Source organism: Novosphingobium sp. AP12 (assembly GCF_000281975.1).
GTDB lineage: Bacteria > Pseudomonadota > Alphaproteobacteria > Sphingomonadales > Sphingomonadaceae > Novosphingobium.
The window spans coordinates 1-52,849 of record NZ_AKKE01000122.1 but is presented as its reverse complement, the minus strand read 5'-3'; the positions used below and the strand labels follow the sequence as shown (position 1 = coordinate 52,849).

Here is a 52,849-nt window from a genome sequence, read left to right as displayed (position 1 = left end):
CATCTGCTCGGCGGGGACGGTGATCGGCCGGCCGTTCTCGTCGAGCAGGCGCTGGCCGCCGGAGGTCGCAAGCTCGCCGGTTTCGAGCACCTTGACGAAGCCCGCGCGGGTGTAGCCGGTGGAGCCGTCCGCCAGCTGGACGTTGAGATAGCCCGGCCCCTCGATCATGACGTCGAGCGGGTTGCCGGTGGCCTGGAAAGCACCCTGCGCGATGTCGTGGACGGCGCCGTAGTCGAGCACGAACGAGGTCTTCCTCGCATCCTGGACGGGGGCATCCTGCGTATTCTCGACGTATTCGTGGAACAGCGCCTGCTCGCGCTTGTATCCGGTGGTGGAGACGTTCGCCATGTTGTTCGCTGCCACGTCGAGCTGGCGGCGCAGCGCCTGCTCATGGCTCAGCAGCACGAAGGAGGAGACGTCCATTGCCGGCACCTTCAGGAAAAAGTTCGGTATAAACCGGCGGGAAGGGGCTCCGACCGGACAACAATCCTATATATAGGAATGAAACCGCGCGCGCGGACTTCGTGGCGTGATTTTAGGGGTGACAGGTGGCCAGCGACGAAGTGATCGACGTCGTGCCGGTGGAAGACGCCGGTACGAAGAAGAAGGGCGGTAAAGCCCGCCTGATCGCGATCGCCGTCGTCGTGGCCGGCATGCTCGCGGGCGCCGGCGGTGTCTGGTGGTACATGCAGACGAGCGGCCGCGCGGAGCACGCGGAGGAAGGGAAGCACGCCGAGGCTCCCGCCGAAGGAGCGGCCGAGGCTGACCCTTCCGCTTCCTACATCGAAGTGCCGCCGATGATGGTGAATCTGCGCGGCGGCGGGGCGCAGGCGAAGTTTCTCAAGCTGCGCTTCATCATCGTCGCCGCCGACGGCAAGACCGAGGCCGTCAAGGCGCGGCTGCCGGTGGTGCTAGACGCACTGCAGCCGTTCCTGCGTGAGCTGCGCCCCGACGATCTCAATGGCGCCGCCGCCGTCTTCCGTATCAAGGAGGAGATGATGCGCCGCTCCGCCTCGGCGCTGGGCGAGGGCATGGTCCGCGACGTGCTGATCCAGGACCTGATCCAGCAATGACCGTGGACCGGGAGGCCCCCGAGAAGCCCGAAGTGATCCGGCTGGCGGCGGTGGACGGCGAGCCCGTCGCATCGCCGGGCACCGGGCACGGCCTCAAGGCGGTGCTCGAATCCAACGTCATCAGCCACGAACGGCTGCCTATGCTGGAGGTCGTATGCGAGCGCATGGTGCGCACTTTCGCGACCTCGATGCGCAACCTCACGTCCGACGCCATCGACGTCAATCTCGAGGCGATCACGTCGGTGCGCTTCGGCGACTTCATGGGGCACATGTCGCTCCCGGCGCTGTTCGGAGTGTTCCAGGTCAAGCCCTGGGAGAGCTACGGTGTGGTCACGGTCGATGCCGGGCTGATCTACGCCATCGTCGATGCCCTGCTTGGCGGACGCGGCGGCACGCGCACGCCGCCGCCGGAGGGCCGCACGTTCACGACCATCGAGATGGGTCTGGTCAGCCGCGTGGTGCAGATGGCGCTCGACGACCTGGCGCTGGCCTTCGAAGAGATCGCGGCGGTCACCATGGGGCTGGAGCGCATGGAATCGAGCCCGCGCTTCGCCGCCATCGCCGAGCCGAGCAATGCCGCCGCCGTCGCCAGCTACCGGGTGTCGATGGAAGGGCGCGGCGGGGTGTTCTCGATCCTGCTGCCCTATGCCACGATCGAGCCTGTGCGCGACAAGCTGCTCCAGCGCTTCATGGGCGAGAAGCTGGGCCGGGATCACATATGGGCCGCCCACATGGCCAGCGAACTCTACAATACCGAGGTCACCGTTGACGTCGTGCTGGGCGAAAAGATGATGTCCCTGCGCGAGGTCCGCGACCTGAAGGTCGGGCAGACGATCGCGCTGAGCCACAGCCCTGACGACGCGCTGCAGGTCCACTGCGGCGGCGTGCCGCTGGGCCGCGCGCACATCGGCCAGCGTTCGAGCAACATCGCCATCCGCATGGCCACCGACATCGCCAAGGGGTATCCGAAATGATCGCTGGAATGACTTTCGCGACCGTGATCAATCTCGTTCTCGTCCTCCTGTGCCTCTGCGTACTGGTGCAGAGTGTGCGGATCGACCGGCGCATCCGCGCGCTTCGCCGCAGCGGCCTCGACGAAGCGGTGGCCAAGCTCGACGCGGCCACGCAGCACGCGCGGCTGGTGCTGACCGACCTTCGGCACGTCCTCTCCACCGACGTGGCGGCGCGCTCCAACGGTTCGGCCTCGGCCGAGGCGATGCGCGACGAACTGGCCGACATGGTCGATATCGGCAACGCCGTCGCCGACCGCATCATGGACGCCGCGCGGCAGGCACAGGCCGTGGAGGCGGGCATCCGCCGTCGCCCGGCCCGCAGCGACGACATCTTCATCGACGATGCCCCGGAGGCAGGCGGCAAGGTGCTGGGCCTCTCGGCCGGGCACTTCTCGCGCGGCAGCGCGGTGGCATGATCGGCCTCGGGGCGCTGACCCGGCCGACGCGGCTCATGGTGGGCTTCGCGGTGACGGCGGGCGTCGCCAACGCGATTGCGTTCGCAGCCGCGCCCGATATCACCGAGACCGGCGCGGGAGCCTCGAGCCGCCTCGGCACCTCGCTGCAGGACGCGGCAACACGGCGCGACCGCACCGCCGCCGATGAGCGCCGCAAGCTGGAGATGCGCGAACAGGCGGTGCGGGCGAGCGAGGCGCGCCTCGCCGGGCAGGTCAAGCAACAGCAGGCCGAAGCCGCCGCAGCGCCCGCCGGGGGGGCCCAGGGGAGTGCCGGTGCGCCGGGGGCGCAGGTGCCCTACGACAATCTCGCGCGCATCTACCAGACGATGAAACCGAACCGCGCCGGGCCGATCTTCGAAAAGCTCGACATCGAGGTGCAGAAGCAGGTCGCTACCCGCATGCGTGAGCGGGCGACGGCGCAGATCATGGCCAACATGTCGCCGGGCGCGGCGGTCGAGCTGTCGATGGCGCTGGCCGGGCGCAACGTCGTCAAGCGCGTGCCGACGCCGGCCGGCGGCGCTAACGCTCGCTCGCCGAAACCCTGACGATCAGCACTTTGTCGATGGCGGGGTCGACCGCCTTGACCGGCGGGGCGATCGTCGCGGCGAGGTGCGTCACGTCCACCGGCGCGAAGCGCGAGGCACGCAGGCGGGCGAACTCGATCGCCGCAGGCAGTGCGGCGGCGCGCAGTTCCGGCATGCGCTTCGCCAGCGCGGCGGCAGCCTCTTCCGACTTGGCCTGCACGACCAGGGTGACGTGCAGCACCCCATCGACCCGGCCGCCATCGACGATCGGCGCGTCGATCGGCTCCAGCGCGAGGAACGAGGAATCGACGGGCAGCAGTTCGGCGGCGTTGCGCGGATCGGTGTTTGCCGCCTGCGCAGGAATGGTCGCCGCCAGCAGGAGCGCCGCAAGCAGGCGGCAGTAGGGGACGGCAAAGGGCATCGAGGACTCCGGCAGCGGCTCGGCCCGTCCGCAGGGCAGGCTGTCCTTCTATAATAGAACGAAACTTGAGGAGTCCCGTGCAGATGAGCAGCGATCGGCGTCCGGCGAAAGTCCGGGTCGTGTCCTCCGGCGCGATCCGTTCCGCCGACGGGGCGGCCGCGCCGACTCCCGCGCGGCGCCGCTCCGACGAGCCGCAGGGGGAGGTTGGCGCTGCATCGGTCGCTGCGCCAAAGGCGGTGGAGGGCACGAGCCTGCTGTGGATCGCGGGCGCGTTGAGCCTGTTCCTGGTCGGCTGCGCGATCGGCGGCGCGCTGTTCGTCGTCTCAGGTCTCGCCGCGGAACCGCCGCTGTGAACCGCGCCCGCCTGCTGGCCTGCGCCGCGCTGGTCTGGACGACCTCGATGGCGCCGCCGACGGTTTCGGACAGCCCACGAGACGCGCGCCTGGCCGGCTTCGCCGCCGAACTGGCTCAGCGTCCACCGCTCGCGGGCGCTTCGGCATGGACGGCGATGGCCGAGAAGGACGCATGGCACCGCCTGTCCACCGCCCCCTCCGCCGACCGGCAGGGTGTGCGCTGGGACTACGCCCGCAGCCTGATCGCGGGCGAACGCGGGGCCGAGGCGCTCGGCGTGCTGGACGTCATGCATCTGGACGACCCCGACCTCGGCATGGTCGATGCCTACCGTCTCGCGCGCGGGGCCGCGCTGACCCAGCTTGGCCGCGCCGACGAGGCGCTGGCCGCGCTCGACATGCCGGGCCTGCGCACCAACCCCGAGGCATGCCTCTGGCGGATGCGCGCGCTGTCGCAGGGGCAGCTTGCCGAGCAGGCGCTGCAACAGCTGGGCTGCGCTGCCTCCGCACTGGGGCGCCCCCGCGGCGCCCCCTTCGTGCTCGCCGCCGCGCGCGCCGGGGTGGAGGGCGGCGCGCCTGACAAGGCGCTGCACTGGCTGTCGTGGCTGCCCGACCGCGATCCCGCCGCAAATCTCCTGCGTGGCCGGGCCCAGTTGGCGCTCGGCCGCCCCGACGAGGCCCGCCTGCGCTTCGCCCGCGTCGCCCAGTCCGGCACGCCCGAGCAGCGCATGGATGCGCGGCTGAGCGAGATCGAGGGGCAGGTCGCGGCCAAGGCGATCAAGCCGGACGTGACCCGCAAACAGCTCGACGAAATCCGCTACGCCTGGCGCGGCGATGCGATCGAGGAGCGGGCCCTGCGTCTGAGCTATCGCCTTGCGGACGAGGGTGGCGATCTGACCGGGGCGCTCGCTGCGGGAGCGGCGATGGTGAGGTATCACGACCCGGCGCGGCAGGCGGCGGACTTCCTGCCCTCCCTGCGCGCCAAGTTGGCGGCCGCGCTCGACCCTGCGCGAAAGCTGCCGCTGGACCGGGCCGCCGGGCTCTACTGGGACTACCGCGATCTCGCGCCCGTCGGAGCCGAGGGCGACCTGATGGCGAGCCGCCTTGCCGGGCGGTTGCAGCAGGCGGGGCTCTACGAGCGGGCGGCGGACCTGCTCTCTTACCAGCTCATGCAGCGCGCCGGCGACCTCGCGCGCGGCCCCCTCTCGGCGCGGGTGGCCAGCCTTTACATTCTCGCCGGGCGGCCGGAACGTGCCCTGAAGACATTGCGCGAGACCGACGATCCGGGTTTGCCGGACGCGATGCTGGGTGAACGCAAGCGCGTTGAGGCGGCCGCGCTCACCCAGGTCGGCCGCGTCGACGAGGCGCTGGCGGTGCTGCAGGACATGCCCGACGCCGGCGCGCTGCAGAGCGAAATCCTGTGGCAGCGCCGCGAATGGTCGCGCTACGCCGAGGTCTCCGCCGCAGCGCTGCCGCGCGGCGGTCGCCTTGATCCGGTGGCACAGGCGAAGGTCCTTCGCCATGCGATCTCACAGGCAATGCTCGGGCGGGAGGATGCCCTGGCCGGGCTCCACGCGCGCTACGGCGCGGCGTTCAGGGGCCTGCCCTCCGCGCCGGTGTTCGAGATGCTGACCGGGTCGGCAGGCGCGGTCGACCCCGGCAAGCTGGCGCAGGCCATGGCGGCGATCCCCTCGGCCAGTCCGGTGGGGGATTTCGCGGATTTGCTCGAGAGCGCGCCGGTCAGCGGCAAGAAGGGTTGATGCCCGGCGCCTTCCTCACTTCAGGAAGTTCACCAGCGACATCGAATTGAGCTGCGCGAAGACCGAGTAGCTGGCCTGCAGGACCGTCTGGCGCTGGGTGATGTCGATGGCGACCTGCCCGAGGTCCGCGTCCTCCACCGAGCCGATCACCTTTGTCAGAAGGTCCACGCGGTCCTGTGCGCGGTCGCTGAGCGTTTCCACCTGCGCCTGCTTGCGGCCATTGCCCGCGTTGGCAGAGCGGACCTGGGTGATGCCGGTGTCGAGCAGATCGAGCGCGTCGGCGATGGCCTGTTTCTGGTCGTCGGTCAGCGTCTCGCCGAAGGGTCCTGCCTCGGCCAGCGCGCGGAAGGCGGGCATGAGGCCGGACGCCACTTCGCTGGCGCCGATGCCGTATTCGACGTTGACGCCGTCGCCCGCGCGCGTGGACTGGCGCACGCTGTCGTTGGCGAAGGCGTCCGCCGGGTCGAGGCCGATGGTGTCCTCGAGGCTCTCGGGAAGGAAAGGCGTGGCCGAGGTCTGCGATCCCGCGAATAGGGGGATGCCCGCCTCCTTGGCATTCAGCGAGGCGCGCAGGTCGGCAAAGGCGTCCTTGATCATGCCTTGGAGGCCCGGAGAATTGCCCGTGCCCATCGCGGTGTAGAGCTCTTCGCGCAGGTCCGAGACAGAACTGTCGATCTGCTCGAGGTTCGCCTGGTAGAGCGAAAGCGTGGTCGAGACGCGGCCGATGTTGGTCTTGTAGGTCTCCTGCGTCGCCAGCATCGAGCGCGCCGACAGCGTGCGCACGGCATCGAGTCCGAGCCCGGCGTAGTCGGTCACCTTTTTCTCGGTGGCGAGCTGGAGCTGGCTGGCGGCGAGGTTCTGCTGCGAGCGCTGGATCGCGCCCGAAAGCGTCGCCTGGAGGGGAATGGTGGCCACGCGGGTCATGGGTGTGTCCTCACAGCATGTTCAGCAGGGTGTCGTACATCTGCGAAGCGGTGGTCATCACCCGCGCGGAAGCGGAGTAGCTGTTCTGCAGCACGACCATCTGCGCCAGTTCTTCGTCGATGTTGACGCCGGAATAGGAATCGCGCCGGTTGACCGTGTCGCTCAGACGCGCGGCAGCGTCGGCGGCTGCGGTCTTGGCCAGCGATGCCTGCGATCCCGCGCTGCCGAGCAGGCGGTTGGCGAACATCGAGACGGTCGCCTTGCCATCCTTCCCGAAGTCCGCGGTGGCGGCAAGTGCATCGACGAAGGCGTTGGCGCCGCGGATGTCGCCCGCGCCGATCGCCTTTTGGCCCACGGCCGCGTCAAGCTGGAGGCGGGCGAGCGGCAGGCGGGTGGTGTCGGTGAGGATCGCGGCGGGCACCTCGGCCGTGCGCAGGCCGCTTGCCGCTCCGGTCAGGCCCGACAGCGCCGAGAACGAGAGCCCGGTGCCGTAGCGGTCGGTCGAATCCGAGGGAATGGAGACGGTCGCTCCCGCGCCGGCGGCATTGGCCGTGAAGGCCACACGCCCGCGGTCGTCGAGCGCGAATGTGCCGTAGTCGCCCAGCGAGCCCGCGTTCAGGTCGGCGACGAGGTCGCCCCAGGTCGAGCCGGTGTCGCCGCTCAGGGTCTGGCTGGCGAGGACTTTGCCCGAGGCATCGCGCAGCACGACCTGTACGGTCTCGCCTGCGCCGAAGCCGTGCGGATCGTCGGCCGTGAAGCCGGACGGCGCCAGTGCGCTGTCGTTCGAGCGGATCAGGTTGTTGAGCCCGAAGAACTGCGAGAAGCCCACTCCGGCGCGGTCGCTGGGGGCATCGGTGTCCTGCGCGACGGCGACGCCGTAGGAGGACGAGGCCGCGCCGATCGACAGCACACCGTCGGTGAAGCTCGCGCTGGCTGTGGGAGCGAGGCCGGCGTTGATCGCCGCAACCGCGTCGTCCACCGTCGCACCGGCGCCGAGCGCATCGAAATCGACGGTGGTCTTCGCCACCAGCGTCCCGTCCTTCGCCAGCACCGCGAACGTCGCCTTGCCGGTGAAGCCGAGCCGGTCGCTGCCGACGAGGCCGTTGGCCTGCCCGGTCAACACCTGCGGCGGGGGCAGGGTGGTGCCCTCGTTGGCGACCTTGTTGAGCGTTTCGGCAAGGCCGCTGAACAGCTGGCCAAGCTGCTCGGAGAAATTGGGCAGCGCGCGGTCGCGCATGTCGATGAGGCCGCCGAGCTTGCCGCCCACCGCCGTGGAATCGATCTTCTCGCCGGTCGACGCCTTCATCGTCCCGTCCGCATCGGCGAAGCGGATATCGATCGGGGCGTAGCTGGCCTGCGATGCCGAGACGCCGGTGGGATAGCTCAGCTGGCGCAGGCGCTTGTCGAGGAGCACCTGGCCCGAGCCGGTGTCGATGGTGACGCGCCCGTCCGGCTGTTCGCGCACGCTGACATCGACGAGGCCGCTCAGTTCCTCCAGCGCCGACATGCGCTCGTCCGAAGGCCCGGAGGTGGTGAGGCCGAGGCCCTGCAGGCGCGAGACCTCCCCGTTGAGGTCATGGATCTTGCGCAGCAGCACGTTGACCCGGTCGACCGTGTCCGAGACTTCGCCCTCGACGTCGGCCTGCAGGTTGGCAACGTCGCCCTGCAGGCCGCTCAGCGTGTCGAGCGTGTCGGAGACGGTGCCGGTGAACATCGCGACCGCTTCCGGCGAGCCCTGGAGCCCGGCGATGGCCGAGACCGAGCTGGAGATCGCGGTCAGCCTTGCCGACAACCCAGACGCAGAATCGGGGGCGCCGAGCAGCGCCTGCAGGCGGTCGAGATAGGTAGACGCCGCGTCCGTCCGGCCGGCGTTCCCGGCGCGTTGGTAGACTGCGTTCTCAAGGAACTTGTCCGCCACCCGCGCGGGCTCGCCGACCACGACGCCGTTGACGTTGCCGCCCGCGACCGACGCGCTTTGCGAAACCTTTTGCCGCGCATAGCCGGGGGTGGAGACGTTCGCGATGTTGGTCGAGACCGTCTGCATCCCGGCCTGCGAGGCCGCGAGGCCCGACATGGCGGAACTGAGGATGGAGTTGATGGACACGCGTCAGGGCGCCGTTGAAGGGGCTGGCGTCAACGCTTCAGGTTGCTGACTTCCTGCAGCATGTCGTCGACCGTGGTGATGATCTTCGACGAAGCGCTGTAGGCGCGCTGGAACAGGATCATGTTCGAGAATTCGGCAGCGAGGTCCACGTTCGAGGCTTCGAGCATGCTGGCCGAGATCTTGCCCCCGCCGACCGTGCCGGGCTCGTTGATGGCGACGTTGCCCGACTGCTCCGAGACCAGGTAGGCATTGCCGCTGATGCGGGTCAGGCCGTCCGGGTTCTGGAAGGTCGCCAGCGGCAGCTGGTAGATCGCGCGCGAGGTGCCGTCGTCGAACACGGCGCTGACGACGCCGGTGTCGGAGATCTTCACCGAGGCCACCGTGCCCAGCATGCCGCCATCGATGGTCGAGGAAAGCAGCGCCGACGAGCTGCCGAACTGGGTCAGCCCGTTGAACTGTCCGCTGGCGCCGAGGTCGAGAGTGATCGGCTCGGCCTGGGCCTGGTTTGACCATGCGACCTGAAGATCGCCGAACAGCGAGGTGTCGGTGCCGAGGTCGAGGCTGCCGTCGGGCTTGAAGCTGACGGTCTTGCTGGCGATCATCACCGGCTTTGTCGCGGCGGGATCGACGGTCACGGCATTGCCGCTCGCATCGTTGAAGCTCGTGATGTCGGCGGGGTCGCCCGTGATCTCGGCCTGCCAGGTGTTTGCGCCGGTCTTGACGAAGTTGAACGTCAGCGTGTGGGCGGACCCCTGCGCGTCGTAGACTTCGACCGAGCGGGCGAACTGCGGGGTCACGTCGCCGCTCGCCATGTCCCCGGCGGTGTAGCCGGTGACCGGCTCGGCGGTGGCGTCGAGGTTGGCACGCAGCTGGATCGCGGTGGTCGGCGTCGCCGCGCCGGTCAGCGCGTTGGGACGGATCGGCTGCATCGCGCTTTCGCTGCCGTTGTTGACGTACTTGCCCTGCGCGTCGAGCGGCCAGCCCATCAGGTAGTAGCCCGCCGTGTTGCGCAGGTAGCCCGAGGAGTCCGTCGTGAACGATCCGGCGCGGGTATAGGCGGTCGCGCCGTCGGCGCCGGCGCTGGTGCGCACGACGAAGAATCCCGCGCCGTCGATGCCGATGTCCGTCAGGCTGCTCGATGCCTGCAGGAGCCCCTGCTTCGAGATCAGTGCCTTGGGCGTGGCGGAAACGCCGCCCGCCGAGTAGTTGCCGGTCAAGCTGCCGCCGGTGACGAGCGTTTCGAACTGCGCTGAGACGCCCTTGTAGCCGATCGTGTTCACGTTGGTGATGTTGTCCGCGACAGTGGCCATGGCGCTCGACTGCGCGCTGAGACCGGAAACGCCGGCATAGAGAGCGGAATAGAGGCTCATGTATATTCTCCTGTGCGTGCGGCCGGGCGGCAGCCTGCGGACCGGACACAGGTATTGTAGGAAGGAATGGGCCAGGGCGGACTTTGCGTGCCCAGGAAAAATGATGCGGCAAAAATTGCCCACCTGCGACGCAACGCGCTTCGTGGCTCCTATAATGAAGCGGTCTTCATGGGGCTTTTCTGACAATGACGCTTCGCATTTCGCTTCGTAACGGCGAGCCGGTGATCGTGAACGGCGCGGTACTGCGCGCCGTGGGCCGCACTGATCTCGTCCTGGAGAACGGCGCGACGATCCTGCGCGGGCGCGAGGTGATGAAGCCGCAGGACGCCGATACCCCGGCCAAGCAGCTCTATTTCGCCTGCATGATGGCCTACATCGACCCCGCCGACATCACGCGCCACCAGCAGACACTGCTCGAGCGGCTGGAGGCGCTGATGTCGGCGCTGCAATCGGCTGAGGCCAAGGCGGTGTGCGTCCGGTTCGCGGAGAAGGTAGCGACGGGGCAGTTCTACCAGGCGCTAGCCGAATGCCGCTGGCTGATCGGGTACGAGGCCGATGCGCTGGCCCGCGTTTCCATTGCCGGGCAACCCGAAGCGGCCTATCCCGCCGCCTGACATGACCAGTCTCGCCGCCGCCGCTGCTGGCTTGCGCATGCTGGCGCCGGATCAGCGCTATGGCCGCGTGGTTTCGGTGCGCGGCGCCCTGATCGAGGTGGACGGACTGGCAGGCGCCGCGCGCATCGGGTCGCGCGTGACGCTGCGCTCGCCCGGGGGGACGGTCGAGGCGGAAGTGATCGGTCTGGATCACGGCATCGCCCATTGCATGCCCTTCAACGAACCGGAGGGCATTGCCTCGGGTTCGCGCGCGGACCTTGCGGCCGGGCAGGGCGGCATTCGCCCCTGCGCCGGTTGGCTCGGGCGGGTGGTCGACGGGCTCGGACGGCCGGTCGACGGCAAGGGGCCGCTGCCGCAGGGCCCTGTCCAGCGCCGCATCAAGGCGCCCCCCCCGCCCGCCTCGGCGCGTGCCAGGGTAGGCTCTCGGATCGAGACCGGCGTGCGTGCGCTCGACCTGTTCGCGCCGCTGTGCCGGGGCCAGCGGCTTGGCCTGTTCGCGGGGTCAGGCGTGGGCAAGTCCACGCTGCTGTCGATGCTGGCGCGCTGGACCGAGTGCGACGTCGCCGTGATCGGCCTGATCGGCGAGCGCGGGCGCGAAGTGCAGGAATTCATCCAGGACGACCTCGGCGAAGAGGGTCTTGCCCGCAGTGTCGTCGTCGTCGCCACCTCGGACGAGCCGGCGCTGCTGCGGCGGCAGGCGGCGTGGACGACGCTCGCGGTGGCCGAGCATTTCCGCGACGCGGGCTCCGAAGTGCTGTGCCTGATGGACTCGGTCACCCGCTTCGCCATGGCCCAGCGCGAGATCGGCCTGGCCGCCGGTGAACCGCCCGCGACCAAGGGCTACACGCCCACCGTCTTCGCCGAACTGCCGCGGCTGCTCGAGCGTGCCGGGCCGGGGCTGCCGGGGCAGGGCACGATCACAGGCCTGTTCACGGTGCTCGTCGATGGAGACGATCACAACGAACCGGTCGCCGACGCGGTCCGCGGGATTCTAGACGGCCATGTCGTCATTACCCGTCAGATCGCCGAGCGGGGGCGCTATCCCGCGATCGACGTGCTGCGCTCCATCTCACGCACGCTTCCGCATTGCCTCAGCGAGGAGGACAACGTCATCCGCCTCGCCGCCCGGCGCGAGCTGGCGACGTGGAAGGACATGGAGGAGCTGGTGCGGCTCGGCGCCTACCGTGTGGGGGCAAGCGCCGAAGTGGACCGCGCCGTCGCCCTCGCCCCGCGCATCGAAGATCTGCTGTGGCAGGACCGGCGGACCCGCAGCTTCGCCGCGCCGGACTTTGAAGCGCTGTCGGCCATACTGGCCCCCGACCCGGAGATCGCCGCATGAAGACGCCTTATGACGCCGCGCTGCGCGTGCGGCAGCGTGAACTCGACGAGGTAAGCACTGCCATACGCGCAGAGGCCGGGACGCTCGGCGAACTCGAACGCGAGAGGGCCCGCGTACAGGCGGCACTTCGAGCGGAGGCGCAAGTCGCCGGGACCGACCTCGCGCTCGCCTCCCCGGCATGGCAGGGACGGATGCGCGGGCAAGGGCGCGAACTCGGCTCATTGCAGGCGCAGGTCCAGGCGCGGGTCGACCGGCTGCGCGATGCGGCGGTGGATGCCTACGGTACCCTGCGCGGGATCGAAACGGCGGCCGAGGACTACCGCCGCGACACCGCGCGGGCCGAGGCGGCGGCCGAGCAATCGACCAGCGATGATCTCAGCGCCGCAGCCTTCCTCAAGACCCTTCGCATCGTCCGCCGCGAGAGTCCGCGATGATCGACGGCGCACAGCCCACGGGCCTCGCAGCCACGAACCTCACGCCGGAGCAGAAGGCGCGGCTCATCTACAGCGAGGCGCGCAGCGAGCTTTCGGGCCGGTTGTGGCGTGCCGCGCTGGGTGACGCGGATGGCGACGCGCGCGAGCAGCCGGCTCAGTCGGGCGCGACCGGCAAGGCCGCGCCGCTCGGACTGGACGCGCTGCTGGCATTGCTGGACCCCAAGGCTCACGCCGCTGCCACGGACACCACCGTCGCGGCGACCTCCGAGCTTCCCGTGTCCGTTCCTGTCGCCAATGACGCGGCCGCCGTGCAGGCGATGCAAGACGGGCCGAACGCGCGCTATGCCGGGATGCTCGGCTCTGCCGCCGCGCGCACCGGGGTGCCGGCTGCAGCGCTCGCCGCGATCGTCGATGCCGAGGCGGCCAAGGGCGCCGGAGGAAGCTGGCAACCCTATTCGCGCAATCCCCGGTCGAGCGCCGCCGGGCTTGGCCAATTCCTGAACCGAAGCTGGGAAGGCGAGGCCGAGCGGGCCGGAACCTGGCTCAATACGCAGGCGCAGGCGAACGGCTGGCTCGACGGCAAGGGGCGGGTGAAGTCCGAGAGCCGGGGCGCCCTGCTGGCGCTTCGCTATGATCCGCGCGCGTCGATCGAGACCGTCGCCGACTACGCCAGCGCCAACCTGGAGGCTCTGCGCGGGTCCGGGGTGCGGATCAGCGGTGAGGTTTCGGAGGTGGCGCGCGCGGCCTACCTCGGCCACCACCTCGGTCTCGGCGATGCCCGGCGCTTCCTTGCGGGGGGGCTGGAGCCGGACCGTGCCCGCCGGTTGCTAGGCGCGCAAGTGGGCGGCGCTAATGCCGAGCGCCGGATCACTCAGGCGGGAGGTGCGGTGGCCGCGCATCGGACCTGGCTGCTCGATTATGTGGGACGCCATGTACGACCGGATCGCTTCGCCTGATCCTATAACGTCGCCGTGTAGCCGGGGTTTTCGCCAAGACTGCGACTGCCGGGCATTAAGGAGACCCGCAACGTGCGGACGCACGTCGGTGGATAACTCACATATAGGATTGTTGGTTCCCGAATTATAGGAATAGATTCTGGGTCAGTGGGTGCGGCGCAAGGGGCTTCGCGTGCCACGGGGGTTCGCCATGTCGAAAATCACTGCTGCCCTGGAGTCCGCGGTCGCTACGGTCCGGGCCAATACGCCGCCGGATGGCGAGCCGCAGACGCGGCGCCAGCGGGTCGAGGTCGACCGCGCCTTCTTCCGCATCACCAAGCTGATCGCGCCGCGCATCCGCCATTTCATCCGCCAGTACGGCCTCGCCGGGCACTGGGATGACGCCGAACAGGTCTGCGCCATCGCCATCCACCGCGCGATCCAGGGCTACGACCCGGATAAGGCGCAGTTCACGACTTTCGTGAACTGGCAGATCCGCGGTGAGCTGCAGAGCCTGCGCTTCCGAGTGATGACCGACCAGCGTCCCTCGGCGCGCAAGGTCGAGGCGACCACGGTCTCGCTCGACGCGATCACCGGCGGCGACGACGGCGAGGGACTTTCCATCCTGTCCGCGATCGCCGACGAGGATGCTCTCGATCGTACCGAGGCGGGGGCGTCCGAGTACCTTGCCCGCGCGGCGATGAAGGCGCTGACCGAAAGCTATGTCGACCACTTGCGCAATTCCGGCCTCGAACGCATCCGCCGCCGCGCCCAGCCCCGCAAGGCGACGCGCGCGGAGCGGGTTGCACCCGAACCGCTGCCCGCGCGGCGAAGTGGCCGTCCGCCGCTCGACCCGGCTGAAGTGGCCGAACTGGAGCAGCGGCTCGAGCACAACCGGCAGGTCGTGGAGGGCAGGCTGTTCGAGATCGCCCCGCTCGACCTCGGCGAGGACGACAACGGACAGCTGCGCGAGCGCGTCCGGCAGGTCGCCAAGCGTGCGGCCAAGGCCATGGGCGACCTGGCCGTGGTCGATCCGCGCTTCGCGCTCATGGCCGAGTACCGGGACGCGATGCTGGCCCACTGACGTCAGGCCGCAGCGCCGCCGTTCTCGTTCGCCAGTCCGTCTATGACGGCCCGGTTGACGGCGATCAGCTCGTCGATGGTGTCGCGGCCGGTGATGACCAGCGAGGTGTACCTGTCTACCCAAAGGCCGAGCGAGACGATCCCGGCGCGCAGTTCCGCAGGCAGTCCGTTGTCGGGCGCTTGGCACAGGTTGCGAAAGATGCCCCAGGCCTGCCGGTTGCGGTGGAGCGCGGGGGCAAGGCCGACGCCGCTGAGGCCCGCGTCGCGCGCGGCGATCATCTCGCCGGTGATCTCGCTCATCAGCCGGTACTCGGTGCTGCGGGGCGTGGCGGCGACCTTCTGGGCGCGGACGTAGGCATTGACGGACATTGGGGCTCCGGCATCGATGGGACGCCTCCACCATATAGGACGAAAGCGGAGCAAGCGGACGCAGCCTGCGCAGCGGCGCCGGAAAATGCGGCGGCCGGCACCGTAAGCGGCCCGAGTGTCCTATAACTAAGCCAGAGGGCCGGGATGCGCGGCCGAATTTGCGGACCCCCTTCCATGCTCAACATCGTCGGCCTCGTCGTCATCCTGCTGTGCGTCTTCGGCAGCTTCCTGATGTCGGGCGGCAGCATGGGGGTCATCCTCCACGCACTGCCGCACGAACTGCTGGCGATCGGCGGCGCGGCGCTGGGGGCCTTTGTGCTCGGCAATTCCGTGACGACGCTGAAGAAGGCCTGGGCCGGCGTGCTGCGCGTGTTCAAGGGCAACCGGTGGAAGGAAGCGGACTTCCGCGACCTTCTCGCGCTGCTCTACACACTGCTTGCGACGTTCCGCAAAGGCGGCGCCAACGCGATCGAGCCGCACCTCGACGCGCCCACCGAAAGCCCGATCTTCTCGCGTTACTCAAACCTGCTCAAGGACCATGAGCTGATCGAGTTCACCTGCGACTACCTGCGCATGATGACCGTCAATTTCGAGGACCCGCACCAGCTTGCCGAGGCCATGGAGGGCGACATCGAGCGCCACCACGAGGAGGAACTGGCGCCGCAGCACGCCATCCAGATGATGGCGGACGGCCTGCCCGCGATCGGCATCGTCGCGGCCGTTCTGGGCGTCATCAAGACGATGAGTTCGATCGACCAGCCCACCGAAGTTCTGGGCGCGATGATCGGCGGCGCGCTGGTCGGTACGTTCCTCGGGGTGCTGCTGGCCTACTGCCTCGTCGGCCCGATCGCGCAGAAGCTGCAGCAGATCATCGACGCCGACTTCAAGCCCTACCTGATCGTCAAGACCGCCATCGTCGGCCACGCGCAGGAGCAGCCCACCGAAGTCGCGATCGAACTGGCCCGCCGCATGACGCCCTCGCCTCACGCGCCCTCGTTCCAGCAGATGGAAGCCGCGCTCGAGGTGGTGAAAGAGCAGCTCAATGCCGCTCCGGCCTGACCTGCGGCGCTGACGGAGGCGAGCGAACATGGCCGCAAAGGGCTCCGATCACCGCCCCATCGTGATCCGCAAGGTGAAGAAGAAAGGCCACGCCGCCCACCACGGCGGCGCGTGGAAAGTCGCCTATGCGGACTTCGTGACCGCGATGATGGCCTTCTTCATGCTGCTCTGGCTGCTTGCCAACCCCGACGAGGTCCAGCTGAAGGGCCTCGCGGAATACTTCACGCCCGAGACCCAGAAGTCCAACCCCTCGACCACGCTGACCGACCGGCCCGGCGCCCAGCCCGGATCGGGCGGGCACGGCCGCAACGACCAGTCCTCCGACGAGGAATCGCGCGGCGAGCCGGCCTCCGAAGCAGGCACCAAGGGGGTCGCGCGCGGGGGCACGGCGGAGGTGCCCGAAGCGGCGCTGCGGGTCATGGCCGAGGAGATGCGCATCGCTCTCGAACCGCCGCTGGAGTCCGACCAGGGCAAGCGCAACATCGACGTCCGCCCTAGCCGTGAAGGGCTGCGCATCCACCTCGTCGACAGCCCGCAGCGCTCGATGTTCAAGGGCAGCACCGCGCAGCTCAACGACTTCGCACGCGGCATGCTCGCCCGTGCCGCGCACAAGCTCGCCGGGATCGACGCGCGCATCGCGATCGAGGGCCACACCGACGGCAGCGGCGGCGACAGCGAGGCGAACTGGAACCTCTCCGCCCAGCGCGCGCTGGCGGCACGCTCGGCGATGGTCGCGGCGGGTCTCCCCGCGGACCATTTCTCCGAAGTCGTCGCCAAGGCGGGGACCGAGCCGGTCTATCCCGACCAGCCCGACCGGCCGGAAAACCGGCGCATCACCATCGTCGTCATGGCCGAGCCCGGTGCTCTGCCCCACGACGCCAGCTTCAAGTTCTGAGGGCCCGATGAAGCGCATCTTGATCGGCCTTGTGGCGGTCTTGGCGGGTCTCGGCGTCGGCGGCGTCGGGGCATGGGGGGCGGGACGCTTCCTGCCGCAACTCGTCGGCGGGCATCCGAAAGCGGCCGGAAAGGTCGCGACCGAATTCGTGCCCGCGGGCGAAATCCTAGCGCCTCTGGTCTTCGCCGATGGCCGCCTGTCCGGCTACGCGAGCTTCGAATGCCAGCTCGAAGTGACCGAGGGTAAGGCCGAGGACGTCGGCGCGAAGCTGCCTTTGCTGCTCAACGCGGTGAACCTGCGCACCTACCGCGCGCCGCTCGCCAGCGGGCCGGACGGGCTGGTCCCGGGGCTAGACGCCTTCCGCCGCGTGGTGATGGAGGCGGCGGCCGAAGTCTACGGCAAGGATGTGGTGCGCAGCGTCGCGGTCACGCGGGCCTCGCCGGCCTGACGCGGGCGCCTATTGCGCTGCGGCCTTCATCTGGAGGTACGCCGCTTCACGCGCCTCCGGGGGCAGCGACTGAAGGTATCTGCTGGCGTCCCTGAACGTCAGGAACGGCCTTCCATCCGCGATGATAGGGACGGTCCGGCCGTTGTAGATGCGGCGCAGAAGGCGCCTTTCGGGCCTGCCGGGCCAGGGAGTGTCTTCGTCGTCCATGGCGGTTCCCTGCTCCCGAACGACGGGACAAGCAAGCCGCCCGAAGACGGGGCGGATTCAGCCCGGCCCGCCGAAACTCTTCACCAGCGATCCTGCGACGAGGGCCCATCCGTCCACCAGCACGAAGAAGATGATCTTCATCGGCAGCGAGATCGTGGCGGGGGGCAGCATCATCATGCCCATCGCCATGAGCACGGCGGCGACGGCAAGGTCGATCACCAGGAACGGCAGCAACAGCAGGAAGCCGATCTCGAAGGCCCGGCGCAGTTCCGAGATCATGAAGGCGGGCATCAGCGTCGTCATCGGCAGTTCCGCGCGGCTGCGTGGGACCTTGCCGGAGAGGCTGACGAACAGCTTCACGTCGTCGTCGCGCACCTGCTTGAGCATGAAGGCGTGGAACGGCCGGCTGGCCTGGTCGAGCGCCTGCGTCTCGGTGATCTGCCCAGCGTTGTAGGGCACCATGCCCTGCTTCCAGGCGGCGTCGAAAGTCGGCGCCATGACGAAGAAGCTGAGGAAAAGCGCCAGTGAGATGACGATCGGGTTGGGCGGAACGCCCTGCACGCCCAGTCCCGAGCGCAGCAGCGAGAGCGCGACGACGATGCGGGTGAACGAGGTGATCGTCATCAGAATGCCCGGCGCGAGGCTGAGCACCGTCAGGATCATGACGAGCTGGAGGACCCGGCTGGTCATTCCTCCGCCGCCAGCCGCGCCGGCGAGGGCGGCGGCGTCCTGCGCCATGGCCGCGGCGGGCAGGGCGAGGATCAGGGCGGCGCCGAGGAGCGCGGTGCAGCGGCGGATAGCGCGCATCAGTGGACGCCCCCTATGTCCTGCTTGATGTCCTGCGCGAACCAAACCTCTGGAAGTATGGGGATTTTCGAGGCGAAGGTCTCGGGCGCCGGGGCTGCTGCTGCAGGGGCCTGCGCCGCCGCCGGGGCGAGGGCCGAGTCCAGGACGACCACGCCTTCTGGCCCGATCATCACGCTGAATTCCCGGTCGTCGCGGCGCAGGAGGACGACCGAGCGGCGCTGGTCGATGGCGAGGCGCTCGACCACCCGCAGGCGTTTTTCAGGACCGGTATTTCCAAGTCTTTCCAGCCACTTGCGCGGCAGAGTCAGGTCGTAGCGGCGCACGCACCATAACGCGCCCATAAGTCCACCTAGGACGACGCTAAGCGCACCTAGCATGCGCAGGAGCGACCATGCGTCCACCCCTCAGCGCTCCCGCTCGACGACGCGGGTGATCTCCAGCGACATCGCCTCGCCGTTGACGAGGATACGGCCCTCGGCGACCAGCTGGTCGTTGACGTAGACGCGCGTCGGATCGTCCTGCCCGCAGTCGAGCGGGATCATCGCGCCGCGGCTCATCTTGAGGACCTGGCGGATCGGGATGCTCGTCGAACCGAGCACGATCTGCAGGTCGATGGGGATGCCTTCGAGGACGGACAAGCGCGTCTCCTTTCAAGGCGGATTATAGGAAAATAATTATAGGATGGATACGCCACTAGGAAAAAGTTGCCTATAAGGAAGCGGTAAGACCCCGCCGCATGGAGGGCGGGTACGGCGGGCAGGAGCGACCCTTGGCGGAACTGGGCAATGCAATCGACGTCTCGGCCTCGGGCCTGCGCGCGCAGGCGCTGCGGATGCGCGTCATCGCCGAGAACCTTGCCAACTCGGACTCGGTCGCGGCCACGCCGGAAGGCGATCCCTACCGCCGCCGCGTCGCCACATTCGCCGCCGAAGTGGACCGCGCCAGCGGCGCCACGCAAGTCGCCGTCAAGTCGATCGACGCGGACAAGAGCGCTTTCGGCCGCATCTACCAGCCCGGTAACCCGGCAGCGGACGGCGCAGGCTACGTCGAGCAGCCCAACGTCAACCCGCTGATCGAGGCGGCCGACATGAAGGCGGCGCAGCGCTCCTACGAAGCCAATCTCAACGCCATCGAATCGGCGCGCGGCATGACCATGCGCACGATCGACCTGCTGAAGTAAGGACGCCGGCATGTCGATCGGAGCACTCGATGCAGCCTCGGCCTATGGCCGCGCGATGCGGGCCGCCTCGCCGCTGTCGGGCACAGGCCAGCCGGCGTCCGCATCGGCGACGAGCGGCGCAGGCGGGATCGGCGCCGGGCTTGGCGTCGGCGGCGGGCTCGGCGGTCTGGGCGGCATCGGCGGTTCGGTCGGTGGCGGCACCAGCTTCGGCGGCATGGTTGAATCGATGGTTTCCGAGACCGCCGGTTCGCTCCGCAATGCCGAGACCCAGAGCGTGAAGCAGATCGGCGGCAAGGGCGACCTCATCGACGTCGTCACCGCGATCGGCGCCGCCGAGACCGCGCTCGACACCATCGTCGCCGTGCGCGACCGGGTCGTTTCAGCCTACTCCGAAATCATGCGGATGCAGATCTAGGGCGGGTGCGTTTCACGTGAAAAGCACCTCTCTTTCCGTTCGTGTCTCGACTTCGCTCGATACGAACGGACGTGGGTCATGACCTCGCGAACAGCGGTGACCGCCAAACCATGACCCCCGACCAGGCCATCGAGATCGCGCGCGCCGCGCTGATGCTGATGCTGACCATCGCCGGTCCCATGCTGATCGCCGCGCTCATCGTCGGCGTCGCCATCGGCCTGCTCCAGGCGCTGACGCAGGTTCAGGAAATGACGCTGACCTTCGTGCCCAAGCTGCTGGTGCTCGGCGTCGTCATGCTGCTGAGCCTGCCGATGATCGGCCATGCGCTGGGCGCCTTCATGGACCGCATCGCCGACGCCATCGTCTCGGGCTGAGGGCTTGGACGCGCTCGATCTCGCGACGCTGCTGCGCCTGCCGATCGACACGGCGGCGTTCCTCATCCTGTTCTGCCGCGTCGGCGCGGTCATCATGCTGCTGCCGGCCTTTTCCGAGGACGCCGTGCCGCCGCAGATCCGGCTGGTCATGGCGCTGGGCTTCACCTTCGGCATGTACGGCATGCTGGAGCCGCGCGTGACGCCCGCGCTCCATTCCGGCATTTTGCTGCCGCTGCTGGTCATCGGCGAAGTCATGGTCGGCCTTGCCATCGGGATGGTCGTGCGCATCCTGTTCAGCGCCGCCGCCATCGCCGGGGCCATCGCGGCGCAGCAGGTGGGGCTGTCCTCGGCACTGGTGGTCGACCCTTCGATGGGCGGGCAGGCGCCGCTGCTCTCGCGCCTGATTGGGCTGGCCGCCGTCGTGGTGTGCATGGGCGCGGGCGTCCATCACCTGTGGATCGCCTCGATCTTCGGCTCCTATGCGACGTTCCCCGTCGGCGGGATGCCGAACGCGGCCGACTTCGCGCACCTTGCCGTCTCGGTCACCGGGCAGGCGCTGGCGCTGGGGGTGAGCCTGGCCGCACCGCTGATCCTCTACGGAATGCTGTTCAACCTCGGCCTCGGGCTGGCGGCGCGGGTGGCGCCCTCGATCCAGGTGTTCTTCATCGCCCAGCCCCTCAACCTGCTGCTTGGCATGTCGGTGCTGGCGATGTCGATCGGCGCGATGCTGACCGCCTTCGCCGCCGCCATGACGACGTTCATGCAAAGCGGCTGGAAGCTCTGACATGGCCGAAGGCGGCGACGACAAGGACCAGCGGACCCACGAGGCGACGCCCAAGAAGCTCGACGATGCGAGGCGGCGCGGCGAAGTGCCGATGGCCGCCGAGGTACGCCACGCGACGATGATGGCGGGCGCGCTGGCGGTCACCGGCTGGCTCGGCCTCACCGCGATGCAGCGGCTCACCGCCATGCTCAAGCGGCTGTGGGGCAGCGCCGAGGACTTCACGCTCGACCCGGACGGCGCGCAGAACCTCGCCACCGGGGTCGCCGGGCATACGGCGTTGTCGCTGCTGCCGGTCTTCGCGGTGCTGATGGCGACCGCGCTGGCCACGGTGTTCCTGCAAGGGCGGGTGACGCTGAGCTGGTCGCGGGTGAGCCCCAAGTGGTCCAAGCTCTCGCCCGCCGGGGGGCTCAAGCGCCTGTTCGGCACGCGCGCGCTGGTCGAGTTCGGCAAGACGCTGGCCAAGATCGGTGCGATCGGGCTGGTCGTCTGGATGGTGCTCGCGCCCAGCCTCGACGGGGTGGACGGTCTGGTCGGGCGCTCGCCCGGTGCGATCGGCGCGGCGGCCGCGGGGCTGGCCTTCGAGGCGCTGCGCGCGGTGGTGCTGCTGGTCGCGGCGCTGGCGCTGTTCGACTTCCTCTACCAGCGCCGCGCCTTTCTGACGCGGATGCGCATGACGCTGCAGGAGCTGAAGGACGAGCACAAGCAGAGCGACGGCGATCCCAAGATCAAGGCGAAGATCCGCCAGATCCAGGCGCAGCGCGCGCGGGGGCGGATGATGGCGGCGGTGCCGGGCGCCAGCGTCATCGTCACCAACCCGACGCACTATGCGGTCGCGCTCAAGTACGAGCACGGCGTCACCGCCGCGCCGACCGTGGTCGCCAAGGGCATGGACGCGGTGGCCCTGCGCATCCGCGAGGTCGCCGCCGAGGCGGGCGTGCCGATCCTCGAGAACCCGCCGCTGGCCCGCGCGCTGCACGCCTCGGTGGAGATCGACCACCCGATCCCGATCGAGCACTACGCCGCGGTGGCCGAGATCATCGGCTACGTCATGCGCCTTGCGCGCGAGGGGCGGAAGTAAGCCGCTTCCCCCGGCGCCCGCCGGCCCATAAGGCGACACAGGTTTACACGGTTTACATGGTCCAGGGGAAAAGGTGTCTCCTGGAGGCCCGGAAGTGTCGCCTTGCACGCGAAACGTGTCGCCTTGCGCGTGAAAAGGTGTCGCCTTGCAGCAGCTGCAAGTGCCGCCTTGTGACGCGCGAGCCCGGCCGGGAACGGGTGCATGTCGCGAGGGGAGTTCGGCAGCGGGGAGCATGCGCAGAACCTACCCCGGCCCGGTGCCTGTAGGAAAGTCAGCCGCGCTTCGCCGCACTCACTCTTGGGTGTCGAACTCGACGCCGAACAGGTTGTCGTCCTGCCAGCGCACGAGGCCCCACAGCACGCGGCCATCCGCCAGCCGGGCGCGGACCACTTCGTTGAGGGCGGGCGGAGTGCCCATCGCGGCGGCGCTGAGGCCGCGCGTCGAGATGTCGCGCACGATCACCGCGATCTCCACGCCCGCCGAATCGGTGAGCGCGAAGCGCATGCAGCGCCGTCGGCGGCGTTCTCGCCAGTGGGGCGTGGGGCGGAAGCGAGGCTCGTCCATCCGGACAAGGACGGCGGCGCGGCGGCGAATTTCAGGGCGGCGGGCCCACGGGAAGCAAGCGCCCAAACAAGAAAAGGCGGCCCTAAGACCGCCTCTTCCCTCCTCTCCAAACCTGACGTTGACCGGACCGTCTCTCGCGGTCCTGGTCGGGGGTTTGAAACTCTTAGTGGTCCGCTGCCGATGCGACGGCGATGCCCGTCTGCATGTAGGGGATCGGGTTGACCGCTTCGCCGCTCATCCGCACTTCGTAGTGCAGGTGCGGGCCGGTCGAGTTGCCGGTGCTGCCGACGAAACCGATGACGTCACCCTTGTGGACGCGCTGGCCCTCGGCGACGTTGAGGCGCGACATGTGGCCGTAGCGGGTCTGCATGTCGCCGCCATGCTCGAGCGCGATGTAAAGGCCGTAGCCGCTGAACCAGGAGGCGCGGCTGACGGTGCCGTCTGCGGTGGCGTAGATCGGGGTGCCGACGGGGGCGGCGAGGTCGACGCCCTTGTGCGCGCGGCGACCGCCGAGAATGGGGTGTTCGCGCATGCCGAAGGTGCTGGTCATGCGTTCCTGGGCCAGGGGGTTGCGCGAGGGGATGGCGACCGAGGCGAAGCTGCCGGCGATGGCGGGCTTGGGCTTGGCCGAGGCGAGGCCGGTTTCCTCGAAGTTCTGCCAGGAACTGAAGAGCTGGCGGAACTGTTCGTCCTCGCCGCCCGTTACAGACTGGTTGGCGGCCTGGGCGGCGCGCAGCGGAGCGGAAATGTCGGCAGAGGCGGCGCTGCTGTTTGCCATCGCGGGATGGGCGGCGACCGTAAGTCCGGCAACGACGAAGAGACCTGTCACTGCGCGGAACTTGGCGAAGAATTTCGTTACGACCACTCGCAATACCTTGCTTTCCGCCTTCATCCGCCCGGTTTCCCGAATGCATGCGACGTTGTTTTCGCACGGCCAGCTTCAGCGGAAGCAGGCCGCACTTCAGGTTTGGAGATGGTCGGAACCCCCCGCCGTCTCGCAGGACATGACTTATGCCGTCATGTTTGACCTAGGCAAGCGCGGTATACAAATCGCGCGACAGACCGGCAGAGAGGCGCGCTGAGTCGTTGAACGGCGGTTTCAGGTTGCTGCGAAAGTAACGAAAAATCAAGGATTTCCACAGGTTTCCCGGCTCTTCGGCCAACCGTTGCGCTACGTCGTTGAAATGGTTTGCACCGAACCGGACATGCCGAATCTCGTCGTCAAGGATTCGTTCCAGGATTCGCGCGCCGCGCTGGTCTCCGGCTGCGCGCACCCGCTCGATGGCGCCCGGCGTGACGTCGAGGCCGCGCGCTTCGAGCACCATCGGCACTACCGCGAGCCGCGCGGCGACGTCGTGGCTGGTCTCCGCGGCGGCGCCCCAGAGACCGTCATGTGCGGGCAGGGCGCCGTAGCGGCTGCCAAATGTATGCAAGTGGCGGTCGAGCAGCGCGAAATGCATGGCCTCGTCGGCGGCCACGGACAGGAAATCGCCGACGAAGGCCGGACCCATCTCCGCTCCGAAGCGCCCCGCCATGTCGAGCGCGAGGTCGATCGCCACGAACTCGATATGCGCGAGCGCATGCCATAGCGCGATGCGGCCGTGCGCGGATCCGCTCTTGCGCTTGGGCATCTTCGCGGGCGGCAGCAGTTCGGGTTCGTGCGGGCGGCCAGGGGTGTCGGGCATGGCCACGTCGAACACGAAGGCGAGCCGCCCCAGGCGCCAGTCGCGTGCGACCTTGCGCGCCGCCATCGCCTTGGCGCGCACGTCACGCTCGCACAGCGCCGCATGGATGGCGGCGGCTACGGTAGGGGGTGCGCTGGGGCGGGGCATGATTTTCTCGTCTTGGAGGTTGTCGGGTTTCACGCGGAGGCGCGGAGGAAAAGAAGTGTGGATTCGCGCAAAGGCGCAAAGGCGCGAAGATGTCGCTCTGGCGGCAGTGCCGCTTCCAATTCCAGCGCTGAGTTTGCCGGGGCGTTGAAAGGCGAGGAAGCCTGCGGCGTAGCAAGACACCTTTGCGGCTCCGCGCCTCCGCGTGAACCCTCTAATTCACAGCGCCTTTGCGGCTTCCAGCACCTTGGCGGCGTGGTCCTTGACCTTCACCTTGTCCCAGACCTGCGCGATCTTCCCGTCCGGCCCGACAAGATAGGTGGTGCGGACCATGCCCATGTAGGTGCGGCCGTAATTCACCTTCTCGGTCCAGATGCCGAGCGCGTCGGAAAGGCCATTCTCTTCCGCATCGGTGGCGAGCGGGGCCTTGAGGTCGTGCTTGGCGATGAAGTTCTGGTGCTTCTTCGCCGAATCCTTGCTGACGCCGAGCAGCGCGGTGCCGGCGGCCTCGAACTCGGGCGCCAGGGCGGAGAACTCGATGTTCTCGGTGGTGCAGCCCGGCGTCGCGTCCTTGGGGTAGAAGAACACCACCAGCTTGCGCCCGGCGAAGTCCGAGACCTTCACGCTGCCGCCCTCGGGCGTTTCGAGGGCGATGTCGGGGAACGGGTCGCCGACGTGGGGGCGCGTTGTCGTCATGGGTCGATCTCCAAGGTTTCGCCGAAGGCCGCGTGCCAGGCCGCAGCGACATGCGCGCGCGCCTCGGCCAGCCCCCGTTCGAGCGTCTGCCAGTCCCCATAGCCACAAGCGCGCACGAGCGCCATGCAGGCGGCGTGGCCGGGCTCCTGCGCATCGGGTGCGAGCAGCCGCCCGGCGACGAGCAGGCGGGTAAGCGCGTCATGCGCCTCCACCAGCGGGGCGGGTGCCAGTCCGGCGGCGGCCAGTGCGCGCACCGCTTCGCCGAGATCGGGGTCGAGGCCGGGGCCGCGTTCGCGCAGCTGGATGAAGTGGACGATGAATTCGAGATCGACCAGCCCGCCGCGTGCCAGCTTGACGTCCAGCGGGCCTCTCGCCGGCTTGTGCTTCGCCATCTTGGCGCGCATTTCGAGTACGTCGGTGCGCAGCTTTTCAGTTTCGCGCGGTTCGGTCAGCACCGCGCGGACGATCGCGTCCAGCGCCCCGCGACCCTCGGCCGAGCCGTAGAGCGCGCGCGCGCGGCACAGCGCCATGTGCTCCCAGGTCCAGGCCTGTTCGCGCTGGTAGCGCTCGAAGCTGTCGAGGCTGGCGGCGGGCGGACCCTGCGCGCCCGAGGGACGCAGGCGGGTGTCGACCTCGAACAGCGCGCCCTGCGCGGTCGCGACCGACAGGGCCGAGATCGCGCGCTGCGACAGGCGGTTGTAGTAATGCGTCGCCCCCAGTGGACGGCGGCCGCCGGATTCGGCCTGGAAGTCGCCGCTGAACAGGTAGATGAGGTCGAGGTCGGAGGCGTGGGTCAGTACCCCGCCGCCCATTCGGCCGAGGCCGAGCACCAGCATCTCGCTGCCGGGCACCTCGCCGTGCACGGCGCGGAATTCCTCTACCGCCGCATCGGTCAGAACCACCAGCGCGGCTTCGGCAATGCGGGCGAGGGCGTGGCCGATGGCGATCGGGTCGTTGGCACCCTCGATCAGCTGGACGCCCAGCTTGAAACGCATCTCGCCCACCTTGCGGCGCACCGCATCGAGCTTGCGTTCGTAGTCGTCGCCCGGCTCGAAGCGGGCCAGTTCGGCGGTGAGGTCGGCGACGGTGCCGGGCAGGTCGAAGGCGGATGCATCGATCAGCGGGTCGAGCAGGTCGGCGCGGCGGGCCAGCGCATCGGCCAGTGGCGGGGCGAGGCCGAGGATGCGGGCGAGCAGGTCGATGAGAGCGGGGCGCGCTTCCAGCAGGTTGAACAGATTGATCGCGCTCGGCAGGTTGCCCAGCAGTTCCTCCCAGCGCGCCAGCAGGCGCTCGGGGTCGGGAGCGGCGGCGAAGGCGGCGAGGAGGTCGGGGCGGATCGCCTGGAAGGCGCGGCGCGCAGCCTCCGAGCGCAATGCGCGAACCTTGCCGCCGAGCCAGCCACGGATGCGCTCGGCCAGCGCGCCGGGATCGGCGAAGCCCAGCGTCTCCAGTTCCTCCACCAGCGTGGACTGGTCGGGCGCGGCCACCGGGACACCGCCGGCGGGCGTGTTGGCCATGATGAGCGCGTCGTAGCGGGCGCCCACGGCCTCGGTGATCTGCGTCAGCTCGTCCAGCAGCGCCCTTCCATGCGGCAATCCGTCGAGCCGGGCGACGGCCTCGATCGCCTCTTCGGTCTTCGGCAGGCTGTGGGTCTGCTGGTCCTGGATCATCTGCAGCCGGTGTTCGACCACGCGCAGACGGTCGTAGCTTTCGCCGAGCAGCCGCGCCTCGTCCGCCGGAACCAGTCCGGCATCGGCGAGCGCGTCGAGCGTGGCGCGGGTGCCGCGCAGGCGCAGCGCCGGGTGGCGACCGCCGTGGATCAGCTGGTGGGTCTGCGCGTAGAACTCCACCTCGCGGATGCCGCCGCGCCCTTTCTTGAGGTCGAACCCCGGGCCGACCACCGCCGAACCGCGGGTGCTGGCGCGGATCTGCGCGGTGAGGCGCCCGATCTCGGCGATCGCCCCGAAGTCGAGGCTGCGGCGCCAGACGAAGGGGCGGATCGCGGCGAGGAACGCCTCGCCCGCCGCGATGTCGCCGGCGCAGGCGCGGGCGCGGATGAAGGCGGCGCGCTCCCAGGTGAGCGCCGACGATTCGTAGTGGGTCAGCGCGGCGCCGACCGGGATCGCCAGCGGGCTGACCTCCGAGGCGGGGCGCAGTCGCAGATCGACGCGGAAGACGTAGCCCTCGTGATCGACGCGCGAGAGCGTCTCCACCACCGTGCGCGCCACGCGCTGCGCCGCCTCGCCGGGCTCGTCCCGCTCGCGGCGGGGGAGGGCGAGGGGATCGAACAGCAGGATCGGGTCGATGTCCGAGCTGTAGTTGAGTTCGCCCGCGCCGTGCTTGCCCAGGGCGAGCGCGATGAAGCCGGTGGAAGTGGTTCCGGGGTCGAAATCGGCCGCGCGGCGGCGGATGCCCTCGACGATGGCGGCATCCAGCGCCCGGTCGGCGAAGGCGGAGAGAGCGCCGGTCACCTCGAGCAGCGGGAAGGCTCCGGCAAGATCGCCGATGGCGAGGGTGAGCGCCAGCGCCTGCTTCTCGCGCCGCAGCGCGGATGCGGTGTCGGGCGCGCCGTCGCCGGCAGCGCGGGCGAAGGCCAGCGCACCGGTTCCGTCTCCGGCGGCGAGCAACTCGGCCAGGGCCGGGCGGCGCTCCAGCAGCCCCGCGAGGTACGGCGCATTAGCGCGGGCGCGGGCGATGGCGGCGGTCCAGTCGGCACTCATGGGGCATGAGTGCCCGGCCAGCGGTTTGGGAGCAAGAGGGCGATCGCCGCGCCCCGTCTTCGCGGGGATGACGATGATAAGGCTGAGTTGTGAAATGAGCGGTTGAGCCCCGGCATGTCCCGTAGGCCCACCCTTGCCCCGCGCCGCCTGCTCTGGCACCTGTGCGCCCGTCCCAGCGAGGTCCTGCCCATGAAACATATCCTGCCGCTAGCTGCCGCCATGACGCTTGGTCTGTGTACTGCCGCATCCGCGCAGGACGGTCCGCTGCCCAAGGGCACCGCACTCAGGCCGCCCAAGGACGCCGGCGCGCAGCCTGACGTCCCGGTGCCGCTGATGCAGGCGATCACCAAGCGCCTCTCCGCCGACGACTTCGAGGGCCGCGCGCCCTCCACCGCGATCGAGCCCAAGGTGCTCGACTACATCATCGCGCAGTTCAAGGCGGCGGGGCTGCAGCCCGGTAACAAGGGCCAGTGGCTCCAGCCGGTGCCGACCGTCGAGCTGACCGGCGGCAACTATACGCCGCTGACGGTCTCCGGCCCGGGCAAACTCTCGTTCAAGCCGGGCGACGATTTCGTAGCCGCCAGTTACCGCGTGACACCGAAGACGCAGGTCAAGGACAGCGAGCTGGTCTTCGTCGGCTACGGCATCAACGCGCCGGAGCTGGGCTGGAACGACTACGCCGGGCTCGACATGAAGGGGAAGACGGCCGTCATCCTCGTCAACGACCCCGACTATGCGATGGAAAGCGAGGCCGGCCTCTTCAAGGGCCGCCGCATGACCTACTACGGGCGCTGGACCTACAAGTTCGAGGAAGCCGCGCGCCAGGGCGCCACCGCCGCGCTGATCGTGCACGACACCTTCTCCGCCGCCTATGGCTGGAAGGTCGTCAACTCGAGCTGGACCGGCGCGCAATATTCGGTTCAGAAGGCCAATGATGGCATGGACCAGACCGTCGCCAACGGCTGGGTGCAGAAGGGCGTCGCCGAGGCGATCCTCAAGGCCGCCGGCAAGGACCTTGCCAGTCTCACTGCCGCCGCCCAGAAAAAGGGCTTCAAGGCGGTCCCGCTCGGCCTCAAGGTCAGCTTCGGGTTCGACAATGCCATCCGCAAGTCGACCTCGAACAACGTCGTCGGCGTGCTGCCCGGCAAGACCCGGCCCGACGAAGTCGTGCTCTACAGTGCACATTGGGACCACCTGGGCCGCTGCACGCCGGACGCGACGGGCGACGACATCTGCAACGGCGCTGTCGATAACGCGGACGGCGTCGCGGTGCTGACCGGGATCGCCAAGATGAACGCCGAGGCCGGCCCCGCCGCGCGCAGTCAGGTCTTCGTGGCGCTGACGCTGGAGGAATCCGGGCTGCTCGGCTCGGAATACTACGGCGCCAACCCGATCTATCCGCTCGACCACACCGTCGGCGGCGTCAACATGGACGCGCTGCTGCCGACCGGGCCGTCGAAATCCTATACCTCGACCGGCGGCGACAAGTCGGAGCTGGGCGACCTCTACCTCGCCGCCCTCAAGGCACGGGGTCTCACCGACGTGCCCGAGGACCATCCCGAGCGGGGCGGCTACTACCGCTCGGACCACTTCAGCCTCGCCAAGCGCGGCGTGCCGATGTTCAACATCGAGCGCAGCGCCGACCTGGTGAACGGCGGCACGGAAGCGGGCGAAAAGGCCGCGCAGGACTATACCGACAACCGCTACCACGCCCCGGCCGACGAATATTCCGACGACTGGGACTGGACCGGCATCGCGCAGGACGCCGCGCTCTACTATGACCTCGGCCGCGAACTGGCGGAGGGCTCGATGTGGCCCAACTGGCGCCCGACCGACGAATTCCGCGCGATACGCGACAAGGCCTGCGCGGCTGCAACCAAGGGATGCAACTCCAAGTGACTTTCGCGCTCGCCGGCTTTTCACTGCCGCCCGAATGGCATCCGCAGGACTGGATCTGGATCGGCTTCCCGCACGATCCGGTCGAATGGCCGGGCTTCCTAGACATGGCGCAGGAGCAGATGGCGGCCTTCGCCAGCGCCGTTGCCGAAAGCGGGCAGGAAGTGCGCCTCCTCGTGCGCGACGAGGCGAACCGGGCGCGGGCATCCGAGCTGGTCTCGGACAAGGTCACGCTGGAGACGCGGCGCTACGGCGACGTCTGGCTGCGCGATACCGGGCCGCTCGTGACGATGGACCAGCACGGCGCGCGCAAGGCGATGCGCTTCGGCTTCAACGGCTGGGGCGGCAAGTACCTGATGGACGGCGACCAGGAGATCGGTGAGGAACTGGCCCGCGAGGCCGGGCTCGAGGTGGAACTGGCCGACTGGATCCTCGAGGGCGGCGCCCTTGACGGGGACGGCACGGGGCTGGTCGCGACGACCGGGCAGTGCCTGCTCAACCCCAATCGCAACCCGCACCTGACCCAGGCCGATCTCGAGATGCGCCTCGAGCGCGACCTCGGCTACGACCGCGTGCTGTGGCTGGGCGACGGCCTGATCAACGACCACACCGACGGCCATGTCGACAATCTCGCTCGCTTCGTGGCGCCGAACGTGTTGGCCTTGCCGCGCGCCACCGGCCACGACGACCCCAACGCCGCGATCTATGCCGACGCCAAGGCGCGGGCCGAGGCGATGGGCGTGACCGTCGCCGAAGTCCCTTCGCCGGGGCGCGTCGAAAGCGAGGGCGGGCGGATCGAGCCGGCCAGCTACATGAACTTCGCGATCACCTCGAAACTGGTCGTGGTGCCGACCTACGGCACCGCGCACGACGCGGAGGGCGTCGCCGCCATCGCCGCGCTGTTCCCGGACCGCGACACTGTGGGCGTCAGGGCAGATGCGGTGCTGGCGGGCGGCGGCTCGTTCCACTGCTCCAGCCAGCAGATGCCGTCGGTGGTCTGAGCCGGCGGGCTGTCCATTCCGCGAGAAATTTTCGATGGGCGCATTTACTCGCTCCCGCCTCCTTAACGCTTTGGAAACCAGCGGCGCCGCATGGTCGCTGCCATGGCTCGTATCGTCGCTCTTGCGAAGGCTCCGCTCAACCACCCCGCCGCAACGCTGCTGCGTCCGGTCATCGTGGGCGGCTGCGCTTTGGCGCTGATCCTGGCGCGCACCTCGCTCTCGTTCTGAGCGCATGCCCGTTCACCGGGCCGCAATATTTCCCCGTCATTTCAACGCGACAAGGTGCAGCATGGCCGCATCTTGTCTCCTTTGTTGCACTGCACACCGACACGCCGCATCGCAGCAAAGATTCGTCGCAAAGTGCTGATGCAATCGAAATCTGGTCACACCAATCTAGGGGCGACACCTGATTTTGGAGATCGACCATGCGCAGAATGACCGAAGTGGACCGCACCCGGCTTCGAGAATCGCTTACCGGCAACCTGCTGCTGCTGCTGTTCGGCTGCGGCGTCCTCGCGTTCCTGGTGGCGGCCGACCGCGTGAACTGGTTCTCGATCCGCCCCGCGACCGGAACTTCGATCGCAATGGCCCGTTCGACCGAAAAGCCCACTGAGAAGCCCGCGCACAGCTTCCAGGAAAAGCGCACGACCACCCTCGCGCAGCACCCCCGGCCGGAGACCGCGCTTCACCAATGATCGTCAGCAAGATACCAAGTCCCGCCCGGATCGTCCGGGAAATCTGGAAGCCGCTCACCGTCCTGTTCGTCTGGGACGTGATCGTGACCATCACGTACTACGTGCTGCCCTTCAAGGCGCCCGAACTGCCGGTGACGCTGTTCGGCACGGTGCTGGGCCTGTTTCTCGGCTTCCGCAGCAACTCGGCCTACCAGCGCTGGTGGGAAGGACGGGGCCTGTGGGGCCTGATGATCAACGCCAGCCGCAACATCGCCCGCTCGGCGCGCAACTTCATGCCCGATCCCGAGGCTTCGGACTACAAGCGGCGGATCGTCATGCGCCAGATCGCCTACGTCAACGCGCTGCGCTGCCAGCTGCGCCGCCTGCCGCCCGACGAAGAGGTGATCCGCCTGCTCCCGCAGCATGAGGCGGACCTCGCGCTCGAGCGCACCAACGTCGCCAACGGCATCCTCGACGGTACCGGCCGCCGCATCGACGAAGCGCGGCGCAACGGCTGGATCGACACCATCCAGCAGGCGCAGATGGAGGCCGTGCTGGTTGACATCGCCAACGCGCAGGGCGGCATGGAGCGGCTCAAGAACACGCCCTTGCCGTTCCAGTACCGCTTCCTGCCGATGCTGTTCACGCACCTGTTCTGCGTGCTGCTGCCGATCGGCCTCGTCGAGACGCTGCAGTTCGCGACGCCGCTGGGCTCGACCATCGCCGGGCTCATGTTCCTCGCGGTGCTGACCATCGGCGACGATCTGGTGGACCCCTTCGCCAACGACATCCACGACCTGCCGCTCAACGCGATGTGCCGCACGATCGAGATCGACCTGCTGCAGTCGATCGGCGAAAAAGCTCCCGAGCCGCTGGGGCCGGACAAGCACGGCGTGCTGTGGTAGGCTGACGGCTTCCAGCCCCACAGGAACTCAGCCGATGCGCTTTTCGAAAAAAGATCGCCAGGTCACCAGCACCGTCGTGCGCGTCGGCAAGAGCTTCAGCGCCGAGGTCCGCACCGACTTCAGCCCGGCGGGATTCGTCGGAGTGGGGATCATGGTGTCGACCATGCTGCTGAGCAGCGCGGTGATCGTGGCAGCCGCGCGGTGGCGTCGGCGGCGGGTGCCGGTGAAGCAGATCGAAGGGTAAGAGGCAGGGGAGCACAGCCCCCCGCGGTTCCAGGAGACACGTCGTTCCCGCCCTCGCGGGGCTGATGGAACAAGGGGCGTCTGAGATCGCTGTGCGCGCGGCGCCGGCTTAACTCAGGGTTTGGTTTCAGGCCTGCTCGGTCTTCGACGAGAACCAGATGACGTGCTTGGGCCCCTTGCCGTTGCTGCGGGCGTGGACCTTCACTTCGTCCACCGCGAGCCCGGCCTTCTCCAGCCGCCGCTTGAACGCCGGGTCCGCCCCGGCCGACCAGATCGCCAATACCCCGTCGGGCGTCAGCGCGCGTTTGGCGGCACGCAGGCCGACCTTGGAGTAGATGACGTTGTTGTCCTCGCGCACGAGTCCGTCCGGGCCGTTGTCGACGTCGAGCAGGATCGCGTCATAGTCGCCGTGGCCCTCGGCGATGACGTGGGCGACGTCGCCCATCACCAGCGTGACGCGCGGGTCTTCGAGGCAGCCCTGCATGACGTGCGCCATCGGGCCGCGCGCCCATTCGATGATCTCCGGCACCAGTTCGACCACGGTGACCTGCGCATCCTTCGGCAGAACCTTGAGCGCAGCGCGCAGGGTGAAGCCCATGCCGTAGCCGCCGATCAGGAAGTGCGGTCGCTTGGAGTTCCTGACGCGGTCGAACGACATCGTCGCCAGCGCCTCTTCCGAACCCCACTTGCGCGTGCTCATCAGTTCGTTGTGGCCGAGCACGATCATGAAGTCCTGGTCGTGCCGGAACAGCTCGAGCTTCCCGCCGTCGGGGATCCAGGCGGTGTCGAGGAGTTCGCGCTGGATCATGACCTGAGGTCCGGTGCGGTGGCTTCGGACTTCAGCAGCGCGATCGCCTCGTCCAGCGTCATCACCTTCTGGTGCTCGGCTCCCAGCGTGCGCAGCGCGACGGTGCCTTCCTCGGCCTCGCGCTTGCCGACGACCAGAAGGTGCGGGACCTTCTGGACCGAGTGCTCGCGCACCTTGTAGTTGATCTTCTCGTTGCGCACGTCGGTCTCGACGCGCACGCCGGCGGCGCGCAGCTTCGCGGTGACTTCGTGGGCATAGGCGTCGGCGTCGGAGACGATCGTCGCGACCACCGCCTGCACCGGGGCGAGCCAGACCGGCAGCTTGCCGGCGAAGTGCTCGATCAGGATACCGATGAAGCGCTCGTACGAACCAAAGATCGCGCGGTGCAGCATGACCGGGCGGTGCTTCTCGCCGTCCTCGCCGATGTAGCTGGCGTCGAGGCGCTCGGGCAGCACGCGGTCGGACTGGATCGTGCCGACCTGCCAGGTGCGGCCGATCGCGTCGGTCAGGTGCCATTCCAGCTTCGGCGCATAGAACGCGCCTTCGCCGGGGAGTTCCTCCCAGCCGTACTGCTCGGTGGCGAGCCCGGCCTTGACCACGGCGGCGCGCAGCTCGGATTCCGCCTTGTCCCACATCTCCTCGCTGCCGAAGCGCTTTTCGGGGCGCAGCGCGAGCTTGATCGAGTAGGTGAAGCCGAAGTCCTTGTAGACCCGGTCGGCCAGCGCGCAGAAGTCCTGCACTTCGGCGACGATCTGGTCCTCGCGGCAGAAGATATGCGCGTCGTCCTGGGTGAACTGGCGCACGCGCATCAGCCCGTGCAGCGCGCCGTGCGGCTCGTTGCGGTGGCAGCAGCCGTTCTCGTAGAGCCGCAGCGGCAGCTCGCGGTACGACTTCATGCCCTGGCGGAAGATCAGGACGTGCGCCGGACAGTTCATCGGCTTGAGCGCCATCCACTCGGCATCGTCCGAGATGATCGCGCCTTCGTCCTCGACGTTGGGCACTTCGTCGGGGATGACGAACATGTTCTCGCGGTACTTGCCCCAGTGGCCGGACTGCTCCCACTGGCGCGCGTCCATGACCTGCGGGGTCTTGACCTCGCGGTAGCCGGCGCCGTCGATGGCGCGGCGCATGTAGGCTTCCAGCTCGCGCCAGATCACGTAGCCCTTGGGGTGCCAGAACACCGAGCCGTGCGCTTCGGCCTGGAGGTGGAACAGGTCCATCTCGTTGCCGAGCTTGCGGTGGTCGCGCTTGGCGGCTTCCTCGAGGCGCGTCATGTGCGCGGCGAGCTGCTTCTTGTTGAGCCAGCCGGTGCCGTAGATGCGGCTGAGCATCGCGTTCTTCTGGTCGCCGCGCCAGTAAGCGCCCGAGACGCGCGTCAGCTTGAAGGCGGCAGGGTCCAGCTTGCCGGTCGAGGGCAGGTGGGGCCCGCGGCACATGTCGAGCCAGTCCTCGCCCGACCAGTAGACCGTCAGCGGTTCGTCGCCGGGGAGTTCGGCGGCCCATTCGGCCTTGAAGCTCTCGCCCTGCTGCTTCCAGCGGCTGATCAGCGTCTCGCGGTCCCAGACCTCACGGCGCAGCGGCTTGTCGGCGGCGATGATCCTGCGCATCTCCGCTTCGATCGCCGGCAGGTCGTCGTCGGTGAAGGGGCGGTCCTTCGGCGCGAAGTCGTAGTAGAAACCGTCGTCCGTCGAGGGACCGAAGGTGATCTGCGTGCCGGGGAACAGCGCCTGCACCGCTTCGGCGAGGATGTGCGCGAAGTCGTGGCGGGCGAGTTCGAGCGCCTCGGCCTCGTCGCGGCTGGTGACGAGGGCCAGCTGCGCATCGCCGGTGAAGGGCAGGTTCAGGTCGACCAGTTCGCCGTCGATGCGGGCTGCGAGCGCGGCCTTGGCGAGGCCGGGGCCGATCGCGGCGGCGACGTCTGCCGGGGTGGATCCCTCGGGCATCTCGCGGACCGAACCGTCGGGCAGGCTGATCTTGAACATCTCGGACATTCGGATTCTCTCGTTTTCCCGCGCCGTCGAACTTGGCAGGGCTTTGAGCGCGCCATGGCACAGGCGCGCCTCCGGGTGAAGCGTCGGCGTCGGGTGAAACGTTCGTTTCGGGAGAGTGACGCCGCCTCGCCCGAAGCCGGGCGACGGTGGCTCGCGCCTTCAGCGCGCGACCGACCGTGCCCGGACACGCCGGGTAGTCTCGGTTGTGGTCGGGGTGCGCAGGTGCATCATCGCCGGGTTATGTAGCGATTGCGGTGGCATGAGTCATCCCCTGTATGCAACCGTCGTCCCCGCGCAGGCGGGGACGACGGGCGATGTCAATGACGCTTGACTTATGGCACTCCGAATGACAATGGTACTTTACATCTTATCAAGGGAGCTTGATGCAATGGATAGTACACTTGTCTCACGACGCCCGGTCTGGCTCTGGGGTGCCGCCTTCTTCATCGGCATGTTCGGCACGGGCTTTCTGGCGCGCTGGTTCGACCTGCCGTCGATTCCCTCGGCGCTGGTGATGATCCCGCCGATGCTGCTCCTGATCCCCTTCGTGCGGGCGACCGAGCGGGCGCAGGCCGCGTGCGGGGCGCTATCGCCGGCCACGCAGCGGTACAACCGGCGCGGCTTGGCGTGGTCGTTCGCCTATGTGCTGCTGCTGTTCGTGGCCGTCGCGGGGAGCAGGGCGCTCGACGCCCATGGCCCGCTGCTGTGGCTGCTGGCGGTGTTGCCCGCCTTGCCGATCCTCTATCTGGTCTGGGCCATGGCGCGCTACCTCATCGAGGAGCAGGACGAATACCTGCGCATGAAGGTGGTGAACGCGGCGCTGTCGGCGACCGGGCTGCTGCTCGCCGTCGCGACGGTCTGGGGCTTCCTCGAGACGTTCGAACTCGTGCCACACGTGCCCAGCTGGGCGGCGGTGCCCGTCTGGGCGATCGGGCTAGCGCTCGGCACCTTCGTCAATCGCTGGAGCGAGAAGTGAAGAACCGCCTCAAGGTGCTGCGCGCCGAGCGAGGCTGGAGCCAGCAGGACCTTGCCGAGCGGCTGGAGGTCTCGCGCCAGAGCGTCAACGCGATCGAGACCGGGCGCTACGACCCGTCGCTGCCGCTCGCCTTCCGTATCGCCGACCTTTTTGGTATGGCGATCGAGGATATCTTCCAGAGGGGCGAGTGATGACGGCCGGACCCGATCGGCGCAGGACGGCAGTGGCAATCGGCACCTCCATCGCGATCGCGGTGGGCGTGGCCGTCGCGCTCGGTGTTTTCGCCGGCGCGCGCCATGACCGCGAGCCCCGCGTCGAGACGAGCCTGGGCGAGTTCCCGGTCGAGGGCAGGATCGTCCTGCGGGTGCTGGGTCCGACCCTCTACTGAAGGTTCAGTGCAGCGTCGGGCGCACCGTGCCGCGATCGCCTAGCCGGCCCAGCGCGGTCATCGCCAGCCAGCCCGCGGTCATGCAGACCCACGGCATCACCGGGTAGTGGAAGCGCGACTGGCCCGAGAACACCACGCAGATCAGCGTTGGATAAAGCGCGATCCCGTAGGGCAACAGCCACCAGCCTATCCAGCGCTGTCCGTCGCGCCGCCGCCGCGCGATCATCACGAAGAAGGCGGCGGCGAAAGCCAGCATCAGCAGCGCGTAATAGCCCTGGTTGAGCACGCGCACGGCGCGGTAGACCAGCTCGAAGCGTTCGTAGCCGGGCGCGCCGCCCTGGTAGGCCCACTCCGCCTCGCCGTCTGGCAGCCACAGCCGCATCAGCTTCCTGGGCGCGAGCTTCAGGAAGCGGTCGGGATGTTCAGTGATCCACGCCATCCCGAGCCGCCGCGCCTCGGCGTCGCGCGTCACTTCGTCGAGGCCGGGGCGGGCCATCAGTTCCTTCACCACCGGGGCGTCGGGGGTGTAGTCACCCGTCGCGGTGTCGTGGTTGCCGGTCAGCAGCGTGTAGCCGCCATTGGTCGACACCGCGACCCAGTGGCCGAGCTGCATGTGGTTGCGGATCGTCCACGGAGCGACCGTCAGCGCGGCGATGGCGAGGACCAGCAGCCCGTCACCCACGAGGCGCGGCAGGCGCTTCCAGACCTGACCCATGCGCAGCCAGTCGATCGCGAACAGCAGCGGCACCACCACCAGCGTCTGCGCCTTGACCAGAGTCGCGATGCCGAAAAGCACGCCCGCGCTGACCAGTTGCCAGCGGTTGGTGCGGGTCACCACCACCCAGCACCCGGCCATCAGCACGGCGGTGTAGAACACCTCGGTCAGCGCGAGGGGCAGGTAGCCGATCGCGTTGGGATAGACCGCCAGCAACAGCAGCCCGGCGCGAGCGGCGCCCTCCGAGCCGAACAGCCGCCGCCCCAGCGCCAGCGTCGCCACCCCGATCAGCATCGAACTCACGAGGTTGAACAGGCCGAGCGCCACCAGCGAGGTGCCGAACTGCGCGAAGACGAGGCTGAGCGCAATCGGCCAGCCCGCTGGCCAGAACGCTGTCGGCTCGCCGAAATTGTCGAGGTAGCCCTGTCCCGCCGCAAGGCTCGCCGCGCGCAGGTAATACCATTCGGCGTCCGAGGTCGGCGCGACGTCGATCAGCAGCACCGCGGCGCGCAGGGCGAAGTAGAGCGCCCAGATGCCCAGCAGCACCGACTTGTCGGTCGCGAACCACTCGAGCCGCAACGCGAGGCGCGAGGGACGGGACGGGAAATGGATGACCTTGGCGCTCATGGGTGTCCTTTAGGCGAGCAGGCTTAAGATCGCATTATCTGCGGATGGTCCAGCGACTTGTGCCGCCCGCACTTGCAGCACGACAAGCAAGTCTTTGCCTCTCCGCGCTTGCCTTGGGCTCTGCGCGTTCCCACTAACGGGGCATGACATCGACGCGCTTCCTCGACCTCTCGGACGGTCGCTCCATCGCCTATCGCTTCACGCCGGGGACCGGCCCGGTGATCGTGTTCCTGCCCGGTTACATGTCCGACATGACCGGCTCCAAGGCCACCGCGCTGTTCGAGATGGCCCGTGCCAGCGGCTTGCCCTGCCTGCTGTTCGACTACTCCGGCTGCGGCGAGAGCCCCGGCTCCTTCGGCGAAGGCACCCTGACGCGCTGGACGCAGGAAGTCCTTGCCCTCGTCGCCGCGCTGGAGACCGACGAGAAGGTCGTGCTGGTCGGCTCGTCGATGGGCGGCTGGGTCATGTTGCTCGCCGGCCTCGCGCTGGGCGAGCGGCTCGCCGGCCTCGTCGGCGTGGCCCCCGCGCCGGACTTCACCGACTGGGGCATCCCGCAGATGGACAAGGCCCTGCTCGCGGACGGTGAGACGCTGCTGGAGGACAACCCCTACGGGCCCGAGCCGACCCCCACCCACCCCGGCTTCTGGGCCGACGGACAGGCCAACCTCCTGCTCGAAGGCCCGATCGCGATCGACGCGCCGGTGCGCCTGCTCCACGGCCAGCGCGATGCGGACGTGCCGTTCGACATCTCCCTGCAACTGGCAGAGCGCCTGCGTTCAGCCGATGTGCAGGTAACGCTGATCAAGGACGGTGACCACCGCCTCTCGCGCGAAGGCGACATCCAGCTGCTCCTCCGCACGGTTGCCGAACTCGTCCTCCCCCGCGCGACGCAGGTCCCCTCGGAGTCCTGACAATGTCCCTGCTGCCTCTCCTGCTTCCGATCATGGCCCAGGTCGGCCCGGCTTCCACCCTGCCGAGCAACGCCAGCCCCTATGCGTCCTCGCTGCCGATCGAGATCATCGAGAAGAAGCAGACCGAGGCCGCGCGCCGTGCCCGCGAAGCGCAGGTCGTTGCGCTGCCAAGCGGCAAGGGCGGGGCGAGCGGCAGCGGCTGCATGAGCGCCGTCGAGGCAAATCCGGAGCGCTCGGCCGAACTGGCCCGCAGTGCGCTGGACGATGCGATCGGGCGCGAGCGCGTGCGGGCCGGGCTATGCCTGGGCGCCGCCCTCAGCACCCTCGACCGCTGTGACGAGGCGCGCGCCGCCTTCGTGACCGCCCGCGATGCCGCCGACGTCACCGATCACGCCAGCCGCGCCCGCCTCGGCGCGATGGCGGGCAATGCCGCGCTCGCCGCCGGGCAGCCGGGACAGGCGCTCGGCCTGCTCGGACCAGCGGCGACCGACGCCAAGATCCTCGCCGACGCCGACCTCACCGCCTTGATCGCGCTCGACCGCGCCCGCGCGCTGGTCGCCGTGAAGCAACCCGGGGAGGCCGCCTCCGCCCTCGCTGAAGCGCGCGCCGTGCAGCCCGGCAATGCGCAGGCCTGGCTGCTCTCGGCCACGCTCTCGCGCCGCGAGAACAACCTGGCACAGGCCCAGACCCAGATCGAGAAAGCCGCAAGCCTTGCCCCGCAGGACGCCGAGATCGGCCTGGAGGCGGGCGTCATAGCCATGCTCGCAGGCAACGAGGATGCGGCGCGGCGCAGCTGGAACTCGGTCCTCGCGGCCGGTGTCGGCAGCGATGCGGCGGTCACCGCCAAGCAATATCTTTCCCAGCTCGGGCCGGAGTCCCCCCAGACCCCGGCCAAGGCAAAATAAGGCCACGCCATGATCCCGCTTTCCGTCCTCGATCTCGTCACCGTCCGCGAAGGCGGCACCGTCGCCCAGGCGCTCGACATCTCCGTCGCCACCGCGCAGGCGGCCGAGCGCGCCGGCTACAAGCGCTACTGGGTGGCTGAGCACCACGGCATGGACGGGATCGCGGGCGGCGCCACTTCGGTGGTCCTCGCGCACCTCGGCAACCAGACTTCGACGATCCGCATCGGCTCGGGCGGGATCATGCTGCCCAACCACACACCCTACGTGATCGCCGAGCAGTTCGGCACGCTCGCGGCGCTGTTCCCGGGGCGCGTCGACCTCGGTCTCGGCCGGGCGCCGGGCGCGGACGGACGGCTGGCACAGGCGCTGCGCAAGGACATCCACGCCGCCGCCGAGCGCTTCCCCAACGATGTCGTCGAACTCCAGGCGCGCTTCGCCGGGCAGGCGGCGGGCGGCGTGCCTTCGCCGCAGGCGGCGGGCGCCGACGTCGAGATGTGGATCCTGGGCTCCAGCCTGTTCGGCGCGCAGCTCGCGGCGATGCTGGGCATGCCCTACGCCTTCGCCTCGCACTTCGCCCCCGCCGCGCTGGACGAGGCCGCCAAGGTCTACCGCGAGCGGTTCCAGCCTTCCGAAACGCTGAAGCAGCCGCACTTCATGGCCGCTATCAACGTCGTCGCCGCTCCGACCGACGAGGAGGCGCTCTACCTCGCCTCGTCCACCGACCAGAGCTTCGTGGCGCTGCGCACCGGGAACCCGGGCCGGCTGCTGCCGCCGGTCCGCAACTATCGCGAGACGCTGCCCGGCTCGGCGCGGGCGATGCTGGAGCAGGTCCGCTCGGTCAGCGCCGTCGGCAGTCCCGAGACGGTCCGCGCGGGAATCGAGGAATTCGTGGCCCGCACGCAGGCGGACGAACTCATCGTCAGCATCGCCACTTATGACCCGGCGGCGCAGGTCCGCTCGATCGAACTGACGATGGAAGCGCTGGGACAGGCACCGGCGTTGACTTAAGACGATCCCGGCAGCCGTCGTCTTCGCCTTCGCAGGGACGACGGCTGCATCGGCCTAGTCTTTCCGCCAGCGTCACGCGACGCTGCCTCGATTATCGCAACATCCTGTCCTCTGGCCCATTGACCGCGCGGCGAAATTGCGGAACTCACCCCGGCCATGGAAACATCAGACGTCGTCATCGTGGGAGCGGGGCATGGCGGAGCGCAGTGCGCGATCGCCCTTCGCCAGAACGGGTTCACCGGAACCATCACCGTTATCGGCCGTGAGGCGGAATATCCCTATGAGCGGCCGCCGCTCTCCAAGGAATACTTCGCGCGCGAGAAGACCTTCGACCGCCTCTACATCCGCCCGCCGACGTTCTGGGCCGAGAAGGAGGTCACCTTCAAGCTGAGCACCGAGGTGACGAAAGTCGACGCCAAGGCGAAGGAACTGACGCTCTCGAACGGCGCGACGCTCGCCTATGGCAAGCTCGTCTGGGCCACCGGCGGCGATCCGCGCCGGTTGTCGTGCGGCGGCGCGGACCTCGCCGGTGTCCACGCCGTGCGCACCCGCGAGGACTGCGACACGCTGATGGCCGAGGTCGATGCGGGGACGAAGAACATCGTCGTCATCGGCGGCGGCTATATCGGGCTCGAGGCAGCGGCTGTGCTGTCCAAGCTCAAGCTCAACGTCACCCTGCTCGAAGCGCTGCCCCGCGTGCTGGCGCGCGTCGCGGGCGAGGAGCTCTCGGCGTTCTACCAGAAGGAACACCGCGACCACGGCGTCGACCTGCGCACCGGCGTCGCGGTCGATTGCCTGGTCGGCGACAGCCACCGCGTCACCGGCGTCAAGCTGGCGGACGGCGAGGTCATCCCGGCCGAGGCGGTGATCGTCGGCATCGGCATCGTGCCCGCCGTCGGCCCGCTGATCCTGGCCGGCGCGAGCTGCGCCAACGGGGTCGACGTGGATGAGTTCTGCCGTACCTCGCTGCCCGACATCTACGCCATCGGCGACTGCGCCGCCTTCGCCTGCGACTATGCCGGCGGCACCGTGATGCGCGTCGAATCGGTGCAGAACGCCAACGACATGGCCACCTGCGTCGCCAAGGCCATCTGCGGCGACGAGAAGCCGTACAAGGCGTTCCCGTGGTTCTGGTCGAACCAGTATGACCTGCGCCTCCAGACCGCAGGCATCAACATGGGCTTCGACAGGACCATCGTCCGCGGCGATGTCGATGGCCGCAGCTTCTCGGTGATCTACCTCAAGGAAGGCCGCGTCGTGGCGCTCGACTGCGTCAACGCGGTCAAGGACTACGTGCAGGGCCGAAAGCTGGTGGAAGCGGGCATCTCGCCTGACCCGGCGGTGCTGGCCGATGCCGGGACTCCGCTCAAGGAGCTGATGTAAGGATCAAGCCTCCCTGTCGGCAAGCGACGGGGAGGATTTGAGTTTTGCCTTCGCCCACTCGGCCGCTTCGGCGACTACAGGGTCGTCGTCCCTCAGCAGCGGTTCGACCTGCGCCATCAGCGCGATCCTGCCGCTGTTGCCCGCCGCATAGAGACAGTTGCGCACGAACCGATTGCGCCCGATCCGCTTGATCGGACTGCCCGAGAACAGCGCCCGGAACCCCGCATCGTCCAGCGTCAGCAGGTCCGCCAGATCGGGCGCCGTCAGCTCGGCGCGCGGGAGGAAAGCCTTGATGGTGTGCGCGGCCTCGGCGAACTTGTTCCATGGACACACCGCCAGGCAGTCGTCGCAGCCGTAGATGCGATTGCCCAGCCCTTCGCGCAGGTCGTCCGGCACCGGGCCCTTGTGCTCGATGGTGAGGTAGCTGACGCAGCGCCGCGCATCGAGGCGATAGGGCGCCGGGAAGGCGTTCGTCGGGCAGGCGTCCTGGCAGGCGGTGCAGGACCCGCACGAATCGCGCCCCGCCGCCGAGGGCTCGAACGCCAGCGTCGTGTAGATTTCGCCGAGGAACAGCCACGATCCATGCTCGCGGCTGACGACGTTGGTGTGCTTGCCCTGCCAGCCGAGCCCGGCGGCGGCGGCGAGGGGCTTTTCCATGACCGGCGCGGTATCGGTGAAGACTTTGACGCCGACATCCTCGAGCCCGCGCTTCGGCCCCTGCTCGACGATCCAGCGGGCAAGGTGCTTGAGCGCCTTCTTGACGACGTCGTGGTAGTCCGCCCCCTGCGCATAAGTCGAAATGCGACCTATCTCCGGTTCGCCCGCGAGTCGCAGCGGATCGGCGGTTGGGGCATAGCTCATGCCCAGCGCGATCACGCTGCGCGCCTCGGGCCACAGCCCCTGCGGACTGCGGCGGTGGTGCGCGCGCTCCTCCATCCAGCCCATGGTCCCGTGCATCCCCGCCGCGAGCCAGGCATCGAGCCGTGCGGCGCGGTCGTCGTCACCGGCGGCAGACGCGATTCCGAATGCGCAGAAGCCCAACCCGCGCGCTTCTGCCTCCAGATCCGTCGCAAATGCCCTTAGCTCGCCCTTAACCGGACCCAAGCTATGGTCTACGCTGGTGTATGAGCCGGGGGACGTCATGGATGCGCAAGTAGGAGATCCGAGGTTGACCGGCAATGCGCATGAGGGCGCGCGGTTCGATGGGCCCTGGGCAATCGAGGCGCGTGGACTGGTCAAGCGGTTCGAGGGCGTCACCGCCGTGGGCGGCGTCGACCTGTCGGTTCCGACGGGTTCGGTCTACGGCATCCTCGGCCCCAACGGCGCGGGCAAGACCACGACGCTGCGCATGATGCTGGGCATCATCGACCCCGATTCGGGCTATCGCCGGATCCTCGGCGCCGAACGCCCGCACGACGTTGCCCACGCCATCGGCTACCTGCCGGAGGAGCGCGGCCTCTACCCCTCCATGAAGGCGACAGAGGCGATCGCCTTCCTCGGCGCGCTGCGCGGGCTGCCGCTCAAGGAAGGACGGCGCCGCGCGCACGAACTGCTCGAACGGCACGGCCTCGGCTATGCCGCCGACCGCCAGATACGTCAGCTTTCCAAGGGCATGGCGCAGCAGGTGCAGATCCTCGGCACCCTCGTCCACCGTCCGCGCCTCGTGGTGTTCGACGAGCCGTTCTCCGGCCTCGACGCGCTCAACCAGGGCAAGCTGGAAGCGATGATGCGCGGCTTGGCGGCAGACGGCACCACGGTCATCTTCTCCACCCACGTCATCGCCCATGCCGAGCGGCTGTGCGACGAAGTGGCGATCATTGCCGGAGGCAAAGTGCCCTTCGCCGGCCCGGTCGACGTCGCGCGGGATCGCATTCCCCCGCAGGTCCGCCTCGAAACCCGCGCGATCGATGGCCCCTGGCGCGCCGCGCTGCCTGCCGATGCGTGCCATGAAGGTCGGTTCTGGCACTTCCCGCTGCCTGCCACCGGGATCGAGCCGCTGCTGCGCGCCTTGATAGAGGGTGAGGCGGGCATCCTCTCGCTCTCGATCGAACGGGCGGGCCTGCACGACGCCTTCGTCGCCATCGCCGGGGAAGCCGCCGCACGCGCCCTCGAAGAGGAAAAGCCCGAGGAGCTGCGCCGATGATCTCCGATTCGCATGGGGCGCCCCACGGCGGCCGCCTCTCGACCCTCGCCGCCGCCTGGGTCGTCGCCCGGCGCGACTTCACCGCGATCCTGTTTTCGCGCACGTTCTTCTTCTTCCTGCTCGGCCCGCTGTTTCCGGTGATCGTCGGCGCGCTGGCGGGCAGCGTGGGGGGCAGCGTGGAGCGCAGCTCCGACAGGGCCGAGGTTGGGGTGCTCATGGCGGGCGCCGATGCCGACGCCGTGCTGCGCGCCCGCGACGCGCTGGCCGACCGGCTGGGACAGGACCTGCCCGGCCTTGTCGTACTGCAGCGCCTCGCGCCGGGCGAGCGCGCCGACCCGGCGGCGGCAATGGCCGGGAAGCAGGCCAACATCGCCGCCGTGCTCTCGGGAACCCCCTCCGCGCCCGTCCTCACCGGTCCGCGGGGCCAGATCGAGGCGTGGCGCGGCGACATCGCGATGATCGCCGCACAGGCCGAGCAAGGCGCGCTGCGGCCCTGGCCGCAAGTCCATCTCGAAACGACGGCGAGCAGCCAGGTGAGCGAGCGAAAGAGCCGCCGGGGAACGGCGCAAGCGGCGCAGACGCTGCTGTTCCTGCTCACGATGATGCTGGCCGGCATGGTGCTGTCCAACCTCGTCGAGGAGAAGGGCAACAAGATCATCGAGGTCCTCGCCGCAGCGATCCCGATGGAGGCGGTATTCTATGGCAAGCTCTTCGCGATGCTCGGTGTCTCGCTCGTCGGCATCGCCGTCTGGGCTGGGGTTGGCACGGGGTTTTACCTCGTCGCGGGATCAGCCCTTCCGCTGCCGAGCCCGGCCGTCGGCTGGCCGCTGCTGATCGGGCTGGGCGTGCTCTACTTCTCGATGGCCTACCTGCTGCTGGGTTCGGTGTTCCTTTCCATCGGTTCGCTCGCGGCGACCGTGCGCGAGGTGCAGACGCTCTCGATGCCGGTGACCATGATGCAGCTGCTGCTGTTCTTCTTCGCGACTTACGCCATGACCCAGCCGGGCAGTGCGATCGAAGTGGCGGCGGCGCTGTTCCCGTTCAGCTCGCCCTTCACGATGCTGGCGCGCGCGGCGCAGGATGCCTCGATCCTGCCCCACGTCGCGGCGCTGGCGTGGCAGGCGCTTTGGGTCGTGCTTCTGGTTCGGCTGGGCTCGGGCCTGTTCCGTAGCCGGGTGATGAAGTCGGGCGCGCAGGGACGCGGCGGCAAACGCCGGTTCACGCGGCGCGCTCGGGAGGGCGCCTAGCCGGCGATCTGCGTCCATGCGACCGATTCGTCGCATGCGATTGAAACGCCGCACGAAATCGCCACCTAGGATTCGGCGAGAGGCCAAGGAGGCGACTGACCCATGATACCATCGACCACCCGCCGGAACGTGCTGGCATGGCTCGGTGCGGGCGCGGCGCTGCCGGTGCTGGCAGCGTGCGGCGGCATTGCCGAGGCGAAAGTCTATCCCGTGACCTATTCCGATGAGGAATGGCGCCGCCGCCTCACCGCCGATCAGTACCGGATACTTCGCCAGCAGAGCACCGAGCGGCCCTATTCCTCGCCGCTCAACGCCGAGCATCGCGCCGGGACCTTCCTCTGCGCGGCGGACGGCAATCCGCTTTATGCCTCGAAGACCAAGTTCGAGAGCGGCACTGGCTGGCCCAGTTTCTGGAAGCCGCTGCCCGGCGCCATCGGCACCTCGCGCGACACCAGCCTCGGCATGGGGCGTACCGAAGTGCACTGTGCGCGTTGCGGCGGTCACCTCGGCCACGTCTTCGACGACGGCCCGCCGCCCACCGGCAAGCGCTATTGCATGAACGGCGCGGCGATGAAGTTCCGCCCGGCCTGAGCGGGGGCGTTCAGGCGATCGCGCTGGCCGTGACGGCCAGCGTCTGCTGCATCCGGAACGTGCGGACGGCCAGTTCCTCAAGCCCCATCAGCTGGCGGAAGACGAGGCCGTAGGAGGGCTGCCGGCGCCAGCACACGGTCGCTTCGAACTGCGGCAGTTCCTCCGCCTCGATCCGCAGCTGCTGGCCGAGCGCGAGATGGCGCTCGCTCTCGATGCACGCTCCTTGGCGTGAAAGGTCGCGCACCCGCACGGTCGAGGTTTCTCCGGCCACCGTGATGCGCGCGGGGTAATCGATGGCGATGCGGATCGGCCGCTTGGGATAGGGGCCAGCTTCGGCGATGAAACGCTGTACGTCGATGGGCCGGATGAAGCGGAAGCCCGCTTCGCCTTCGTGTTCCCATACCTGGTCGAGGGGAATGCGCTCTCCGGTCGCGCCTTCGAGGGCCAGCCCGTCGATCCCCGCGAGCGAATGGAACAGGCGCAGTTTGGCGCCGGTCTCGGACACGTCGCGCACGATGCACAAGTATTCGCCCTGCGGCCCGACGAGCTTTGCGGCGCGTAACAGCAGCGCGAAGCGCGGCGTGGCGCGCAGGTCTTCCGGATTGTGGCTGCCCAAGGTCTGGACGTTACCGGCGGACCGGCGGTCCGGAAAAGTCATCGCTACCCCCTCGATACGCGCCCTTGGCAATGACCGGAGAGGCCAGGCACGATCGTGCGGCGCGCGCACGGGCGGGTACCGGCTTATTAATACCGATTCGCAAGTTACCTATTTGTAAACGCAATCGTTTGAGCCGGCCCGATACTGCAAATAAATATGCAATATTGGGCGCTGAGGACTTTGGTGCGGGCGGCGGGACTCGAACCCGCACTGGAATCCCAAGCGGATTTTAAGTCCGCAGCGTCTACCATTCCGCCACGCCCGCACATGGCCGGGGCCTAAGGTCAGGGCTCCTAGCCTTGGGCCCCCGGCAAAGCAATCCGGCCGCGCCTGCATGGCGCTAGTCTCCGCCGCCGTCCCCCCCGCCATCGGAGCAGTCCCCGCCGGAAGACCAGCCGTCGTCCGAGTCGCCCCACGAGCTATCGCCCCCGTCGCCGGGCGAGGATCCGCCACTGCGGCGCGGCGCGGCGCGCGACTGTGCCATGGCCGAAATGACGACACCGAACAGGCACGCGCAGGCTGCGGCAGGCAGAACGCTGCCGAACAGCAGGTGGCCGAGCATGGCCCCCGCCGCCCCGCCGAAAAGAAAGGCCAGCACGGCCGTCCGCGCCTTTACTCGACGTTGAGGCGGGCGCGCATTTCCTTGCCGGGCTTGAAGTAGGGCACGCGCTTTTCCGGCACGTCGACGCTTTCGCCGGTGCGCGGGTTACGGCCCTTGCGGCCGTCGCGGTGGCGGGTGGAGAAGGCGCCGAAGCCGCGCAGTTCGACGCGGCCCCCGTCGGCGAGGCGCTGGGCGATCTCGTCGAAGAAGGTGTCTACCGCGCGCTCCACGTCCTCGGCGCGCAGCTCCGGATTGTCCTTGGCGAGCACCTGCAGCAACTCGGACCTGATCATCGCGCCAATTCCCCCAGAAAAAATCCACAAACCGTGGCGGAACATAAAATTACGCGCCGCCGGGCTTCCGCCGCGCGAGAAAATGCCATCGCCGGCGGCTTCGCGCAATGGGCCGTATTACGAGCCAGAAATGATGCGACTGCGAAGACCGTTCCGGTGCCTTCGATCCGGTGCGCCCCATTTACAGCGGCAAATTGCCCGCTAACCTCGCCCCTTTCGCCCGCAAGCCGAATTTCGCGGCGGCGGCGGGCGCGGGTCGAATAACAGGGCGCCAGGACAGGAGCGGCATGAAGGACATCGCACTTTGGAACGAGGGTGACTGGATCGCGGCCATCGGCGCCGTAGTCCTCTTCGCCGTGCTCGCGATCGGCGGCTTCATCGCCACGCGCAAGAGCGAAGAATTCGTCGGCCACCCGCGCGGCCTGTTCGTGCTGTTCTACGCCGAGATGTGGGAGCGTTTCTCCTACTACGGCATGCGCGCGCTGCTGATCCTGTACCTGACCAAGTTCTGGCTGTTCTCCGACGGGCCGTCCAACCTGATCTACGGGGCCTATACCAGCCTCGTCTACATTACCCCGGTGCTCGGCGGCTATCTCGCCGACCGCTGGCTGGGGCAGCGCAAGGCGGTGCTGTTCGGGGGCATCGTGCTCGCGCTCGGCCACCTGTTCATGGCCTACGAGGGCATGCAGGGGCTCACCGACCCGGCGCTAAAGCAGGCGGACCCGGCGATAAACGTGTTCTGGTTCGCACTGGCGCTCATCATCGTCGGCTCGGGCTTCCTCAAGGCCAACATCGCGGTCATCGTCGGCCAGCTCTACAAGATGACCGACACCCGCCGCGACGCCGCCTACACGGTATTCTACATGGGCGTGAACACCGGCGCGGCGCTCGGCACGATCCTCGTCGGCTACCTCGGCGAGACGATCGGCTGGTCGTGGGGCTTCGGCCTCGCCGGCATCGGCATGCTGCTGGGCCTCGTCATCTTCGTGGTCGGCCGGCCGGCGCTGCGCGGCCGGGGCGAGCCGCCCAAGCCGCTGGCGAAAAAGAACGAACTCGCGCTCTACGGCACCGGGCTCGCGGCGGTGGTGGTGATCTGGCTGCTGATCCAGTACGTCGACGTGATCCAGAACCTGCTGATCGTCTCGGGCGTGGCGATGCTGGGCTACACGTTATACGAAGCCTTCAAGCTGCCCAAGGAAGCGCGCGAGCGCATCTTCGCGATCATCTTCCTCGTCGCGCTCAACCCGATCTTCTGGGGCCTGTTCGAGCAGGCGGGCGGTTCGCTGAGCCTCTATACCGACAAGTTCGTCGATCGCGGCGGGGTGCCGACCAGCCTGTTCCAGTCGATCAACCCGATCTACATCGTCATCTTCGGCCCGATCTTCGCGGCGCTGTGGCAGTACCTGGGCCGCAAGGGGCTGGAGCCTTCCGCCCCCGCCAAGTTCGCGCTGGCGCTGGCGCAGGTGGGGCTCGGCTTCCTCGTCTTCGTGTGGGGCGCTGGCACCGGCGATCCGGCGGTGATGACCTCGGTGCTGTTCGTGTTCCTGATCTATGCCCTCCACACCACCGGCGAGCTGTGCCTCTCGCCCGTTGGGCTCTCGGCGATGACGCGGCTTTCGCCGCTGCACCTGGGCAGCTTCATCATGGGGGCCTGGTACTACATGACGGCGGTGGGCAACTTCGTCGCCGGCAAGATCGGCGAGGCCACCGGGGGCGAGGGCGGCGCGATGGACAAGCAGCTGACGCTCGACATCTATTCGAAGATCGGCTGGATCACACTCGGCGTCTCCGTGGTGGTGCTGGCGCTTTCGCCGCTGGTGAAGCGCTGGATGCACCTCGACACTCTGGGCGACCGGGCGAGCGACCACGATCTCGCCGGCGAGGCCGCGTTCGGGCTCGACGCGGGCGAAGCCGGCTTCCATCCGGGCAAGCGCGCCGACTGATATTTCGGAAGACGGCCTGTTCCCGGGGTCGCCCGGGGCGGGCGACCAACAGGGGGACACGGTCATGAGGGTATCGACCGCGATGCAGCGCTGGACGTCGCTGCTGGCGCTTGGCGGGGCGCTGGTGCTGGGGGCGCAGGCCGCCGACGCAAAGAAGAAGGACAAGGAGGCGGCGCCCTCGGGCACGCCTTATGCCTCCACCTACAAGCCCTATCCGGGCCGGCCGACCGCGCTGGTCGGCGCCGTCGTCTATGATGGCCGGGGCGGCCGGATCGACAATGGCACCGTCTTGTTCGAGGGCGGGAAGGTGGTCGCCATCGGCGGCGCCGACCTCGCCGTGCCATCGGGCTACGACAGGGTCGATGGCAAGGGCAAGTTCGTCACCCCCGGCGTGATCGACATCCACTCGCACCTCGGCGTCTATCCCAGCCCCGGCGTCGATGCCAATTCGGACGGCAACGAGGCGACCTCGCCGACCACGCCCGACGTCTGGGCCGAACATTCGGTCTGGCCGCAGGACCCGGGCTTCACCCGCGCGCTGGTCAATGGCGGGGTGACCTCGCTGCAGATCCTGCCGGGCTCCGCCAACCTGATGGGCGGGCGGGCGGTGACGCTCAAGAACGTCTCCAGCCGCACCGTGCAGGGCATGAAGTTCCCCGGCGCGCCCTATTCGCTCAAGATGGCCTGCGGCGAGAATCCCAAGCGCGTCTACGGCGAGAAGGGCACCAAGCCCTCGACCCGGATGGGCAACTTCTCGGTCAACCGCCAGGCCTGGATCGACGCGAAGAAGTACAGGGACGGCGACCATGCCGAGCGCGACCTCGGCAAGGACACGCTCGAAGGCGTGCTCAAGGGCGAGATCCTCGTCCAGAATCACTGCTACCGCGCCGACGAGATGGCGCTCGTCCTCGATATGGCCAAGGAGATGGGCTACAAGGTCACCGCCTTCCACCACGCGGTCGAGGCGTACAAGATCGGCGACCTGCTCAAGGCCAACGATGTCTGCGCCGCGATCTGGGCGGACTGGTACGGCTTCAAGATGGAGGCCTACGACGGCATCCCCGAGAACGCCGCGCTGCTCGCCAAGCAGGGCGCCTGCGTGGTCATCCACTCCGACGACGAGAACGGCATCCAGCGGCTCAACCAGGCCGCCGCGAAGGCGCAGGCCGCGGGCAGGCGCATCGGCGTCGACGTGCCGGACGCGCAGGTGGTCGGCTGGTTCACCTACAATGCCGCCAAGGCCATGGGCATCGGCGAGAGGACCGGCAGCCTCGAGAGCGGCAAGATGGCCGACGTGGTGCTGTGGAACGGCAACCCGCTGTCGATCTACTCGCGCCCCGAGAAGGTCTGGGTCGACGGCGCGCTGATGTACGATGCCGACGATCCCAAGCGAAAGCCGGTGAGCGACTTCGAACTCGGCCAGCCCGGTGAAGGAGACGTGAAGTGAGCCGCCGCCTGATCCTCGCCGTGCTGCTTGGCGCCGCTCCGCTCCCTGCCTTCGCGCAGGACTTCGCCATCACCAATGCGACCGTCGCGATCGGCGACGGAGGCGCGCCTGTCGAGCATGGCACCGTGGTCGTGCGCGCGGGCAAGGTTGTCGCCGCAGGGGCCGGCATCGCGGTGCCGGCCGGTGTCCAGACCGTCGACGGCACCGGCAAGTGGGTGACGCCGGGGCTGTTTTCGGCCGTCACCGACCTCGGCCTCTGGGATGTCGGCGCGGTCGAGGAAAGCAACGACCTCGAGGCCGACAAGTCGCCCTTCAACGCCGCCCTCGACGTGGTGCCGGCGCTCAACCCCTCGAGCGAGCACATCGCCGTCAGCCGCGAGGGCGGGGTCACCCGCGCCAGCGTCACGCCGGTCAACGGAGGTTCCATCTTCGCCGGGCAGGGCGCGGTGATCGACCTCGGAGCCGATGCATCGCTGGTCATGAAGCCGCGCGCGTTCCAGTACGTCGAACTGGGCGAGGCAGGCGGGCGGCTCGCCGGCGGCAGCCGCGTCGCGGCGCATACCGCACTGCGCAACGCCCTGCGCGAGGCGCGCGAGGTCGCGGCGCTCGCCCCGGCGGCGCAGCGGCAGGGCGACGTCCTGCTTACCCGCGCCGACGCGCTGGCGCTGGCCAAGGTGGTGGACGGCACGCAGGCGCTCTACGTCGGGGTGGAACGGGCCGCGGACATCCGCAGCGTGCTGGCGCTCAAGGGCGAGTTCCCGAAGCTCGACCTCGTCCTTGTCGGCGCCACCGAGGGCTGGCTCGTCGCCCCGGAAATCGCCGCGGCGAGGGTGCCGGTCATCACCATGCCGATGCGCGACCTGCCCGCCAGCTTCGAGACGCTGGCGGCGACCATGTCGAACGTCGGGCGGCTGAAGAAGGCGGGGGTGAAGGTCGCGATCGGCATGTTCTCCGGCTCGGACCAGCCGCGCTATGCGCCGCAGCAGGCGGGCAACCTCGTCGCCCTGACAAAGATCCCCGGCGCCGCCGGCCTCAGCTGGGGCGAGGCGCTGGCGGCCATCACCTCGGTCCCCGCCGAGATCAGCGGGTTCGGAGGAAAGGCGGGCGTGCTGGCTCCGGGCGCGGTGGGCGACGTGGTGCTGTGGGACGGCGATCCGCTGGAAGTATCCTCGGCCCCGGTCGAGGTGTGGATCGACGGCGTGAAGCAGCCGCTCGGCAACCACCAGAGCCGGCTTCGCGAACGCTACAAGGACCTCGACGAGACGTATCAGCCCAAGGCCTACGACTGGTAGGGGCGCCGGTCCTCCCTGTTGCGCGGCGATGGGGAGGATCGGGTTGGTCTACCGGTCCGTGCTTTCGCCCTTCCTCGCCTGGCCATGGAGGCGACCCTGCCTCGTCGGTGCGATCGCAATGACGACGGGGTGTGGGAAGGGTGCGCGGGACGCGCGAAAACGCCCGCTGGCGAATGCGGGCCTGACGCCGTAAAACGAGCGCGGGGCAGACATCGGGTCGGCGCTGGAGGCACCCATGCTAAAGGGTGCGAGGACTCCACTTTGGTTATGCCTTGCGAGCGAGCGCCGGGTAGAGGCATGGTTCAGCCCGGCTTGACCTGAGTTCCATAGATCGGTGCTTCGCTGCGATGGGGTCCGCGTCGAGCACAGGCGAGGGGAC

The 52,849-nt window shown here is 68.7% G+C and carries 60 protein-coding genes and 1 tRNA gene (1 of these 61 cut by a window edge); 38 read left to right on the top strand and 23 right to left on the bottom strand.

Annotation, left to right across the window (positions count from 1 at the left end; genetic code table 11):
• Window positions 1-423, bottom strand: partial view of a flagellar hook-basal body complex protein gene (locus PMI02_RS16845; RefSeq protein WP_007685025.1) — the 5' portion only. 321 nt of this gene lie to the left of the window's left edge; the window shows 423 of its 744 coding nt (coding positions 1-423); it begins with the start codon at window positions 421-423; its stop codon lies off the left edge, out of view.
• Between the two features lie 125 nt (window positions 424-548).
• Between PMI02_RS16845 and PMI02_RS16840 the strand changes: the two genes are divergently transcribed.
• The 4 genes from PMI02_RS16840 to PMI02_RS16825 are packed head-to-tail and all read left to right on the top strand — an operon-like array spanning window position 549 to window position 3,086.
• Window positions 549-1,073, top strand: coding sequence for a flagellar basal body-associated FliL family protein (locus tag PMI02_RS16840; protein ID WP_007685022.1), 525 nt, complete (start codon window positions 549-551; stop codon window positions 1,071-1,073).
• Window positions 1,070-2,047 (top strand): flagellar motor switch protein FliM, encoded by a 978-nt coding sequence (fliM, locus tag PMI02_RS16835; RefSeq protein WP_007685020.1) that lies wholly within the window; start codon window positions 1,070-1,072, stop codon window positions 2,045-2,047. The genes PMI02_RS16840 and fliM overlap by 4 nt, the downstream gene beginning before the upstream one ends.
• Entirely contained in the window at window positions 2,044-2,502 is a 459-nt protein-coding gene (locus PMI02_RS16830) for a DUF6468 domain-containing protein (protein ID WP_007685018.1), read from the top strand. Before fliM ends, PMI02_RS16830 begins: the two co-directional genes overlap by 4 nt.
• Complete coding sequence (locus PMI02_RS16825) at window positions 2,499-3,086, top strand: MotE family protein (RefSeq protein WP_007685016.1); 588 nt, start codon at window positions 2,499-2,501, stop codon at window positions 3,084-3,086. Before PMI02_RS16830 ends, PMI02_RS16825 begins: the two co-directional genes overlap by 4 nt.
• On the opposite strand, the gene PMI02_RS16820 is transcribed toward PMI02_RS16825, so the two are convergent.
• The gene (locus PMI02_RS16820) at window positions 3,061-3,486 is read right to left on the bottom strand and encodes a hypothetical protein (protein ID WP_007685014.1); all 426 of its coding nucleotides are present in this window, start codon (window positions 3,484-3,486) and stop codon (window positions 3,061-3,063) included. The two genes, PMI02_RS16825 and PMI02_RS16820, sit on opposite strands and share 26 nt — an antisense overlap.
• 83 nt (window positions 3,487-3,569) lie before the next feature.
• On the opposite strand from PMI02_RS16820, the gene PMI02_RS16815 reads away from it, so the two are divergent.
• Both PMI02_RS16815 and PMI02_RS16810 read left to right on the top strand, forming a co-directional pair.
• Window positions 3,570-3,839 (top strand): hypothetical protein, encoded by a 270-nt coding sequence (locus PMI02_RS16815; RefSeq protein ID WP_007685012.1) that lies wholly within the window; start codon window positions 3,570-3,572, stop codon window positions 3,837-3,839.
• Entirely contained in the window at window positions 3,836-5,596 is a 1,761-nt protein-coding gene (locus PMI02_RS16810; RefSeq protein WP_007685010.1) for a hypothetical protein, read from the top strand. Before PMI02_RS16815 ends, PMI02_RS16810 begins: the two co-directional genes overlap by 4 nt.
• Window positions 5,597-5,611: 15 nt before the next feature.
• Here PMI02_RS16810 and PMI02_RS16805 read toward each other — a convergent pair whose 3' ends face one another.
• From PMI02_RS16805 to flgE, 3 genes are read right to left on the bottom strand one after another with little or no spacing between them, the layout of a single operon-like run.
• Window positions 5,612-6,520, bottom strand: coding sequence for a flagellin (locus PMI02_RS16805; protein WP_007685007.1), 909 nt, complete (start codon window positions 6,518-6,520; stop codon window positions 5,612-5,614).
• Window positions 6,521-6,530: 10 nt separating this feature from the next.
• Window positions 6,531-8,624: a flagellar hook-associated protein FlgK gene (gene flgK / locus PMI02_RS16800; protein WP_036504269.1), complete on the bottom strand. Its 2,094-nt coding sequence runs from the start codon at window positions 8,622-8,624 to the stop codon at window positions 6,531-6,533.
• A gap of 29 nt (window positions 8,625-8,653) precedes the next feature.
• Window positions 8,654-9,994 (bottom strand): flagellar hook protein FlgE, encoded by a 1,341-nt coding sequence (gene flgE, locus PMI02_RS16795; RefSeq protein WP_007685003.1) that lies wholly within the window; start codon window positions 9,992-9,994, stop codon window positions 8,654-8,656.
• Window positions 9,995-10,179: 185 nt separating this feature from the next.
• On the opposite strand from flgE, the gene PMI02_RS16790 reads away from it, so the two are divergent.
• The 5 genes from PMI02_RS16790 (at window position 10,180) to PMI02_RS16770 (ending at window position 14,400) form a co-directional block, all read left to right on the top strand.
• A complete protein-coding gene (locus tag PMI02_RS16790; RefSeq protein ID WP_007685001.1) occupies window positions 10,180-10,608 on the top strand; it encodes a flagellar biosynthesis repressor FlbT in 429 nt (142 codons plus the stop codon).
• Window position 10,609: 1 nt separating this feature from the next.
• Window positions 10,610-11,947: a flagellar protein export ATPase FliI gene (fliI, locus tag PMI02_RS16785; RefSeq protein ID WP_007684999.1), complete on the top strand. Its 1,338-nt coding sequence runs from the start codon at window positions 10,610-10,612 to the stop codon at window positions 11,945-11,947.
• The gene (locus tag PMI02_RS16780) at window positions 11,944-12,381 is read left to right on the top strand and encodes a hypothetical protein (protein ID WP_007684997.1); all 438 of its coding nucleotides are present in this window, start codon (window positions 11,944-11,946) and stop codon (window positions 12,379-12,381) included. The genes fliI and PMI02_RS16780 overlap by 4 nt, the downstream gene beginning before the upstream one ends.
• Entirely contained in the window at window positions 12,378-13,337 is a 960-nt protein-coding gene (locus PMI02_RS16775; RefSeq protein ID WP_007684996.1) for a hypothetical protein, read from the top strand. Before PMI02_RS16780 ends, PMI02_RS16775 begins: the two co-directional genes overlap by 4 nt.
• Before the next feature lie 190 nt (window positions 13,338-13,527).
• Window positions 13,528-14,400, top strand: a complete 873-nt coding sequence (locus PMI02_RS16770; RefSeq protein WP_007684994.1) for a DNA-directed RNA polymerase sigma-70 factor — start codon at window positions 13,528-13,530, stop codon at window positions 14,398-14,400.
• A 2-nt stretch (window positions 14,401-14,402) separates the two neighbouring features.
• Here PMI02_RS16770 and PMI02_RS16765 read toward each other — a convergent pair whose 3' ends face one another.
• On the bottom strand, window positions 14,403-14,768 hold the full coding sequence (locus PMI02_RS16765) for a flagellar biosynthesis regulator FlaF (RefSeq protein WP_007684992.1): 366 nt from the start codon (window positions 14,766-14,768) through the stop codon (window positions 14,403-14,405).
• Between the two features lie 174 nt (window positions 14,769-14,942).
• Between PMI02_RS16765 and motA the strand changes: the two genes are divergently transcribed.
• From motA to PMI02_RS16750, 3 genes are read left to right on the top strand one after another with little or no spacing between them, the layout of a single operon-like run.
• Window positions 14,943-15,827 carry a flagellar motor stator protein MotA gene (gene motA / locus PMI02_RS16760; protein ID WP_036504266.1) on the top strand — a complete coding sequence of 295 codons (885 nt, stop codon included), beginning with the start codon at window positions 14,943-14,945 and terminating at the stop codon, window positions 15,825-15,827.
• Between the two features lie 28 nt (window positions 15,828-15,855).
• On the top strand, window positions 15,856-16,722 hold the full coding sequence (locus tag PMI02_RS16755; protein ID WP_007684989.1) for a flagellar motor protein MotB: 867 nt from the start codon (window positions 15,856-15,858) through the stop codon (window positions 16,720-16,722).
• A gap of 7 nt (window positions 16,723-16,729) precedes the next feature.
• Window positions 16,730-17,170, top strand: coding sequence for a hypothetical protein (locus PMI02_RS16750; RefSeq protein ID WP_007684987.1), 441 nt, complete (start codon window positions 16,730-16,732; stop codon window positions 17,168-17,170).
• Between the two features lie 9 nt (window positions 17,171-17,179).
• Here PMI02_RS16750 and PMI02_RS16745 read toward each other — a convergent pair whose 3' ends face one another.
• Genes PMI02_RS16745 through PMI02_RS16730 form a run of 4 tightly spaced genes read right to left on the bottom strand, consistent with a single transcriptional unit; the run spans window position 17,180 to window position 18,822 of the window.
• Complete coding sequence (locus PMI02_RS16745; protein WP_007684985.1) at window positions 17,180-17,377, bottom strand: hypothetical protein; 198 nt, start codon at window positions 17,375-17,377, stop codon at window positions 17,180-17,182.
• A 57-nt stretch (window positions 17,378-17,434) separates the two neighbouring features.
• Window positions 17,435-18,184, bottom strand: coding sequence for a flagellar type III secretion system pore protein FliP (gene fliP / locus PMI02_RS16740; RefSeq protein WP_007684983.1), 750 nt, complete (start codon window positions 18,182-18,184; stop codon window positions 17,435-17,437).
• Entirely contained in the window at window positions 18,184-18,585 is a 402-nt protein-coding gene (locus PMI02_RS16735; protein WP_007684981.1) for a flagellar biosynthetic protein FliO, read from the bottom strand. The genes fliP and PMI02_RS16735 overlap by 1 nt, the downstream gene beginning before the upstream one ends.
• Before the next feature lie 3 nt (window positions 18,586-18,588).
• Window positions 18,589-18,822, bottom strand: coding sequence for a FliM/FliN family flagellar motor switch protein (locus PMI02_RS16730; protein ID WP_007684979.1), 234 nt, complete (start codon window positions 18,820-18,822; stop codon window positions 18,589-18,591).
• A 98-nt stretch (window positions 18,823-18,920) separates the two neighbouring features.
• Here PMI02_RS16730 and flgC point away from each other — a divergent pair, with 98 nt between their 5' ends.
• From flgC to flhB, 5 genes are all read left to right on the top strand, one after another.
• Complete coding sequence (gene flgC / locus PMI02_RS16725) at window positions 18,921-19,364, top strand: flagellar basal body rod protein FlgC (protein ID WP_052025624.1); 444 nt, start codon at window positions 18,921-18,923, stop codon at window positions 19,362-19,364.
• A gap of 10 nt (window positions 19,365-19,374) precedes the next feature.
• Entirely contained in the window at window positions 19,375-19,779 is a 405-nt protein-coding gene (locus tag PMI02_RS16720; protein WP_007684976.1) for a flagellar hook-basal body complex protein FliE, read from the top strand.
• Window positions 19,780-19,889: 110 nt separating this feature from the next.
• The gene (locus tag PMI02_RS16715) at window positions 19,890-20,153 is read left to right on the top strand and encodes a flagellar biosynthetic protein FliQ (protein ID WP_007684974.1); all 264 of its coding nucleotides are present in this window, start codon (window positions 19,890-19,892) and stop codon (window positions 20,151-20,153) included.
• Window positions 20,154-20,157: 4 nt separating this feature from the next.
• Window positions 20,158-20,937, top strand: coding sequence for a flagellar biosynthetic protein FliR (fliR, locus tag PMI02_RS16710; protein WP_007684971.1), 780 nt, complete (start codon window positions 20,158-20,160; stop codon window positions 20,935-20,937).
• A gap of 1 nt (window position 20,938) precedes the next feature.
• Window positions 20,939-22,015: a flagellar biosynthesis protein FlhB gene (flhB, locus tag PMI02_RS16705; protein ID WP_007684969.1), complete on the top strand. Its 1,077-nt coding sequence runs from the start codon at window positions 20,939-20,941 to the stop codon at window positions 22,013-22,015.
• Window positions 22,016-22,306: 291 nt separating this feature from the next.
• Here the strand turns inward: flhB and PMI02_RS16700 are convergent, their stop codons facing one another.
• From PMI02_RS16700 to PMI02_RS16680, 5 genes are all read right to left on the bottom strand, one after another.
• Complete coding sequence (locus PMI02_RS16700; protein WP_036504264.1) at window positions 22,307-22,579, bottom strand: PilZ domain-containing protein; 273 nt, start codon at window positions 22,577-22,579, stop codon at window positions 22,307-22,309.
• A gap of 163 nt (window positions 22,580-22,742) precedes the next feature.
• A complete protein-coding gene (locus tag PMI02_RS16695) occupies window positions 22,743-23,471 on the bottom strand; it encodes a M23 family metallopeptidase (RefSeq protein ID WP_007684965.1) in 729 nt (242 codons plus the stop codon).
• Between the two features lie 136 nt (window positions 23,472-23,607).
• Entirely contained in the window at window positions 23,608-24,411 is an 804-nt protein-coding gene (locus PMI02_RS16690; protein WP_007684963.1) for a ferritin-like domain-containing protein, read from the bottom strand.
• A 216-nt stretch (window positions 24,412-24,627) separates the two neighbouring features.
• Window positions 24,628-25,104 carry a peroxiredoxin gene (locus tag PMI02_RS16685; protein WP_007684961.1) on the bottom strand — a complete coding sequence of 159 codons (477 nt, stop codon included), beginning with the start codon at window positions 25,102-25,104 and terminating at the stop codon, window positions 24,628-24,630.
• Window positions 25,101-27,824, bottom strand: a complete 2,724-nt coding sequence (locus PMI02_RS16680; RefSeq protein WP_007684959.1) for a bifunctional [glutamine synthetase] adenylyltransferase/[glutamine synthetase]-adenylyl-L-tyrosine phosphorylase — start codon at window positions 27,822-27,824, stop codon at window positions 25,101-25,103. The genes PMI02_RS16685 and PMI02_RS16680 overlap by 4 nt, the downstream gene beginning before the upstream one ends.
• A gap of 189 nt (window positions 27,825-28,013) precedes the next feature.
• On the opposite strand from PMI02_RS16680, the gene PMI02_RS16675 reads away from it, so the two are divergent.
• The 6 genes from PMI02_RS16675 (at window position 28,014) to PMI02_RS16655 (ending at window position 32,544) form a co-directional block, all read left to right on the top strand.
• On the top strand, window positions 28,014-29,723 hold the full coding sequence (locus PMI02_RS16675; protein WP_007684957.1) for a M28 family metallopeptidase: 1,710 nt from the start codon (window positions 28,014-28,016) through the stop codon (window positions 29,721-29,723).
• Window positions 29,708-30,721, top strand: coding sequence for an agmatine deiminase family protein (locus tag PMI02_RS16670; RefSeq protein WP_007684955.1), 1,014 nt, complete (start codon window positions 29,708-29,710; stop codon window positions 30,719-30,721). The genes PMI02_RS16675 and PMI02_RS16670 overlap by 16 nt, the downstream gene beginning before the upstream one ends.
• A 102-nt stretch (window positions 30,722-30,823) precedes the next feature.
• A complete protein-coding gene (locus PMI02_RS28200) occupies window positions 30,824-30,949 on the top strand; it encodes a hypothetical protein (RefSeq protein ID WP_255348716.1) in 126 nt (41 codons plus the stop codon).
• Between the two features lie 197 nt (window positions 30,950-31,146).
• Window positions 31,147-31,416, top strand: a complete 270-nt coding sequence (locus tag PMI02_RS16665) for a hypothetical protein (RefSeq protein WP_007684951.1) — start codon at window positions 31,147-31,149, stop codon at window positions 31,414-31,416.
• Window positions 31,413-32,300 (top strand): bestrophin family protein, encoded by an 888-nt coding sequence (locus PMI02_RS16660; protein WP_007684949.1) that lies wholly within the window; start codon window positions 31,413-31,415, stop codon window positions 32,298-32,300. The genes PMI02_RS16665 and PMI02_RS16660 overlap by 4 nt, the downstream gene beginning before the upstream one ends.
• A gap of 34 nt (window positions 32,301-32,334) precedes the next feature.
• Complete coding sequence (locus tag PMI02_RS16655) at window positions 32,335-32,544, top strand: hypothetical protein (RefSeq protein WP_007684947.1); 210 nt, start codon at window positions 32,335-32,337, stop codon at window positions 32,542-32,544.
• A 126-nt stretch (window positions 32,545-32,670) separates the two neighbouring features.
• On the opposite strand, the gene PMI02_RS16650 is transcribed toward PMI02_RS16655, so the two are convergent.
• Complete coding sequence (locus PMI02_RS16650) at window positions 32,671-33,351, bottom strand: spermidine synthase (RefSeq protein WP_007684945.1); 681 nt, start codon at window positions 33,349-33,351, stop codon at window positions 32,671-32,673.
• Window positions 33,348-35,342 (bottom strand): threonine--tRNA ligase, encoded by a 1,995-nt coding sequence (gene thrS, locus PMI02_RS16645; RefSeq protein WP_007684943.1) that lies wholly within the window; start codon window positions 35,340-35,342, stop codon window positions 33,348-33,350. Before thrS ends, PMI02_RS16650 begins: the two co-directional genes overlap by 4 nt.
• Before the next feature lie 388 nt (window positions 35,343-35,730).
• Between thrS and PMI02_RS16640 the strand changes: the two genes are divergently transcribed.
• From PMI02_RS16640 to PMI02_RS16630, 3 genes are read left to right on the top strand one after another with little or no spacing between them, the layout of a single operon-like run.
• Complete coding sequence (locus PMI02_RS16640) at window positions 35,731-36,318, top strand: hypothetical protein (protein ID WP_007684941.1); 588 nt, start codon at window positions 35,731-35,733, stop codon at window positions 36,316-36,318.
• Window positions 36,315-36,509: a helix-turn-helix transcriptional regulator gene (locus PMI02_RS16635; RefSeq protein WP_007684939.1), complete on the top strand. Its 195-nt coding sequence runs from the start codon at window positions 36,315-36,317 to the stop codon at window positions 36,507-36,509. Before PMI02_RS16640 ends, PMI02_RS16635 begins: the two co-directional genes overlap by 4 nt.
• Window positions 36,509-36,706, top strand: a complete 198-nt coding sequence (locus PMI02_RS16630) for a hypothetical protein (RefSeq protein ID WP_007684937.1) — start codon at window positions 36,509-36,511, stop codon at window positions 36,704-36,706. The genes PMI02_RS16635 and PMI02_RS16630 overlap by 1 nt, the downstream gene beginning before the upstream one ends.
• Window positions 36,707-36,710: 4 nt before the next feature.
• On the opposite strand, the gene PMI02_RS16625 is transcribed toward PMI02_RS16630, so the two are convergent.
• Window positions 36,711-38,048 (bottom strand): glycosyltransferase family 39 protein, encoded by a 1,338-nt coding sequence (locus PMI02_RS16625; protein ID WP_007684935.1) that lies wholly within the window; start codon window positions 38,046-38,048, stop codon window positions 36,711-36,713.
• A gap of 143 nt (window positions 38,049-38,191) precedes the next feature.
• Here PMI02_RS16625 and PMI02_RS16620 point away from each other — a divergent pair, with 143 nt between their 5' ends.
• From PMI02_RS16620 to PMI02_RS16605, 4 genes are all read left to right on the top strand, one after another.
• The gene (locus PMI02_RS16620; protein WP_007684933.1) at window positions 38,192-38,959 is read left to right on the top strand and encodes an alpha/beta fold hydrolase; all 768 of its coding nucleotides are present in this window, start codon (window positions 38,192-38,194) and stop codon (window positions 38,957-38,959) included.
• A gap of 2 nt (window positions 38,960-38,961) precedes the next feature.
• Window positions 38,962-39,864, top strand: coding sequence for a hypothetical protein (locus tag PMI02_RS16615; RefSeq protein WP_007684931.1), 903 nt, complete (start codon window positions 38,962-38,964; stop codon window positions 39,862-39,864).
• A 9-nt stretch (window positions 39,865-39,873) separates the two neighbouring features.
• On the top strand, window positions 39,874-40,872 hold the full coding sequence (locus tag PMI02_RS16610; RefSeq protein ID WP_007684929.1) for an LLM class flavin-dependent oxidoreductase: 999 nt from the start codon (window positions 39,874-39,876) through the stop codon (window positions 40,870-40,872).
• 156 nt (window positions 40,873-41,028) lie between these two features.
• Window positions 41,029-42,255, top strand: a complete 1,227-nt coding sequence (locus tag PMI02_RS16605; protein ID WP_007684928.1) for an NAD(P)/FAD-dependent oxidoreductase — start codon at window positions 41,029-41,031, stop codon at window positions 42,253-42,255.
• Window positions 42,256-42,258: 3 nt separating this feature from the next.
• Here PMI02_RS16605 and queG read toward each other — a convergent pair whose 3' ends face one another.
• On the bottom strand, window positions 42,259-43,398 hold the full coding sequence (gene queG, locus PMI02_RS16600) for a tRNA epoxyqueuosine(34) reductase QueG (RefSeq protein ID WP_007684927.1): 1,140 nt from the start codon (window positions 43,396-43,398) through the stop codon (window positions 42,259-42,261).
• Between queG and PMI02_RS16595 the strand changes: the two genes are divergently transcribed.
• The 3 genes from PMI02_RS16595 (at window position 43,397) to msrB (ending at window position 46,236) form a co-directional block, all read left to right on the top strand.
• On the top strand, window positions 43,397-44,398 hold the full coding sequence (locus tag PMI02_RS16595; RefSeq protein ID WP_036504261.1) for an ABC transporter ATP-binding protein: 1,002 nt from the start codon (window positions 43,397-43,399) through the stop codon (window positions 44,396-44,398). The genes queG and PMI02_RS16595 overlap by 2 nt on opposite strands.
• Entirely contained in the window at window positions 44,395-45,645 is a 1,251-nt protein-coding gene (locus tag PMI02_RS16590) for an ABC transporter permease (protein ID WP_007684925.1), read from the top strand. The genes PMI02_RS16595 and PMI02_RS16590 overlap by 4 nt, the downstream gene beginning before the upstream one ends.
• A gap of 102 nt (window positions 45,646-45,747) precedes the next feature.
• Entirely contained in the window at window positions 45,748-46,236 is a 489-nt protein-coding gene (msrB, locus tag PMI02_RS16585) for a peptide-methionine (R)-S-oxide reductase MsrB (protein WP_007684924.1), read from the top strand.
• 10 nt (window positions 46,237-46,246) lie between these two features.
• Here msrB and PMI02_RS16580 read toward each other — a convergent pair whose 3' ends face one another.
• From PMI02_RS16580 to PMI02_RS16565, 4 genes are all read right to left on the bottom strand, one after another.
• Entirely contained in the window at window positions 46,247-46,894 is a 648-nt protein-coding gene (locus PMI02_RS16580) for a PilZ domain-containing protein (protein WP_007684923.1), read from the bottom strand.
• A gap of 181 nt (window positions 46,895-47,075) precedes the next feature.
• Window positions 47,076-47,159: transfer RNA gene (locus PMI02_RS16575), tRNA-Leu, on the bottom strand.
• A 75-nt stretch (window positions 47,160-47,234) separates the two neighbouring features.
• Window positions 47,235-47,492, bottom strand: a complete 258-nt coding sequence (locus PMI02_RS16570; RefSeq protein ID WP_007684922.1) for a hypothetical protein — start codon at window positions 47,490-47,492, stop codon at window positions 47,235-47,237.
• Window positions 47,493-47,506: 14 nt separating this feature from the next.
• Entirely contained in the window at window positions 47,507-47,788 is a 282-nt protein-coding gene (locus PMI02_RS16565; protein ID WP_007684921.1) for an integration host factor subunit beta, read from the bottom strand.
• 287 nt (window positions 47,789-48,075) lie between these two features.
• Here PMI02_RS16565 and PMI02_RS16560 point away from each other — a divergent pair, with 287 nt between their 5' ends.
• The 3 genes from PMI02_RS16560 to PMI02_RS16550 all read left to right on the top strand — a co-directional run bounded on the left by PMI02_RS16560 (window position 48,076) and on the right by PMI02_RS16550 (window position 52,470).
• Window positions 48,076-49,731 (top strand): peptide MFS transporter, encoded by a 1,656-nt coding sequence (locus PMI02_RS16560; protein WP_007684918.1) that lies wholly within the window; start codon window positions 48,076-48,078, stop codon window positions 49,729-49,731.
• A 64-nt stretch (window positions 49,732-49,795) separates the two neighbouring features.
• The gene (locus tag PMI02_RS16555) at window positions 49,796-51,178 is read left to right on the top strand and encodes an amidohydrolase (RefSeq protein WP_007684917.1); all 1,383 of its coding nucleotides are present in this window, start codon (window positions 49,796-49,798) and stop codon (window positions 51,176-51,178) included.
• A complete protein-coding gene (locus tag PMI02_RS16550) occupies window positions 51,175-52,470 on the top strand; it encodes an amidohydrolase family protein (protein ID WP_007684915.1) in 1,296 nt (431 codons plus the stop codon). Before PMI02_RS16555 ends, PMI02_RS16550 begins: the two co-directional genes overlap by 4 nt.
• The last annotated feature ends 379 nt before the right edge of the window (window positions 52,471-52,849 follow it).

What these genes read in the sequence shown, in the direction of transcription:
- fliM (WP_007685020.1), top strand. Translation starts at nt 1,070, where the DNA reads ATGACCGTGGACCGGGAGGCCCCCGAGAAGCCCGAAGTGATCCGGCTG.
- PMI02_RS16830 (WP_007685018.1), top strand. Translation starts at nt 2,044, where the DNA reads ATGATCGCTGGAATGACTTTCGCGACCGTGATCAATCTCGTTCTCGTC.
- PMI02_RS16825 (WP_007685016.1), top strand. Translation starts at nt 2,499, where the DNA reads ATGATCGGCCTCGGGGCGCTGACCCGGCCGACGCGGCTCATGGTGGGC.
- PMI02_RS16820 (WP_007685014.1), bottom strand. Translation starts at nt 3,486, where the DNA reads ATGCCCTTTGCCGTCCCCTACTGCCGCCTGCTTGCGGCGCTCCTGCTG.
- PMI02_RS16815 (WP_007685012.1), top strand. Translation starts at nt 3,570, where the DNA reads ATGAGCAGCGATCGGCGTCCGGCGAAAGTCCGGGTCGTGTCCTCCGGC.
- PMI02_RS16805 (WP_007685007.1), bottom strand. Translation starts at nt 6,520, where the DNA reads ATGACCCGCGTGGCCACCATTCCCCTCCAGGCGACGCTTTCGGGCGCG.
- flgE (WP_007685003.1), bottom strand. Translation starts at nt 9,994, where the DNA reads ATGAGCCTCTATTCCGCTCTCTATGCCGGCGTTTCCGGTCTCAGCGCG.
- PMI02_RS16790 (WP_007685001.1), top strand. Translation starts at nt 10,180, where the DNA reads ATGACGCTTCGCATTTCGCTTCGTAACGGCGAGCCGGTGATCGTGAAC.
- fliI (WP_007684999.1), top strand. Translation starts at nt 10,610, where the DNA reads ATGACCAGTCTCGCCGCCGCCGCTGCTGGCTTGCGCATGCTGGCGCCG.
- PMI02_RS16780 (WP_007684997.1), top strand. Translation starts at nt 11,944, where the DNA reads ATGAAGACGCCTTATGACGCCGCGCTGCGCGTGCGGCAGCGTGAACTC.
- PMI02_RS16775 (WP_007684996.1), top strand. Translation starts at nt 12,378, where the DNA reads ATGATCGACGGCGCACAGCCCACGGGCCTCGCAGCCACGAACCTCACG.
- PMI02_RS16770 (WP_007684994.1), top strand. Translation starts at nt 13,528, where the DNA reads ATGTCGAAAATCACTGCTGCCCTGGAGTCCGCGGTCGCTACGGTCCGG.
- PMI02_RS16765 (WP_007684992.1), bottom strand. Translation starts at nt 14,768, where the DNA reads ATGTCCGTCAATGCCTACGTCCGCGCCCAGAAGGTCGCCGCCACGCCC.
- motA (WP_036504266.1), top strand. Translation starts at nt 14,943, where the DNA reads ATGCTCAACATCGTCGGCCTCGTCGTCATCCTGCTGTGCGTCTTCGGC.
- PMI02_RS16755 (WP_007684989.1), top strand. Translation starts at nt 15,856, where the DNA reads ATGGCCGCAAAGGGCTCCGATCACCGCCCCATCGTGATCCGCAAGGTG.
- PMI02_RS16750 (WP_007684987.1), top strand. Translation starts at nt 16,730, where the DNA reads ATGAAGCGCATCTTGATCGGCCTTGTGGCGGTCTTGGCGGGTCTCGGC.
- PMI02_RS16745 (WP_007684985.1), bottom strand. Translation starts at nt 17,377, where the DNA reads ATGGACGACGAAGACACTCCCTGGCCCGGCAGGCCCGAAAGGCGCCTT.
- fliP (WP_007684983.1), bottom strand. Translation starts at nt 18,184, where the DNA reads ATGCGCGCTATCCGCCGCTGCACCGCGCTCCTCGGCGCCGCCCTGATC.
- flgC (WP_052025624.1), top strand. Translation starts at nt 18,921, where the DNA reads ATGGAGGGCGGGTACGGCGGGCAGGAGCGACCCTTGGCGGAACTGGGC.
- PMI02_RS16720 (WP_007684976.1), top strand. Translation starts at nt 19,375, where the DNA reads ATGTCGATCGGAGCACTCGATGCAGCCTCGGCCTATGGCCGCGCGATG.
- PMI02_RS16715 (WP_007684974.1), top strand. Translation starts at nt 19,890, where the DNA reads ATGACCCCCGACCAGGCCATCGAGATCGCGCGCGCCGCGCTGATGCTG.
- flhB (WP_007684969.1), top strand. Translation starts at nt 20,939, where the DNA reads ATGGCCGAAGGCGGCGACGACAAGGACCAGCGGACCCACGAGGCGACG.
- PMI02_RS16700 (WP_036504264.1), bottom strand. Translation starts at nt 22,579, where the DNA reads ATGGACGAGCCTCGCTTCCGCCCCACGCCCCACTGGCGAGAACGCCGC.
- PMI02_RS16695 (WP_007684965.1), bottom strand. Translation starts at nt 23,471, where the DNA reads ATGAAGGCGGAAAGCAAGGTATTGCGAGTGGTCGTAACGAAATTCTTC.
- PMI02_RS16690 (WP_007684963.1), bottom strand. Translation starts at nt 24,411, where the DNA reads ATGCCCCGCCCCAGCGCACCCCCTACCGTAGCCGCCGCCATCCATGCG.
- PMI02_RS16685 (WP_007684961.1), bottom strand. Translation starts at nt 25,104, where the DNA reads ATGACGACAACGCGCCCCCACGTCGGCGACCCGTTCCCCGACATCGCC.
- PMI02_RS16680 (WP_007684959.1), bottom strand. Translation starts at nt 27,824, where the DNA reads ATGAGTGCCGACTGGACCGCCGCCATCGCCCGCGCCCGCGCTAATGCG.
- PMI02_RS16675 (WP_007684957.1), top strand. Translation starts at nt 28,014, where the DNA reads ATGAAACATATCCTGCCGCTAGCTGCCGCCATGACGCTTGGTCTGTGT.
- PMI02_RS16670 (WP_007684955.1), top strand. Translation starts at nt 29,708, where the DNA reads ATGCAACTCCAAGTGACTTTCGCGCTCGCCGGCTTTTCACTGCCGCCC.
- PMI02_RS28200 (WP_255348716.1), top strand. Translation starts at nt 30,824, where the DNA reads ATGGCTCGTATCGTCGCTCTTGCGAAGGCTCCGCTCAACCACCCCGCC.
- PMI02_RS16665 (WP_007684951.1), top strand. Translation starts at nt 31,147, where the DNA reads ATGCGCAGAATGACCGAAGTGGACCGCACCCGGCTTCGAGAATCGCTT.
- PMI02_RS16660 (WP_007684949.1), top strand. Translation starts at nt 31,413, where the DNA reads ATGATCGTCAGCAAGATACCAAGTCCCGCCCGGATCGTCCGGGAAATC.
- PMI02_RS16655 (WP_007684947.1), top strand. Translation starts at nt 32,335, where the DNA reads ATGCGCTTTTCGAAAAAAGATCGCCAGGTCACCAGCACCGTCGTGCGC.
- PMI02_RS16650 (WP_007684945.1), bottom strand. Translation starts at nt 33,351, where the DNA reads ATGATCCAGCGCGAACTCCTCGACACCGCCTGGATCCCCGACGGCGGG.
- thrS (WP_007684943.1), bottom strand. Translation starts at nt 35,342, where the DNA reads ATGTCCGAGATGTTCAAGATCAGCCTGCCCGACGGTTCGGTCCGCGAG.
- PMI02_RS16640 (WP_007684941.1), top strand. Translation starts at nt 35,731, where the DNA reads ATGGATAGTACACTTGTCTCACGACGCCCGGTCTGGCTCTGGGGTGCC.
- PMI02_RS16630 (WP_007684937.1), top strand. Translation starts at nt 36,509, where the DNA reads ATGACGGCCGGACCCGATCGGCGCAGGACGGCAGTGGCAATCGGCACC.
- PMI02_RS16625 (WP_007684935.1), bottom strand. Translation starts at nt 38,048, where the DNA reads ATGAGCGCCAAGGTCATCCATTTCCCGTCCCGTCCCTCGCGCCTCGCG.
- PMI02_RS16620 (WP_007684933.1), top strand. Translation starts at nt 38,192, where the DNA reads ATGACATCGACGCGCTTCCTCGACCTCTCGGACGGTCGCTCCATCGCC.
- PMI02_RS16615 (WP_007684931.1), top strand. Translation starts at nt 38,962, where the DNA reads ATGTCCCTGCTGCCTCTCCTGCTTCCGATCATGGCCCAGGTCGGCCCG.
- PMI02_RS16610 (WP_007684929.1), top strand. Translation starts at nt 39,874, where the DNA reads ATGATCCCGCTTTCCGTCCTCGATCTCGTCACCGTCCGCGAAGGCGGC.
- PMI02_RS16605 (WP_007684928.1), top strand. Translation starts at nt 41,029, where the DNA reads ATGGAAACATCAGACGTCGTCATCGTGGGAGCGGGGCATGGCGGAGCG.
- PMI02_RS16595 (WP_036504261.1), top strand. Translation starts at nt 43,397, where the DNA reads ATGGATGCGCAAGTAGGAGATCCGAGGTTGACCGGCAATGCGCATGAG.
- queG (WP_007684927.1), bottom strand. Translation starts at nt 43,398, where the DNA reads ATGACGTCCCCCGGCTCATACACCAGCGTAGACCATAGCTTGGGTCCG.
- PMI02_RS16590 (WP_007684925.1), top strand. Translation starts at nt 44,395, where the DNA reads ATGATCTCCGATTCGCATGGGGCGCCCCACGGCGGCCGCCTCTCGACC.
- msrB (WP_007684924.1), top strand. Translation starts at nt 45,748, where the DNA reads ATGATACCATCGACCACCCGCCGGAACGTGCTGGCATGGCTCGGTGCG.
- PMI02_RS16580 (WP_007684923.1), bottom strand. Translation starts at nt 46,894, where the DNA reads ATGACTTTTCCGGACCGCCGGTCCGCCGGTAACGTCCAGACCTTGGGC.
- PMI02_RS16565 (WP_007684921.1), bottom strand. Translation starts at nt 47,788, where the DNA reads ATGATCAGGTCCGAGTTGCTGCAGGTGCTCGCCAAGGACAATCCGGAG.
- PMI02_RS16560 (WP_007684918.1), top strand. Translation starts at nt 48,076, where the DNA reads ATGAAGGACATCGCACTTTGGAACGAGGGTGACTGGATCGCGGCCATC.
- PMI02_RS16555 (WP_007684917.1), top strand. Translation starts at nt 49,796, where the DNA reads ATGAGGGTATCGACCGCGATGCAGCGCTGGACGTCGCTGCTGGCGCTT.